This window comes from Bradyrhizobium sp. CIR48, from assembly GCF_014198315.1.
GTDB lineage: Bacteria > Pseudomonadota > Alphaproteobacteria > Rhizobiales > Xanthobacteraceae > Bradyrhizobium.
Window position 1 is genome coordinate 1,065,675 of sequence record NZ_JACIHG010000001.1, and the last position, 57,671, is coordinate 1,123,345.

At 65.2% G+C, this 57,671-nt stretch carries 52 protein-coding genes (2 of these 52 cut by a window edge); 24 read left to right on the forward strand and 28 right to left on the reverse strand.

The window, feature by feature from the left end; all coding sequences use genetic code 11:
• Both secG and tpiA read right to left on the reverse strand, forming a co-directional pair.
• Positions 1-24: the beginning of a preprotein translocase subunit SecG gene (gene secG, locus GGD66_RS05220; RefSeq protein WP_183257025.1), read on the reverse strand. Its footprint begins 363 nt before the window's first position; only the first 24 of its 387 coding nucleotides appear in the window; the start codon lies at positions 22-24; its stop codon lies beyond the left edge, outside the window.
• 141 nt (positions 25-165) lie between these two features.
• Positions 166-921, reverse strand: coding sequence for a triose-phosphate isomerase (gene tpiA / locus GGD66_RS05225; RefSeq protein ID WP_183257026.1), 756 nt, complete (start codon positions 919-921; stop codon positions 166-168).
• A 223-nt stretch (positions 922-1,144) separates the two neighbouring features.
• On the opposite strand from tpiA, the gene GGD66_RS05230 reads away from it, so the two are divergent.
• From GGD66_RS05230 to moaC, 4 genes are read left to right on the forward strand one after another with little or no spacing between them, the layout of a single operon-like run.
• Positions 1,145-3,043 (forward strand): SurA N-terminal domain-containing protein, encoded by a 1,899-nt coding sequence (locus tag GGD66_RS05230; RefSeq protein ID WP_183257027.1) that lies wholly within the window; start codon positions 1,145-1,147, stop codon positions 3,041-3,043.
• A gap of 14 nt (positions 3,044-3,057) precedes the next feature.
• Positions 3,058-4,077, forward strand: coding sequence for an anthranilate phosphoribosyltransferase (trpD, locus tag GGD66_RS05235; RefSeq protein WP_091965745.1), 1,020 nt, complete (start codon positions 3,058-3,060; stop codon positions 4,075-4,077).
• 1 nt (position 4,078) lies between these two features.
• Entirely contained in the window at positions 4,079-4,900 is an 822-nt protein-coding gene (trpC, locus tag GGD66_RS05240; protein WP_183257028.1) for an indole-3-glycerol phosphate synthase TrpC, read from the forward strand.
• 1 nt (position 4,901) lies between these two features.
• Complete coding sequence (moaC, locus tag GGD66_RS05245; RefSeq protein ID WP_018320268.1) at positions 4,902-5,402, forward strand: cyclic pyranopterin monophosphate synthase MoaC; 501 nt, start codon at positions 4,902-4,904, stop codon at positions 5,400-5,402.
• Positions 5,403-5,416: 14 nt separating this feature from the next.
• Here the strand turns inward: moaC and GGD66_RS05250 are convergent, their stop codons facing one another.
• A complete protein-coding gene (locus GGD66_RS05250) occupies positions 5,417-6,010 on the reverse strand; it encodes a CGNR zinc finger domain-containing protein (protein ID WP_092256985.1) in 594 nt (197 codons plus the stop codon).
• Positions 6,011-6,149: 139 nt separating this feature from the next.
• On the opposite strand from GGD66_RS05250, the gene GGD66_RS05255 reads away from it, so the two are divergent.
• Together GGD66_RS05255 and GGD66_RS05260 are read left to right on the forward strand one after the other, a co-directional pair.
• Positions 6,150-7,565, forward strand: a complete 1,416-nt coding sequence (locus tag GGD66_RS05255) for an amidase (protein ID WP_092257732.1) — start codon at positions 6,150-6,152, stop codon at positions 7,563-7,565.
• Positions 7,562-8,818 carry an MFS transporter gene (locus GGD66_RS05260; RefSeq protein WP_092256987.1) on the forward strand — a complete coding sequence of 419 codons (1,257 nt, stop codon included), beginning with the start codon at positions 7,562-7,564 and terminating at the stop codon, positions 8,816-8,818. Before GGD66_RS05255 ends, GGD66_RS05260 begins: the two co-directional genes overlap by 4 nt.
• On the opposite strand, the gene GGD66_RS05265 is transcribed toward GGD66_RS05260, so the two are convergent.
• Positions 8,799-8,963 carry a Flp family type IVb pilin gene (locus tag GGD66_RS05265; protein ID WP_092256988.1) on the reverse strand — a complete coding sequence of 55 codons (165 nt, stop codon included), beginning with the start codon at positions 8,961-8,963 and terminating at the stop codon, positions 8,799-8,801. The genes GGD66_RS05260 and GGD66_RS05265 overlap by 20 nt on opposite strands.
• Before the next feature lie 329 nt (positions 8,964-9,292).
• On the opposite strand from GGD66_RS05265, the gene GGD66_RS05270 reads away from it, so the two are divergent.
• Positions 9,293-12,025 (forward strand): EAL domain-containing protein, encoded by a 2,733-nt coding sequence (locus GGD66_RS05270; RefSeq protein ID WP_092256990.1) that lies wholly within the window; start codon positions 9,293-9,295, stop codon positions 12,023-12,025.
• A gap of 91 nt (positions 12,026-12,116) precedes the next feature.
• Here the strand turns inward: GGD66_RS05270 and GGD66_RS05275 are convergent, their stop codons facing one another.
• Positions 12,117-13,454 carry a S41 family peptidase gene (locus GGD66_RS05275; RefSeq protein ID WP_183257029.1) on the reverse strand — a complete coding sequence of 446 codons (1,338 nt, stop codon included), beginning with the start codon at positions 13,452-13,454 and terminating at the stop codon, positions 12,117-12,119.
• Between the two features lie 355 nt (positions 13,455-13,809).
• On the opposite strand from GGD66_RS05275, the gene GGD66_RS05280 reads away from it, so the two are divergent.
• The 7 genes from GGD66_RS05280 (at position 13,810) to GGD66_RS05310 (ending at position 20,399) form a co-directional block, all read left to right on the forward strand.
• A complete protein-coding gene (locus GGD66_RS05280) occupies positions 13,810-14,943 on the forward strand; it encodes an alpha-hydroxy acid oxidase (RefSeq protein ID WP_018320262.1) in 1,134 nt (377 codons plus the stop codon).
• 8 nt (positions 14,944-14,951) lie between these two features.
• Positions 14,952-15,581: an HAD family phosphatase gene (locus GGD66_RS05285; protein WP_183234383.1), complete on the forward strand. Its 630-nt coding sequence runs from the start codon at positions 14,952-14,954 to the stop codon at positions 15,579-15,581.
• Between the two features lie 169 nt (positions 15,582-15,750).
• A complete protein-coding gene (locus GGD66_RS05290; protein WP_049814976.1) occupies positions 15,751-15,957 on the forward strand; it encodes a hypothetical protein in 207 nt (68 codons plus the stop codon).
• A gap of 226 nt (positions 15,958-16,183) precedes the next feature.
• Positions 16,184-17,395: a gephyrin-like molybdotransferase Glp gene (gene glp, locus GGD66_RS05295; protein WP_183257030.1), complete on the forward strand. Its 1,212-nt coding sequence runs from the start codon at positions 16,184-16,186 to the stop codon at positions 17,393-17,395.
• Between the two features lie 175 nt (positions 17,396-17,570).
• Positions 17,571-18,272, forward strand: a complete 702-nt coding sequence (gene lexA, locus GGD66_RS05300; RefSeq protein ID WP_026202323.1) for a transcriptional repressor LexA — start codon at positions 17,571-17,573, stop codon at positions 18,270-18,272.
• A 532-nt stretch (positions 18,273-18,804) separates the two neighbouring features.
• Positions 18,805-19,239 carry a hypothetical protein gene (locus tag GGD66_RS05305; protein ID WP_018320255.1) on the forward strand — a complete coding sequence of 145 codons (435 nt, stop codon included), beginning with the start codon at positions 18,805-18,807 and terminating at the stop codon, positions 19,237-19,239.
• Between the two features lie 218 nt (positions 19,240-19,457).
• Positions 19,458-20,399: a GAF domain-containing protein gene (locus GGD66_RS05310; RefSeq protein WP_183257031.1), complete on the forward strand. Its 942-nt coding sequence runs from the start codon at positions 19,458-19,460 to the stop codon at positions 20,397-20,399.
• 9 nt (positions 20,400-20,408) lie between these two features.
• Here GGD66_RS05310 and GGD66_RS05315 read toward each other — a convergent pair whose 3' ends face one another.
• Together GGD66_RS05315 and GGD66_RS05320 are read right to left on the reverse strand one after the other, a co-directional pair.
• A complete protein-coding gene (locus GGD66_RS05315) occupies positions 20,409-22,685 on the reverse strand; it encodes a ComEC/Rec2 family competence protein (RefSeq protein WP_183257032.1) in 2,277 nt (758 codons plus the stop codon).
• Positions 22,686-22,780: 95 nt separating this feature from the next.
• Positions 22,781-23,014 (reverse strand): DUF2171 domain-containing protein, encoded by a 234-nt coding sequence (locus tag GGD66_RS05320; RefSeq protein ID WP_024341296.1) that lies wholly within the window; start codon positions 23,012-23,014, stop codon positions 22,781-22,783.
• 387 nt (positions 23,015-23,401) lie between these two features.
• On the opposite strand from GGD66_RS05320, the gene GGD66_RS05325 reads away from it, so the two are divergent.
• A complete protein-coding gene (locus GGD66_RS05325; RefSeq protein ID WP_018320231.1) occupies positions 23,402-24,724 on the forward strand; it encodes an MFS transporter in 1,323 nt (440 codons plus the stop codon).
• Between the two features lie 135 nt (positions 24,725-24,859).
• Here the strand turns inward: GGD66_RS05325 and GGD66_RS05330 are convergent, their stop codons facing one another.
• The 3 genes from GGD66_RS05330 to GGD66_RS05340 form a co-directional block, all read right to left on the reverse strand.
• Positions 24,860-25,222 carry an SPW repeat protein gene (locus tag GGD66_RS05330; RefSeq protein ID WP_018320230.1) on the reverse strand — a complete coding sequence of 121 codons (363 nt, stop codon included), beginning with the start codon at positions 25,220-25,222 and terminating at the stop codon, positions 24,860-24,862.
• 171 nt (positions 25,223-25,393) lie between these two features.
• Entirely contained in the window at positions 25,394-25,780 is a 387-nt protein-coding gene (locus GGD66_RS05335) for a nuclear transport factor 2 family protein (protein WP_183257033.1), read from the reverse strand.
• 4 nt (positions 25,781-25,784) lie between these two features.
• A complete protein-coding gene (locus GGD66_RS05340) occupies positions 25,785-27,461 on the reverse strand; it encodes a glutamine--tRNA ligase/YqeY domain fusion protein (RefSeq protein ID WP_183257034.1) in 1,677 nt (558 codons plus the stop codon).
• A 167-nt stretch (positions 27,462-27,628) separates the two neighbouring features.
• Between GGD66_RS05340 and gltX the strand changes: the two genes are divergently transcribed.
• The 8 genes from gltX to GGD66_RS05380 all read left to right on the forward strand — a co-directional run bounded on the left by gltX (position 27,629) and on the right by GGD66_RS05380 (position 36,946).
• Positions 27,629-29,056: a glutamate--tRNA ligase gene (gltX, locus tag GGD66_RS05345; protein ID WP_183257035.1), complete on the forward strand. Its 1,428-nt coding sequence runs from the start codon at positions 27,629-27,631 to the stop codon at positions 29,054-29,056.
• A gap of 147 nt (positions 29,057-29,203) precedes the next feature.
• Complete coding sequence (gene gltA, locus GGD66_RS05350; RefSeq protein WP_018320224.1) at positions 29,204-30,508, forward strand: citrate synthase; 1,305 nt, start codon at positions 29,204-29,206, stop codon at positions 30,506-30,508.
• A gap of 261 nt (positions 30,509-30,769) precedes the next feature.
• A complete protein-coding gene (locus GGD66_RS05355) occupies positions 30,770-31,948 on the forward strand; it encodes an ROK family transcriptional regulator (protein ID WP_183257159.1) in 1,179 nt (392 codons plus the stop codon).
• 57 nt (positions 31,949-32,005) lie between these two features.
• On the forward strand, positions 32,006-33,292 hold the full coding sequence (locus GGD66_RS05360) for an ABC transporter substrate-binding protein (protein ID WP_092257175.1): 1,287 nt from the start codon (positions 32,006-32,008) through the stop codon (positions 33,290-33,292).
• Positions 33,293-33,363: 71 nt separating this feature from the next.
• Entirely contained in the window at positions 33,364-34,212 is an 849-nt protein-coding gene (locus GGD66_RS05365; RefSeq protein WP_085964149.1) for a carbohydrate ABC transporter permease, read from the forward strand.
• Entirely contained in the window at positions 34,205-35,062 is an 858-nt protein-coding gene (locus GGD66_RS05370) for a carbohydrate ABC transporter permease (RefSeq protein ID WP_177237139.1), read from the forward strand. Before GGD66_RS05365 ends, GGD66_RS05370 begins: the two co-directional genes overlap by 8 nt.
• Before the next feature lie 10 nt (positions 35,063-35,072).
• On the forward strand, positions 35,073-36,182 hold the full coding sequence (locus GGD66_RS05375; RefSeq protein ID WP_183257036.1) for an ABC transporter ATP-binding protein: 1,110 nt from the start codon (positions 35,073-35,075) through the stop codon (positions 36,180-36,182).
• Entirely contained in the window at positions 36,179-36,946 is a 768-nt protein-coding gene (locus GGD66_RS05380; RefSeq protein ID WP_183257037.1) for an SDR family NAD(P)-dependent oxidoreductase, read from the forward strand. The genes GGD66_RS05375 and GGD66_RS05380 overlap by 4 nt, the downstream gene beginning before the upstream one ends.
• A gap of 137 nt (positions 36,947-37,083) precedes the next feature.
• Here GGD66_RS05380 and lpxB read toward each other — a convergent pair whose 3' ends face one another.
• The 3 genes from lpxB to lpxA are packed head-to-tail and all read right to left on the reverse strand — an operon-like array spanning position 37,084 to position 39,927.
• The gene (gene lpxB, locus GGD66_RS05385) at positions 37,084-38,262 is read right to left on the reverse strand and encodes a lipid-A-disaccharide synthase (RefSeq protein WP_092257185.1); all 1,179 of its coding nucleotides are present in this window, start codon (positions 38,260-38,262) and stop codon (positions 37,084-37,086) included.
• Positions 38,259-39,116: an LpxI family protein gene (locus tag GGD66_RS05390; protein WP_049814974.1), complete on the reverse strand. Its 858-nt coding sequence runs from the start codon at positions 39,114-39,116 to the stop codon at positions 38,259-38,261. The genes lpxB and GGD66_RS05390 overlap by 4 nt, the downstream gene beginning before the upstream one ends.
• Before the next feature lie 19 nt (positions 39,117-39,135).
• Positions 39,136-39,927, reverse strand: a complete 792-nt coding sequence (gene lpxA / locus GGD66_RS05395) for an acyl-ACP--UDP-N-acetylglucosamine O-acyltransferase (RefSeq protein WP_018320215.1) — start codon at positions 39,925-39,927, stop codon at positions 39,136-39,138.
• Positions 39,928-40,101: 174 nt separating this feature from the next.
• On the opposite strand from lpxA, the gene GGD66_RS05400 reads away from it, so the two are divergent.
• Positions 40,102-40,425 carry a KTSC domain-containing protein gene (locus GGD66_RS05400; RefSeq protein ID WP_092257190.1) on the forward strand — a complete coding sequence of 108 codons (324 nt, stop codon included), beginning with the start codon at positions 40,102-40,104 and terminating at the stop codon, positions 40,423-40,425.
• Between the two features lie 30 nt (positions 40,426-40,455).
• Here the strand turns inward: GGD66_RS05400 and fabZ are convergent, their stop codons facing one another.
• From fabZ to dnaE, 15 genes are all read right to left on the reverse strand, one after another.
• Entirely contained in the window at positions 40,456-40,917 is a 462-nt protein-coding gene (fabZ, locus tag GGD66_RS05405; protein WP_091965774.1) for a 3-hydroxyacyl-ACP dehydratase FabZ, read from the reverse strand.
• Positions 40,914-41,981 carry a UDP-3-O-(3-hydroxymyristoyl)glucosamine N-acyltransferase gene (lpxD, locus tag GGD66_RS05410; protein WP_092257194.1) on the reverse strand — a complete coding sequence of 356 codons (1,068 nt, stop codon included), beginning with the start codon at positions 41,979-41,981 and terminating at the stop codon, positions 40,914-40,916. Before lpxD ends, fabZ begins: the two co-directional genes overlap by 4 nt.
• A 125-nt stretch (positions 41,982-42,106) precedes the next feature.
• Positions 42,107-44,644, reverse strand: coding sequence for an outer membrane protein assembly factor BamA (bamA, locus tag GGD66_RS05415; protein ID WP_018320211.1), 2,538 nt, complete (start codon positions 44,642-44,644; stop codon positions 42,107-42,109).
• 177 nt (positions 44,645-44,821) lie between these two features.
• Positions 44,822-45,973, reverse strand: a complete 1,152-nt coding sequence (rseP, locus tag GGD66_RS05420; protein ID WP_038949774.1) for an RIP metalloprotease RseP — start codon at positions 45,971-45,973, stop codon at positions 44,822-44,824.
• Between the two features lie 44 nt (positions 45,974-46,017).
• On the reverse strand, positions 46,018-47,241 hold the full coding sequence (gene dxr / locus GGD66_RS05425; RefSeq protein WP_183257038.1) for a 1-deoxy-D-xylulose-5-phosphate reductoisomerase: 1,224 nt from the start codon (positions 47,239-47,241) through the stop codon (positions 46,018-46,020).
• A 4-nt stretch (positions 47,242-47,245) separates the two neighbouring features.
• A complete protein-coding gene (locus GGD66_RS05430) occupies positions 47,246-48,088 on the reverse strand; it encodes a phosphatidate cytidylyltransferase (RefSeq protein ID WP_183257039.1) in 843 nt (280 codons plus the stop codon).
• Entirely contained in the window at positions 48,085-48,843 is a 759-nt protein-coding gene (locus GGD66_RS05435) for an isoprenyl transferase (RefSeq protein ID WP_018320207.1), read from the reverse strand. Before GGD66_RS05435 ends, GGD66_RS05430 begins: the two co-directional genes overlap by 4 nt.
• Positions 48,844-48,943: 100 nt before the next feature.
• On the reverse strand, positions 48,944-49,507 hold the full coding sequence (gene frr / locus GGD66_RS05440) for a ribosome recycling factor (RefSeq protein WP_026202318.1): 564 nt from the start codon (positions 49,505-49,507) through the stop codon (positions 48,944-48,946).
• A gap of 70 nt (positions 49,508-49,577) precedes the next feature.
• Complete coding sequence (gene pyrH, locus GGD66_RS05445; protein ID WP_026202317.1) at positions 49,578-50,294, reverse strand: UMP kinase; 717 nt, start codon at positions 50,292-50,294, stop codon at positions 49,578-49,580.
• A gap of 60 nt (positions 50,295-50,354) precedes the next feature.
• Positions 50,355-51,278: a translation elongation factor Ts gene (tsf, locus tag GGD66_RS05450; RefSeq protein WP_018320204.1), complete on the reverse strand. Its 924-nt coding sequence runs from the start codon at positions 51,276-51,278 to the stop codon at positions 50,355-50,357.
• Between the two features lie 132 nt (positions 51,279-51,410).
• Positions 51,411-52,406, reverse strand: a complete 996-nt coding sequence (locus tag GGD66_RS05455; RefSeq protein WP_018320203.1) for a 30S ribosomal protein S2 — start codon at positions 52,404-52,406, stop codon at positions 51,411-51,413.
• 221 nt (positions 52,407-52,627) lie between these two features.
• Entirely contained in the window at positions 52,628-55,171 is a 2,544-nt protein-coding gene (locus GGD66_RS05460; protein WP_183257040.1) for a caspase domain-containing protein, read from the reverse strand.
• Positions 55,172-55,313: 142 nt separating this feature from the next.
• Entirely contained in the window at positions 55,314-55,841 is a 528-nt protein-coding gene (locus GGD66_RS05465) for a DUF2846 domain-containing protein (protein WP_183257041.1), read from the reverse strand.
• 144 nt (positions 55,842-55,985) lie between these two features.
• Positions 55,986-56,729: a carbonic anhydrase gene (locus tag GGD66_RS05470; protein ID WP_183257042.1), complete on the reverse strand. Its 744-nt coding sequence runs from the start codon at positions 56,727-56,729 to the stop codon at positions 55,986-55,988.
• Positions 56,730-56,857: 128 nt separating this feature from the next.
• Positions 56,858-57,671: the end of a DNA polymerase III subunit alpha gene (gene dnaE, locus GGD66_RS05475; RefSeq protein ID WP_092257207.1), read on the reverse strand. Its footprint extends 2,690 nt past the window's final position; only the last 814 of its 3,504 coding nucleotides appear in the window; its start codon lies beyond the right edge, outside the window; it ends in the stop codon at positions 56,858-56,860.

Here is a 57,671-nt window from a genome sequence, read left to right on the forward strand (position 1 = left end):
GATGACGATGACAACGGTCTGCATAGTATCCTTCCGTCACAAGCGGGCGGCGCCTGACGGCGGCCGATCGCGCTTCGCGGGTTTTCCTGAAGTTGCGCGGTGTTACACGATCAGAGGGGGCATTGCCACCCCCGATCGGGTCCGGATCAGCCGCATTGAGGTTAGCTAGGGGCAGCCCTTGGCGATCGCAAGGAAATCGGCCGCCTTCAGGCTGGCGCCGCCGACCAGGGCGCCGTTGACGTTCTTGACCGCCATCAGCTCGGCCGCATTCGAGGGCTTGACCGAGCCGCCGTAGAGGATGCGCATCTTCCCCCCGTCGGCCTTGAACCTGGAGGTCAGGACCTCCCGGATAAACCCATGAATCTGCTCGACATCCTTGGCCGTGGGGGTGAGCCCGGTGCCGATCGCCCAGACCGGCTCATAGGCCACGATGAGATTCGCGGCCGTCGAGCCATCAGGCAGGGAGCCGGCGAGCTGCCCGCGCAGGATGTCCAGGGTCTGGCCAGCGTCGCGCTGGCCTTGCGTCTCGCCGATGCAGACGATCGCCGTCGCACCGGCGCGCCAGACGGCCTCGGCCTTCTGCCGGATCAGGGCATCGCCCTCGCCGTGGTCGGCGCGGCGCTCGGAATGGCCAACGATGATGGCCGTTGCCCCCGCATCAGCCAGCATTTCGGCGGCGATATCGCCGGTATGGGCACCGGAGGCCTTGGGGTGGCAATCCTGGGCGCCTACCGCGACTTTCTTGCCGCGCGCCTTGTCGGCGAAGGCCGCAATCAGGGTCGCAGGCGGGCAGACCAGCAGATCGGCCTTGCCGGTTACCTCGGCCGCACCATTGAGCATGGCGTCGAACTCGGCAGCCTGGGCCTTCAGGCCGTTCATTTTCCAATTCCCGGCGATCAGGGGGCGGATGGCGTCGGTCATGTCAATTTCCAGCAAAATGAGGTTTGTGCATGCGCTAGCAGAGGACCTGCTGCAGTTCCAGAGACCAGAGGCTTTTAACCGCAGCCGCAAACGGTCGCCGGACCCGAGGTTGCGGGGGGAAAGCCACCACTTTATGATGATTGATCAATTTGGTGACGCGCTTTTGCTGAATCTGCATTAAGACGCGCTCCCGTTCCCCTCCTGCTCAAACAAGTTGGACCAAATGCTTCGAGGAATGCGCAAGGCCTCATCAAACTGGCTCGGCAAGACGATTATGGCCGTGGTGATGGGCGTGTTGATCGTCAGTTTCGGCATTTGGGGTATCGCCGACATCTTCAAGGGCTTCGGGCAGTCCACGGTGGCCAAGGTCGGCAGCACCGAGATTTCGCTGAACGAGTTCCGCCAGATCTACACGGACCGCTTGCAACAGATCAGCCGCCAGTTCGGCCGTCCGCTGACGCCCGACCAGGCGCGTGCCTTCGGCCTCGACCGCCAGGTGCTGCAGCAGACGATCGCGGAAGCCGCCCTCGACGAAGAGGCGCGCCGGCTCGGGCTCGGCCAGTCCGACGACCAGATCCGCCAGCTCATCATGAACGACCCCAACTTCAAGGGCGTCGGCGGCAGTTTCGATGCGAACCGGTTCCAGGCCGTGATCCGTAATTTCGGCTATACCGAGCAGCGCTACGTCGCCGAGCAGCGCAAGGTGTCGCTGCGTCGGCAGATCACCGGCACGATCGGCGCCGGCCTCGAGCCGCCGAAAGCCATGATCGACGTGCTGACGCGCTTCCAGAACGAGCAGCGCGCCATCGAGTTCGTCAGGCTCGACGCCGCCCAGGCCGGCCAGATCGACGCGCCCTCGCCCGAGGCGCTCGCCGCCTATTTCGAGGATCACAAGGTTCAGTTCCGCGCGCCCGAATACCGCAAGATCTCCTTCGTCGTGGTCTCGCCGGAAGAAATCGGCAAGTGGAGCGAGGTCTCCGACGAGGACGCCAAGAAGATGTTCGAGCAGCGCAAGGACCGGCTCGGCACGCCGGAGAAGCGCCAGATCCAGCAGATCGTGTTTCCCAACGTGACCGACGCGCAGGCCGCACGCGAGCGCCTCGTCGGCGGAATGTCGTTCGAGGATCTCGGCAAGGAGCGCGGGCTGAGCGCCTCCGACGTCGACCTCGGCCTCGTGACCAAGTCTTCGCTCGCTGCCGCGGTCGGCGATGCCGCCTTCGCGCTTCCCGCCGGCGAGATCAGCCAGCCGATCCAGGGCGGGCTTGGCGTCGCGATCGTCAGGGTCGACAAGATCGAGCCGGGCAAGGAGGCGGACTACGCCAGCCTTGCCGGCGACATCAAGCGCGAGATCGCCACCGAGCGCGCGCGCGTCAAGGTTGCCGATCTCCGCGACAAGATGGAAGACGAGCGCGGCGGCGGTGCCAGCGTGATCGACGCGGCGCAGAAACTCGGCCTCACCGCCGTGACCATCGACGCGGTCGACCGCTCCGGCCGCGCCCCGAACGGCCAGCCGGTCGCCAACATTCCGCAGGGCCTCGACGTGGTGTCGCAGGCCTTCAACACCGATGTCGGCGTCGACAACGACTCGATCTCGTTCAAGGGCGGCTATGTCTGGTACGACGTGCTCGCCATCACGCCTTCGCGCGACCGCAATCTCGACGAGGTCCGCGATCAGGTCGAGGCGCGCTGGCGCCAGGACCAGATCGCCACCAAGCTCAAGGCCAAGGCGACCGAGATGGTGCAGAAGCTCGAAGCAGGCGGCAAGCTCGCCGATGAAGCCGCAGCGATCGGCGCCAAGGTCGAGACAGCAACCGGCTTCAAGCGCGACGATACGCCCGCCGGCGTGCCCGCGGCCGTCGTATCGGCCGCCTTCCGCACCGCCAAGGACGGCGTCGGACAGACGCCGGTGACCGGCGGCACCGAGGTGATCGTGTTCCGCGTCACCGACATCGTCGAACCCGCGGTCGACGCCGCCTCCGACGCGATCAAGAAGCTGAAGGAAAGCCTCGACCGTGCCCAGACCGAGGAGCAGGTCGCCTCTTACGTCAACAAGCTTGAAACCGACATCGGGACCACCATTAATCAGGCCGCCTTCGCGCAGGTGACCGGCGCGAACCAGTGAGTTGAAAGCACGCGATGGACGACCTGAAATCGATCATTGGAAAAGTGGCGACCGGCGCCAGCCTGTCGCGTGAGGAAGCGGCTTCCGCCTTCGACGCCATGATGTCGGGCGAAGCCACGCCCTCGCAGATGGGCGGCCTGTTGATGGCGCTGCGGGTGCGCGGCGAAACGGTGGACGAGATCACCGGCGCCGTTACGGCGATGCGCTCCAAGATGCTGAGCGTGACGGCACCGCCGGAAGCCGTCGACATCGTCGGCACCGGCGGCGACGGCTCCGGCTCGGTCAACGTCTCGACCTGCGCCTCCTTCATCGTCTCCGGCGCCGGCGTGCCGGTGGCCAAGCACGGCAACCGCGCGCTGTCGTCGCGCTCGGGCGCCGCCGACGTGCTGGCCTCGCTCGGGGTGAAGATCGACCTCAGGCCCGAGCAGGTCGGCCATTGCGTGCGCGAATGCGGCATCGGCTTCATGTTCGCGCCCGCCCATCACCCGGCCATGAAGAATGTCGGCCCAACCCGGGTCGAACTCGCGACACGCACGATCTTCAATCTGCTCGGCCCCCTGTCCAACCCGGCCGGCGTGAAGCGACAGATGGTCGGCGTGTTCTCGCGGCAATGGGTGCAGCCGCTGGCGCAGGTGCTGAAGAACCTCGGCTCTGAATCCGCCTGGGTGGTGCACGGCTCCGACGGCCTCGATGAGATCACCCTCACCGGCCCGACCTTCGTCTCCGCGCTCCACAACGGCGAGATCCGCAATTTCGAGGTGACGCCGGAGGACGCCGGCCTGCCGCGCTGCGAGGCCGGCGCGCTGAAAGGCGGTGACGCCGACGCCAATGCAATCGCCCTGCAGAGCGTGCTCGACGGCAAGCCGAGCGCCTACCGCGACGTCGCGCTGATGAACGCCGCCGCCGCGCTGGTGGTGGCCGGACGCGCCAAGGACCTCAAGGAGGGCGTCGCGATCGGCATGAAGTCGATCGACAGCGGCGCAGCCAAGGCGAAGCTGAAGCACCTGATCGCGATCTCGAACGGCCAAGCCTGACATGTCGGACATCCTGACCAAGATCGAAGCCTATAAGCGCGAAGAGATCGCAGCCGCCAAGCGCGCCGAGCCACTCTCGGCGGTCGAGGCGAAGGCCAAGGCGCAAGCCGCACCGCGCGGCTTCGTGCGCGCGATCAAGGCCAAGCACGCCAATGGCGACTACGCGCTGATCGCGGAGGTGAAGAAGGCTTCGCCGTCGAAGGGGCTGATCCGCGCCGATTTCGACCCGCCCCAGCTCGCCAAGGCCTATGAGGCCGGCGGCGCGGCCTGCCTGTCCGTGCTGACCGACACGCCCTCGTTCCAGGGCCATCTCGACTTCATGGTGGCGGCGCGTGCAGCGACGGCACTGCCGGTGCTGCGCAAGGATTTCATGTTCGACACCTACCAGGTGGCGGAAGCGCGCGCGCACGGCGCCGATTGCATCCTGATCATCATGGCCGCGCTCGATGATACCACCGCCAAAGACCTCGAAGACGCCGCGCTCGCCTACGGCATGGACGTGCTGATCGAGATCCACGACCGCGCCGAGCTCGACCGCGCGCTCAAGCTCCGCTCGCCGATGATCGGGGTCAACAACCGCAATCTTCGCACGTTCGAGACCACGCTCGCGACCAGCGAAACGCTGGCGCCGCTGATCCCCGGGGATCGACTGATGGTCGGCGAGAGCGGCATCTTCACGCCCGCCGATCTTGCCCGGCTCGAGCGCGTCGGCATGTCGACCTTCCTGGTCGGCGAGAGCCTGATGCGGCAGGCCGACGTCACCGCCGCGACGCGTACGCTGCTCGCGCGCCAGAGTGCGGCGCGCGCGACGGGCGCGCGCTGACATGGCGCGCAAGCCGGCGAAAAAAGCCGTCCCGGCCCTCACCCATATCGGCGCCTCCGGCGAGGCGCGGATGGTCGACGTGTCGGACAAGCCCGCGACCGAGCGGCTTGCAGTCGCGGAAGGCCGGGTCGTCATGACCAAGGCGACGCTCGATCTGATCGTATCCGGCAATGCCAAGAAGGGCGACGTGCTCGGCACCGCCCGCATCGCCGGCATCATGGCTGCCAAGCGCACCTCGGAGCTGATCCCGCTCTGCCATCCGCTGGCGCTGTCGAAGGTGACGCTCGACATCGAGCCAGACGCGAAATTGCCGGGCTGCCTCGTCCGCGCCAGCGTCAAGGTGACGGGTCCGACCGGCGTCGAGATGGAGGCCCTCACGGCCGTCTCGGTCGCCTGCCTCACCATCTACGACATGATCAAGGCGGTCGAGCGCGGCGTGCGCATCGAAGGCATCCACCTGGTCGAGAAGCTCGGCGGCAAGTCCGGCCATTACCGCGCCTGATTGCGCAATCCGCTCTATTTCGCCTCGCGCTGCCGCTCGCGATAAGCGCGCGTCTTCATCCGGTTGCCGCATAGCGTCGACATGCACCACCGCCGCGTCGATGGTTTCGACCGGTCGAAGAACACCCGGCGGCATTCCTCCGACGCGCACATCTTCAGCCGGTCCAGCGTTCCCACGAGGGTTGCGTCATGAAGCTCGATCGCGATGGCCGACAGGCCGGCGAGCGCATCCTCGCGCGCCGCTGACAGCGTTGCGCCACGGCCTGCGAGCGCCTCGACCCGCAGCGGAAACGGCGCCAGCGCGTCATTGAGCGCGCCAAGAACGCTCTTGTTCCGGAGCCGCTCGCTCGGCTCACACTGCAGATAGGCACGCAACGCCCCGCGCAGCCTCAGCGCAGTCTCGAACATTGCCGGCGTGACATGGCCGCCCTTGGCGCCAAGGCCGCGTTCCCGCATCCAGTCCGCCAGGTCCTTCGGGCCACTGAGCTCATCGCTCTCCGGGTGCTCCACGCCGAAATGCGTGAAGTGGCGAACATCGAGCGTGTTGGCGAAATCGTAGAGGTTTGCCAACGCGTCGGGAACCTGGAATTTGCGCGACACTTTCGACATCGGAACACCAAAGATTTGAACACCAGTAAAACAGATTTACTGGTTGACAGCAAGCGACACCTGTATCTTACTTATACTGGTGTCGAACGATCCCTCGGGATCGAACGCCTCTGCTATCACCGGAATGGAGAACCGAGCCGTGGCCGACGCCCTGCACTATCTCGAACTCACCGCGCTCGCGGCACACCTCAAGGCGCGCGAAATCTCGGCGCTGGAGGTGACGCGCGCGCAACTCGACCGGATCGACTCCATCGACCGCGATCTCGGCAGCTACGTTCACGTGATGGCGGAAACGGCCATGGCCGAGGCGGAAGCCGCGGACGCCGACATCGCGCAGGGCCGGTATCGGGGGCCCCTGCATGGCGTGCCGATTGCGCTCAAGGACCTGTTCTGGACCGAGGGCGTTCCGACGGCGGCAGGCACGACGCTTCATCGCGACTTTCGTCCCAGTGAAGACGCAACCGTCGTGCGCCGGCTCAAGAACGCGGGCGCCGTGATCCTCGGCAAGGTGCAACTCACCGAGGGCGCCTATGCCGATCACCATCCGCTGGTGAAACCGCCGAAGAATCCGTGGAATGCGAGCTACTGGCCGGGTATCTCGTCCAGCGGCTCGGCGGTCGGGACGGCTGCCGGACTTTGCTTCGGCTCGCTCGGCTCCGACACCGGCGGTTCGATCCGCTGGCCCTGCGCCGCCAACGGCCTGACCGGATTGAAGCCGAGTTGGGGCCGCGTCAGCCGCCACGGCGCCTTCGAGCTTGCCGCGACGCTCGACCATGTCGGACCGATCGGCCGCAGCGCGGCCGACGTCGGTGCGCTGCTCGGCGTCATCGCCGGACACGATCCGAACGACCCGACGTCGCTGGTCGATCCGGTGCCCGACTATCTGGCCGCCGCCGCACAGGACGTGCGGGGCCTGCGGATCGGCGTCGATCCCGCCTGGAACAGCGACGACGTGGACGTTGCGACCCAGCGCGTGCTGGCGGACGCCATCGATGCCTTCCGCGCGCTTGGCGCCGACACCGTCAATGTCCGATTTCCCGACGTCACGCAGGCGATCGCCGACTGGACGCCGAACTGTGCGGTGGAAGCTGCGGTCGCTCATGAGGCGACCTATCCCGCTCGCAAGGATGAGTATGGTCCGATCCTCGCCTCCGTGCTCGAAACCGGCCGCGCTCTATCTGCTCTCGACTATCAGAAGATCCTGCTGCGGCGGCTGGCGCTACGCGGCCGGGTGACTGCGCTGTTCGAGACCATCGACCTGCTGCTGATCCCGGTGCACCCGTTCCCGCCAGTGACGCTTGCCATGATCCAGACGCTCGGCGAACAGCCGGATCTGATCGCGAAGCTGCAGCGCTACACCTGCCCGTTCGACATGACCGGTCATCCCACCATCACGCTGCCAGGCGGTGCGTCGACGGACGGGCTGCCGATCGCGTTCCAACTCGTCGCCGCCCATCTGGACGAGGCCACGCTCGTGCGCGCCGGCGCGGCCTTCCAGCGGGCCACGTCCTGGCACCGTCGCCATCCTTCCCTCACCTCGCGGAGGCCGCATTGACCATTCAATCCACGCTCGCTCAGCGAGGTATTTTCCATGGCTGGTTCGTCGTCGCGGCGGCGTTTGCCGTCATGTTCGTCGGCTTCGGCTCCGCCTACACGTTCAGCGCATTCCTCGAGCCGCTCCAGCGCGATTTCGGCGCCTCGCGCGGTTCGATCTCGCTGGTGTTTTCGATCGCGGGCTTTCTGTACTTCGCGCTCGGCCTCGTCAGCGGTCCCCTCGCCGACCGGTTTGGCTCGCGTCCGCTGGCCGTCGCCGGCATGATCCTGGTCGCGGTCGGACTCGCGGCTGCGAGCACTGCCCGGTCCGTCGTCGAGGTCTATCTCGCCTACGGGCTCGGCGTCGGCCTCGGCGTCGGCTGCGCCTATGTTCCGGCCATCGGCGCCGTGCAACGCTGGTTCGTCAGGCGCCGCGGCTTTGCCTCCGGGCTCGCGGTGAGTGGCATCGGGCTCGGTACGCTGGCGATGCCGCCGCTCGCCTCATTGCTGATCGCTTCGGTGGGCTGGCGCGGAGCCTATCTGGTGCTGGGCGCGATTGCGCTGGTGCTGGGCGGCGGGATGTCGCTGCTCATCGAGAACGATCCGAAGCACCGCGGCCTCGGACCCGATGGCGATCCGCCTCGCGATGCCGCGGGCGCCAACAACGCCGGCGGCGCATCCGTGCGCGAGGCCATCCGGTCGACGCGGTTTGTCGCCCTCTACCTGTCGTGTCTGGTCTGCTCGTTCGGGGCCTTCGTCCCGTTCGTCCATCTCGTGCCCTACGCGCGCGATCACGGGGTCGCGGCATCCTCTGCAGTGCTGCTGCTCGGCGTGATCGGGGCCGGCAGCACCGCAGGCCGCTTCTTTCTCGGCGCACTCGCCGACCGGATGGGCCGCGACCGCTCGCTGATCATGGTCCTGACCGGAATGGCGCTCGCGATGGCGATCTGGGCCATTGCCGCTGAGGTCTGGACCCTCGCCGCTTTTGCCTTCGTCTACGGCGCGTTCTACGGCGGCTGGGTCGCGGTGCTTCCCTCTGTGGTCATGGACTATTTTGGCGGACGCAATGTCAGCGGAATCATCGGCATTCTCTACACCAGCGTGGCGTTCGGCACGCTGATTGGCCCGAGTGCAGCCGGCTTCGCCTACGACGTCAACCACAGCTATACGATGCCGATCCTGGTCGGTGCCGCCGCGAACATCGTCGCGGCACTGATCGTGGTGGCGATACTGGCACGCAGCGGAGCCCACGCGATCAGCGCAGTGAAGAGCTGATCGCAGTGAATTTGCTGTTGAGCTTGGAGCCCATGCCGTTCACGACGGTGATGATGGCCAGCGCGATTCCGGCCGCGATCAGGCCGTACTCGATCGCGGTTGCCCCACGCTCGTCGGCGAGGAAGTTCTTCAGGGTGTTTTTCATCGTTGCGTCCTCTCTGTGTCGTCAGCAGGCATGTCGTCGTCAGCAGGCATGTCGCAAATCACGTGCCAACGCCGATTTGAGGCTCCCCAACACGTTAGATGGTTAGGGCGTGGTTGATTGTGGCGTGGCCGGCAGGAATTGACCGGCGCCCTCCAATGCCTTCGGCAATTCCTGCCCGCTGTAATCGCGGACCTCGGTTGCATTTGCGCGCGGTCGTTCACACAGCGTTAACCGCGCTTCCTAACTTCGCCTCCACACCGTTCCCGTAAACCAACGGATGTTTTTGGGGCCAAGAATTGATCCTGACGTGTGCACGGCAACGATCCAGCATGATGACGAGATTCGGCAGCCGCCTCTTTGACCAGGCCTTCGTGCGCAGCGGACCGATCCGCTGGCTGGTCGTGGGCGGCACGCTGCTGATCGCGGCCATCGCCGTCGGCTCTGTCCTGATGGCGCAGAATTTCCGCGAGCGGGCGCTGCGCAACTCCAGCCGCGAGCTGGAAAACACCGTGCTGCTGCTCACCCATCATTTCGATCAGCAATTGCAGGACTTCGCGGTCATCCAGAAGGATTTCGTCGACCACGTCCGCACGACCGGAATCACGACCGTCGAGGACTATCGCAAGCGCCTTTCGGGCCAGGACATCCACCGGATGCTGCGCTCGAAGATCGAGGCGCTGCCCTACATCGGGGGCGTCAACATCATCGATGCCGAAGGCAATCTGATCAATTCGTCGTCGGCATGGCCGGCTCCGAAGGTGAGCGTTGCCGATCGCGCCTATTTTCGCACCTTCAAGGATGATCCCAATTCGCCGGATGTCCTGATCGAGCCGCTGCACAGTCGCATCTCCGGCGCCTGGACCGTCCTGATCGTGCGCAAGATCGTCGGGCCGAACGGCGAGTTCCTTGGCACCGTTGGACGCGGCATCGAGCCCGCCAATTTCGAGAAATTCTTCGCATCCGTCGCGCTCGGTGAGGGTGCGACGATCTCGATGCTGCATCGCGACGGGACGCTGCTCGCCCGCTATCCCCACTCCAGCGAATTGATGGGGCGGAATTTCAAGTCTGGTCCGGTGCAGCATCAGAGGGTTTTCGACCTCGATCACTTCGCCGGCCGTTTCACGAGCCCGGTGGACGGAGAAGACCGGCTGATCTCCTCGCGCGCGTTGCCCCATTTCCCGATCCTGATGATGGCCACCACGACGCGCGCCTCCGCCCTGACGGACTGGCGCGAGCAGATCGGCATGCTGATCTCGATCGCCGCCTCTTCCGCACTCGCCATCGCAGGCTTGCTGATCGCGATCGTGCGCAAGCTGCTGGAGCAGCACCGCCTCTCGCGGGAACGGCTGACGCTGGAAAAGCAGCGGCTCGATCGCGCCGTCAACAACATGACGCAGGGACTCTTGCTGTTCGACGCCGAGCAGCGGCTGGTGGTCTGCAACCAGCGCTATCTCGAAATGTACGGATTGTCGGCCGAGATCGTGAAGCCCGGCTCGAGCTTCCACGACATCATCGCCCATCGCAAGGCGACCGGCTCGTTCACGGGCGACGTCAACGACTATGTCGTGCGCGTGCTGAAGGGCGTCCATACGCGCAATTCCATGGTGGTCGACACCTCCGACGGCCGCTCGATCCACATCCTCAACGAGCCGCTCACGGACGGTGGCTGGGTGGCAACCCATGAGGACATCACCGAGCGCCGCCGGATCGAGGAGCGCATCACCCACCTCGCCCATTACGACGCGCTGACCGACCTGCCGAACCGCACCATGTTCCACGAGCATCTGCGCGAAGAGCTGGCCGCGGTCGGCAACGACGAACAGATCGCGGTGCATTACATCGACATCGACGAGTTCAAGGGCGTCAACGACGCGCTCGGCCATCTCGTCGGCGACGAGCTGCTGAAATCGATTGCCGCAAGCCTGCGCCGCTGTGCCGGCCCGGCGGATTTCGTGGCGCGGCTCGGCGGCGACGAGTTCGCCATCGTCCAGAGCGCGGTGGCATCGCTCGACCAGGTCAACGAGCTCGTCGCACGGGTCTTCGCCGCCATCCGCGCGCCGTTCGACTGCATGGGCCACCATCTCACCACCGACGCCAGCATTGGCATTGCGCTCGCGCCGGAACACGGCACGGCGCTCGACCAGGTCCTCAAGAACGCGGACATGGCGATGTACGCCGCCAAGTCCGCCGGACGCCGCACCTATCGCTTCTTCGAGCCGGAGATGGATGCCAAGGTCCGCGAGCGCCGGCAGCTCGAGAGCGACCTGCGCCACGCCATCGCCCAAGGGGGGCGCGACGGCGGCCTCGAGGTCTATTACCAGCCCTGCCTCAGCCTGAAGGACGATCGCATCACCGGCTGCGAGGCGTTGGTGCGCTGGCGCCATCCCGCGCGCGGCATGGTCTCGCCGGCAGAGTTCATCCCGATCGCCGAAGATACCGGCCTGATCAACGAGATCGGCGAATGGGTGCTGGCGACCGCCTGCCGGGACGCTGCGAACTGGCCCGACGATATCCGCCTCGCCGTCAACGTCTCGCCGGTGCAGTTCAAGAGCGGCACGCTGGCACTGAAGATCATGGCGGCGCTCGCTGCTTCCAACCTGCCGGCGAGCCGGCTCGAGCTCGAGATCACCGAGGCGGTGCTGATCCGCGACGACGACACGGCGCTGGCGATCCTGCATCAGCTGCGCGCCATCGGCGTGCGCATCGCGCTCGACGATTTCGGCACCGGCTACTCGTCGCTGAGCTATTTGCACCGTTTCCCGTTCGACAAGATCAAGATCGACCGCTGCTTCGTCGACGACATCGCCGGCCCCGACGGCTCGGCCAGCATCGTCCAGGCCGTCGTCAATCTCGCGGCCGCGCGCCGCATGACCACCACGGCCGAGGGCGTCGAGACCGAGGAGCAGCAGCGTCTGCTCCGCGCGCTCGGCTGTTCCGAGATGCAAGGCTATCTGTTCAGCGCCGCGAAGCCCGCCGACAAGGTGCTGGAGCTGTTCGCGCTGCATCGCAGCCGGCTCGCCCAGCGCGGCGGCGCGAAAGCCCGCCGCCGCGAGGCGAGTTAGGTCCGCTGCAGACACCGCTAAGGTCCCAAACGAAATCGCCCGGGAGCGGTCGTCCACTCCCGGGCGATATCGATGTCTCGACGTCGTAAGCCTAGTTCGGCACCGCCGCCTTCGACGCGGGCTTTGCGGCTACTGCATTCGCGCTCACGCCGTGCAGGAAGTCGTACGCGGCATGCAGGGCCTTGTCGTCCTCCTCCTTCGGCGGAACGTAGGACTGCGATCCGGTCTGCTCGCCGCCCTCGCCGGCTGAGAGATGCCCGCGCATCTGGGACTCCGCCATGGTGTCCATGCGGCCCTTCAGCTCCGGCGGCACGTCCTGCAGGATCTCTATGTCGGGAGCGATGCCCTGGGCCTGGATCGAGCGGCCCGACGGGGTGTAGTAGCGCGCCGTGGTCAGCGCCAGCGCGCCATTGCCGGCACCGAGCGGAATGACCGTCTGCACCGACCCCTTGCCGAACGAGCGCGTGCCGATGATGGTCGCGCGCTTGTGGTCGTGCAGCGCGCCGGCCACGATTTCGGAAGCCGAGGCCGAGCCGCCATTGACCAGAACCACCAGCGGCTTGCTCTTGGTGAGGTCGCCGCCATGCGCAGTGAAGCGCTGGGTCTCTTCCGGACTGCGGCCGCGGGTCGAGACGACCTCGCCGCGCTGGAGGAAGGCGCTCGACACCGACACGGCCTGGTCGAGCAGTCCACCCGGATTGTTGCGCAGGTCCATCACGTAGCCGGTGAGCTTCTCCTGCGGCACCTGCTTGGAGATCGCGGCGATCGCCTTCTTCAGGCCGTCGGTGGTCTGCTCGTTGAACGAGGTGACGCGGATATAACCGATGTCGCCGTTCTCCACGTGGAAGCGCACCGGGCGCACATGGATGATCTCGCGCGTGATCGCGACGTCGAGCGGCGCGTCCGCGCCCTTGCGCACGATGGTGAGCTTGGTCTTGGTATCGACCGGGCCCTTCATCTTGTTGACGGCCTGCTCGAGCGTCATGCCCTGCACGGCCTCGCCGTCGATCTTGCTGATGAGGTCGCCGGACATCAGGCCTGCCTTCGAGGCGGGCGTATCGTCGATCGGCGAAACGACCTTGACGAGGCCGTCTTCCATCGTGACCTCGATGCCGAGGCCGCCGAACTCGCCGGAGGTGGTCTCCTGCATCTCGGTCCAGGCCTTAGCGTTCATGTAGCGCGAATGCGGGTCGAGCGAGGTCACCATGCCCGTGATCGCGCCTTCGATCATCTTGGCGTTGTCGGGCTTCTCGACATAGCTCGCCTTGACGCGCTCGAACACCGTGCCGAACAGGTTGAGCTGGGAATAGGCATTGTCCGCGCTCGCTGCCGCCCGTGCCGCCCATACACCACCGTGCGGGCTGGCGACCAGAAGGGTGAGACACGCTCCGGTGAGCGCGCCCAGAGGGAACAGCAGGGTTTTCCGCATGGATGGGCTTGCCTTTTTGCTTGGCGGTTCGCTTGAGCTTGCTTGGGCTCGTCTCTCGAGACTTGGGAAGCAGACTTGGGAGGCGCCATGCAATTTGGCGATCCAGTCCACTTCTCACAATACCATTCTGGTTTCTTCAAGGCCGGGACGCACCGCCGACCGGTACACCGCAGAAATCGCTTCGTTCGGACCTAAACTTTTGGCAACGTTGCAGGACTGGCCCGCCCCCAAAGGTACCTAAAGGGGCAATCGGTGCGCCCGTCCACGCCGCGCAGCCATGCCATTTTAGGATGGTTTTGGAGCGCTGGACGGGTTAGGCGATGACACAAGGCTTCAAATTCTCGGGAGGATAACAATGAACGAAGCACCCCGGATCCGGCCGGAACGGAACGTCGAACTCGGCGCCAGCAACGAGCCGTTCCAGAACCTGCACGAATTCATTCGGAAAGCGCGGGCCAACCTCAACCAGAACGCCTGGGACTACATCGTGGGCGCCGCCGAGACCGAAACCACGATGCGCCGCAACCGCATGGCGCTGGACGAGATCGCCTTCCGCCCGCGCGTGCTGCGCGACGTCCGCAAGGTCGACGGCTCGGTTCAGCAGTTCGGCCGCAGGATGCGCCTGCCGGTGGTGCTCGCCCCCGTCGGCGCGCTCGAGATCTTCGATCCGGATGGCGCGGCGAGCGTCGCGCGCGCTGCCGGCACCTTCGGGGCAGCACACATGCTGAGCTCGGTGTCCGAGCCCGGCCTGGAGCAGACCGCCGAAGCCGCACCCGATGCGCTGCGGCTCTATCAGCTCTATGTCCGCGGCGACGACGCCTTTGTCGCCGATGTCGTCAGCCGGGCCGAGAAGAGCGCCTATGCCGCCTTCTGCCTGACCGTCGATACCGCCCATTACAGCCGTCGTGAGCGTGACATCGCCAAGCGCTATGTTCGCGAAAGCCGCCTGCGTGCCACCGGCGGCGATTTCCAGAAGGGCCTGGAGTGGCGGACCGTGAAGATGATCAAGGACAAGTTCAGGATTCCGCTGATCCTGAAGGGCATCGCCACCGCCGAGGACGCCCTGATCGCGATCGATCACGGCGTCGAATGGATCTACGTCTCCAACCATGGCGGCCGCCAGCTCGACCACGGCCGCGGCGCCATGCATGTGCTGCCCGAGATCGTCGAGGCCGTGAAGGGCCGCGCCAAGATCATGGTCGATGGCGGTGTCTGTCGCGGCACCGACATCGTCAAGGCGATCGCGGCGGGCGCGGACATGGTCGGGATCGGCCGGCTGCAATGCTGGGCGCTGGCGGCGGCTGGCGAGGCCGGCGTCGCGCGGATGCTGGAGCTGCTGGAGGACGAAGTGCTGCGCTGCCTCGGCCTTTTGGGCGCCACGTCATTTGCCGAGGTCGACAAATCCTGCCTGCATCCGGCGACCGCCACCAACGCGCCGAGCGTCTTCAGCGCATTCCCGCTATTCGACCACGATCCCTATCGATACTGAGTGAAAGGATGCAAGTGAACTCGCTTTCTCCCGGCAGCGCGGATGCGCTTCTGTTCGATCTCGGGCGCGTGGTGCTCGACATCGACTTCTCCAAGGCGATCGCCTGCTGGGCGGGACATGCCGGCTGCCAGCCCGAGGCCATCGTCGCGCGCTATGTGCGTGACGAGGCTTACCGGCTGCACGAGGTCGGCAGGATCAGCGACGAAGACTATTTCGCCTCGCTGCGTGCTTCGCTCGGCATCGGCATTTCGGACGCCCAGTTCCTGGAAGGCTGGAACGCGATCTTCGCCGGCGAGATGCCTGACATCGCCGAGCTGCTGCCGCGCGCGGCGAAGCAGATGCCGCTCTACGCCTTCTCCAACACCAACCGGCCGCATGTCGACTATTTCTCGAAGGAATACGGCGAACTGCTCGGCCATTTCCGCGCGCTATATCTGTCGTCCAGCATCGGCCTGCGCAAACCGGATGCGGAAGCCTTCGACCATGTCGTCGCCGCCATCGGCGTGCCCGCAGGACGTATCGTTTTCTTCGACGATCTCGCCGAGAATGTTGAAGGCGCGCGGTCGCGCGGACTGACAGCGGTGCATGTGACGTCGCCGCGCGACGTCGGGAACGCCTTGACGGCGTTGGGCATCTGACGATCTCCGCGCAGCGGGAGACGCCAACGTCGCACAAGTCTTCCGGAACCAATTTTGCCCAAAATGAGGAACCAGAGCGCTTTGTGCATTTTTGTACGGAGTTCCGGGAACGGAATGGCCCCTTACGGACTCTTGAGTCCGTTGGGACTTCTACACCGGACTTATGCACGTGCTGGGCAAAACCTATCTCACCAAGCAAGCCTCTCTTCTGCTTGAATTCGCAAGAACCACCTCGGATTCTGACCTTTCCGCCAAGCTGATCAGCAAGGCCGCCGACCTGAAATCCCAGGCCGATCCGCTGCCCGACAAGGATCAAGGCCCGAAGGCTCCCGACGTCGCGCTGGACGCCGGGCCGGACCGGCCGAGCGGGAGTTGAGCGATGCTGGCTGTGGCGCTCGTCATTCTCGTCCTCGCCATGGCCACCCTCCTGCCGATCGGTCTCGCTCTCTGGATCATGCCACGCCAAGCCTGAGCCTGCCTTCCATCCAGGGCTAAAGCGGCAGGATAAATCCTGCCCGCTCCGCCATTTTGCCTCTGCCCCCGCGCTCGGCTAGAAGACTGTCGGAACATTTCATCCAAACGTGCCGAGCAGGAGTTTCGCCGTGGCCTTGATGCCGGTTTCCGACGCCCTTGCTGCGGTGCTGGCGGGTGCAGAGCCACTGCCTCCAGAGATGGTTTCACTCGACGAAGCCTACCATCGCGTGCTCGCGCAGGACGTCGCTGCGCGGCGCACCCAGCCGCCCCAGGCGATGTCGGCGATGGACGGCTATGCCGTGCGCGCGGCCGATGCGGCAACAATGGATTCCACGCTGACAATGATCGGTGAGGTCGCGGCGGGCCGTCCGTTCACGGGAAAGGTCGGCGCCGGCGAAGCCGTGCGGATCTTCACCGGCGGCGTCGTTCCGGACGGCGCGGATGCGGTCGTGATCCAGGAGGACACGATCGCCGAAGGCAAGCACATAACGATCAAGGAAGCCGCGATCGTGGGTCGGCACATCCGCCCCGCCGGCGTCGATTTCCGCGAGGGCGACGTTCTCCTGCGCAAGGGAACCCGTCTGACGGAGCGCGATCTCGCCCTCGCCGCCGGAATGAACCACCCGCAGCTCGCCGTTTGCCGCCGTCCGAAGGTCGCGATTCTCGCCACCGGCGACGAACTGGTGATGCCGGGCTCAACGCCCGGGCACGGCCAGATCGTCTATTCCAACGGCTATGCCCTGCACGCGCTCGCCCGCAGCGAAGGCGCCGAGACCATCGACCTCGGTGTCGCCGCCGATACGCTGGAGGCCACCACCGCCGGCATCCGCCGCGCGCGCGAAAGCGGCGCCGACATCCTGGTCACGACCGGAGGCGCATCGGTCGGCGACCACGATCTGGTCCAGCAGGCGCTCAAGGACGAAGGCATCGCGATGGCGTTCTGGAAGATCGCGATGCGGCCCGGCAAGCCGATGATGCACGGACGGTTAGGGGCAATGGGCGTCATCGGCCTGCCCGGCAATCCCGTGTCGTCCTACGTCTGCGCCTTCCTGTTCATGGTGCCGCTGATTCGCGCGCTGTCGGGCCGTTCGGTGATTCATCATCATCGCGAGCGCGTCGTGCTGGGCCGCGATCTCGGCGCCAACGACCAGCGCGAGGATTATCTGCGCGCGCGCCTGGAAAAGCGCGACGACGGCACGCTCGTTGCCCTTCCCGTCAGCCATCAGGACTCCTCTCTGCTTGCGAATCTTGCTGCAGCACAGGTACTTCTCGTGCGCGCACCGTTTGCGCCGAAGGCCGAGGCCGGCAGCCCCTGCGAGGTGTTGCGGCTCCCCGTCTGAACTGCGCGGCCACACGCATTCCGTGAGTTTCGTTCTGTTCACGGTAAATTAAGCAGTTGCGGAACACATATCGAACATATAGTGTCCGTTCATGATTTGTTTCGAGATGTAGCGGCTTATCGCTGAACTCATCGTCTCGGAATCGAACGACATCAACCGGGGGACTTTGTTCGAGATGTTAACGCGCAAACAATACGAGCTTCTGCGGTTCATCAGCGAGCGCTTGAAGGAAAGCGGCGTGCCGCCGTCCTTCGACGAGATGAAGGATGCGCTCGACCTACGCTCGAAGTCAGGCATCCACCGCCTGATCACCGCGCTCGAGGAGCGCGGCTTCATCCGCCGCCTGCCCAACCGCGCCCGGGCCATCGAAGTGATCAAGCTGCCGGAGCTCCAGGCTGCCGCCGGCAACCGACGCGGCTTCACGCCAAGCGTCATCGAGGGCAATCTCGGCAAGCTACGCGCGAGCTCCAGCCCGTCCGCGGACGAGGGCGAGCGACCCGTTGCGGTGCCCGTGATGGGCCGCATCGCGGCCGGTACTCCGATCGAGGCTTTGCAGACCCGCAGCCACACGATCAGCGTGCCGCCCGACATGCTCGGCTCCGGCGAGCATTACGCGCTCGAAGTGCGCGGTGATTCCATGGTCGAGGCCGGCATCCTCGACGGCGACATGGCGCTGATCCAGCGCAACGAGAGCGCCGATACCGGCGACATCGTGGTGGCACTGATCGACGACGAGGAAGCCACGCTCAAGCGCTTCCGCCGCCGCGGCGCCTCGATCGCGCTGGAGCCCGCCAATGCCGCTTATGAGGTGCGCATCCTGCCGCCGAACCGCGTGAAGATTCAGGGCAAGCTGATCGGGCTTTACCGCAAGTACTGATACCGGAAGTACTCGATACCGAAGTCTTTAGCGCCTCGCGCGCGCCTTCGATCGGCCTCGCCGATCAGAGATTGGAGCGGATAACGGTCCGCTCCGGCTGGATAGTCTTTCTGGTATCGCACAGATTGTCCGGCCCCTCCTCCTTGCGCGACATCCTCGGCAGGCCGCGCGACGCAACATCGCTTCGCGGCCTTTCGAGTTCGAGGGGGACGGCCCAAATGCGCAGCTCGTTTGAGTGCAACCGCAGCAACGCTGATCGCAACATCAGCATCGCAAGCCGTTGCTGCGCAAGCGCATCACTCCGCCGGTCGTTGACAGGCGCGGTTGTCGAGACGCGGCTGCCAAATGCACGGAAGCCGACTTTGTTCCTAACAAATTCGGAAAAGATGGAAAAGATAATGTGATCGGGGCTCGCGGATCCCAGCCGCAGATTTGCCTACAACCGAGCAGACCGTCACGTGCTTCCACTCTGGTAGGGGCCTGCGCCTCCGAAAGAGGTGCGGGTCGCTATCTCTGCATTGAGGAGCACCCGATGTGTGACTACAGCCTGCATGCCGTCGCGACGCGCCCCGCAGAAGTCGGCGAGACGATCGTTACGACAACATTCCGCGGCACCTCGACGCGCGGCTTCGCCTCCGAAGCCGATCTCTCCGTCGCGGTCTGCCTGCTGCCGGGGACGGAGCTCGCCTTCGCCGACGACGTCCGTTACGACAACCGCTGGATCTGGACGCGCACCGTCAACTCCCGCGTCGGCAAGTTCGGCAAGATCGATCCGCACATTCCCGATCGCCATCATGACGCGATCGAATTCCCGGACGGCAAATCCGTGCTGGTGACGCAACTGGTCGAAGGCCAGCGCGCAACCGTGCTGCAACTGCCGGTGACCCAGCCGATCGGCGAGCGCGAGCACAAGCCGCAGATCATCGCCGACAGTCGCCCGACGGTCACACGACTGCCGATCGGCTGACGCCCTCCGCCCGATAGGCCGAGGGCAAGGATTGAAATGCCGTCGCCGGCCGAGGCCGGCGAGCCCGGTGGGTTTTTGTTTCATGAAATTCGATCGGCGAGCGCCGCCGCCTCGCCTCGTCGCCGCACGAAGTTTGAGCCGTGCTGCCTGAATTTTGAACGTCCGCTCCGCAGCCAAATGACCGATGCTGTCGTGGTTTGAGGCGGCGGACACGCTCGATGAAAACCTTCATTCGCGTCGTTGAACTCTGGGTGCCTGACCGGACGCGCATGCGGCTGGAATTCGGCGGCGGCCTCTACGATGAAGGGCTGTCCGCGTTCAAGGCCGTCAGCGAAGAGCTGCACTTCGGATATGACGAGGGGCTTCCAGGCAAGGCCTGGGCCTGCGGCCATCCCGTCATCCTCACGAAATTCGCCAACTCCTATTTCAAGCGAACCGATCAGGCCGTCGCGGCCGGCCTCACCTGCGGCGTGGCGGTGCCGCTGTTTGCAGGCGAATTCCTGCAAGCCGTGATGGTGCTGTTCTGCGGCGACGACGAGGCGCATGTCGGCGCGATCGAGCTCTGGCACAACGATCCTGATCTCTCCCACGAGATGGGCCTCGTCGACGGCTATTACGGCGCGGCGGACATGTTCGAATTCAACTCCCGCCACACCAGGTTTCCTCGCGGCTTCGGCCTGCTCGGACGCACCTGGAAGGCGGGCCTGCCGCTGATCATCAAGGACCTGCACGACGCCAAGAGCTTCCTGCGCTGGGAGGACGCCGCCAAGGTCGGGATCAATCTGGGGGTCGGCGTACCCTACCGAACCGGCACCGACCAGACCTGGGTTTTGACATTCCTCTCGGCGCAGGCAACGCCGATTGCGCGACGCTTCGAGATCTGGGTCCCGAACGAGGCCCGTTCGGCACTGGTCTTTCGCGCCGGCGATTGCAGCGCGCAGACCGACCTTGCCGCACGCTATGCGGACAAATCCATCGCCCGAGGCGAAGGCAGCATCGGCGGCGCCTGGGCCACCGGCATGCCCGCGCTCAACGACGATCTCACCCATGACGGCTCGATCGCCGGGTTCGAGGCCTGCGCAGCCGGGCTGAACCGGATGGTGGCCCTGCCAGTCATCGGCAACGCAAGGCTCGAGGCCGTGCTGGCCTGGTATCTGTAACCGATCGCGTCAATCGTCGGCCTGCAAGTCGGTCTCCGATGGCGTTGCATCGCGGGTGCGGGGAGCCGCCTTCGGCACGAGGCTGCCGTCGAAATCACCTTCGCCGACACCAGCCGGTGACCACGGGCGGTTCGTGCCCCTCGCCCTCACCGCCTGAACCGAAAAGCCGTCGCCGCGCTGCGTCAATGCCAGCGCGCCCTGGCGAGCGAGCCGCTGCCGATCCACTACCATCGCGGCACAATCCGGCGGCGCGGGCCGCGACGTCACCACCAGCGCGGCGCGGCTGCAATCGTCCGCCAACGCGTCGATGCGCGAGGCCAGCGCGACCAGCCGTCCGTCGGCGAGCGGTGTCACGCAGCCGGACTCGTCGCACGACGTGCCGCTCGCCAGCGCGTTACTGCCGGCATCGCGCGGATCGGCGTCGGCAGACAACCACTCCTTCAGCAGGAAATTGTCCTTGCCTGTCCTGATCAGATGCAAACGCCCGTCCGCGCCCCGCACCGCGACGCTCGCGCCGTCCCCGGCGATCAGGATATCGGGCTGCCGCACCGACAGCCCCCAGCCGATGGAAACCAGCAGCACGACGGCACCGCCCCAGCGCAGGGGCGTGCGCAACAGGCCCATCACGATGACCCCCAGGCTCGCTGCGATCAGCGGCGCGATGCCGAAGGCCGGGATGCGGCCGACCGCGCCCGGCAGTGCCGCCACCCAGCGCGAGACCGCGACCATCCAGTCGATCCCGATCCCCATCAGCCACCAAAACACGCCGTCGAGCCCGAACGGCGCTGCGAGCAGGCCCAACAGCCCCGCCGGCATCACCAGCGCAGAGACCACCGGCATCGCGCCGAGGTTGGCGAGCACGCCGTAGGGCGTGACGCGGTGGAAGTGGAAGGCGGCGTAGGGCGTGGTCGCAAGCCCTGCGATCAGCGAGGCCAGGAACAGCATCGCGATCTCGCGGCCGCCCCACAGCGCGATCCGCGCTGTCGCCGAATGATCGGGGGACGCAAACAGGTTCGGCATGCCGATCTGCACCAGCGCAACAAGTCCGAGCGTCGCGGCGAACGACATCTGAAAACTCGGATGCACCAGCGCCTCCGGCGCGACTGCGAGCACGATCAGTGCCGCCACTGCGAGCGTGCGGAAGGTGATGGCGCGGCGATCGACCATCACTGCGATCAGCACCACCGCCGTCATGAAGAACGATCTCTGCGTCGCGACCTCCGCGCCCGACAGCAGCAGATAAAACGCAGCCGCGACCAGCGCTGCGGCCGCCGACCATTTCTTGATGGCAAAGCCGGCCGCAAGTCCCGGGATCAAGGCCAGCAATGCGCGCACCGCGAAGAAGACCACGCCGGCGACGACCGCCATGTGATAGCCGGAGATCGAGAGCACGTGCCCGAGCCCCGAGATGAACATCGCGTCGTTGACCGGCGTGGAAATCGCATCGCGCCGCCCAGTAAGCAGCGCTGTCGCGATCGCGCGGTTATCGCCCTCGAGCGTGGCCCGGATGCGCGCATCGATCGTATCGCGCAGGCCTTGCATGAAGGCGGCATAGCGCAGCCGCAGGCCACCGCCATCGGGCGGGATTGAGGCCGTGATCGCGCCCATCACGAAGCCGGAAGCGCCGATGCCCTGAAAGAACATGTCGCGCGAAAAGTCGTAGCTGCCGGGACGCACCGGCGAGAGCGGCGGCATCAGCCGCGCCTTGAGCTGCACGAAGCTGCCGACCTCGGGCGCAGTGCCGTTGCGCACCGACAGGCGGACTCGCTCCAGCTTGACCTCGCTGCGCTGCGCCTCCATCGCGGTGACGCGCAGCACGAAACGATCGGTGCGCTCGCGGATATCGCGGGCCTCGACGAAACCCGACAGCGACACCGAATAGAGCGGCTTGGCCAGCACGGGATGGGCGATGCGCGCCGTCTTCCAGGTCGCCACGGCAAAGCCGGAAGCGACCGCCGCAATCATGATCGCTGGCGCAAAGAGCCGGCTCCGCCGCAACAGGATCGCGCCAAACGTGAGCGCGATCGCCGTCGCGGCAACGACCCACAGCACTGGCTCATGATCGGCGGCAAAATAAAGGGCGATGCCGCCGCCGAAGGCGACCGGCACCCACGGCAACAGTCGCCCCGCGCCGGCCTCGGCGCGGGCCCATTCCCGCAGCGTCTCGACGATTGCCGGCCAGGCTCCAAAGCCCGCGGGGGCAAAGCCGCCAGCCGGTGCCGCACGGCCGACCGGCCACGTCCCGGCAACTCCCTGGGAGCGTATTGGCCGGCCCGGCTCCGCCATATCCCTGCACCTAACGCGACGCGACTGGCACTGAGGCTACCGGAACGTGCGACCGCGCGAATAGCGGTACAGATCGGGAACGCGAGAAGGCGCCCCTACTTTTCCTCTTCCATGGTCACGGCGACCGACGCCTTGGCAGAGAGCCGCACCTTGTTACCCTCGACATCGGCAACGAGACCCTTGTCGATGAAATGATGATGGCCTTTGTGGCTACCCTCACCGCTGTCCTTCTTAGTCAACTTGATGCGATTGCCTTCGACGCGATCGACCGTGCCGACGTGGACGCCGTCGGCGCCGATGACTTCCATATGCTCTGCGATGTTCTGCATGGTGGGTTCCTTTTCCGGCCCCCTCACAACGCCTGAGACGCCTTTCCGTTCGCTGATTACCAGACGTCGCGGACAATTCGAGTCCTTGCGATCTCTGTCGCAGAAACGCCCCGTGTCAGATCGATTGAGCCGAAAGTCTCATAAGTTGGCAGCCCGCGGTGGGATTACACTACGGTTCCCCGCCTCCCTGACAGACGGGCAGGCAGTGGTGGCTCGCGGCTCTAAGGCCGCCGGAGCTCTTCTCAGGTGGCGTCAAACGCGCCTGAGGTCAGACGTTGCCGACGCAACTCTTTGAATTGGCGCCTGCAACGCCGCGCATCACGCTCTCCGCGAGAAGATCGACGCTGAATCAAGCGAAGAGACGTTTTGAAACCATAGGAGGCGCACATGCAGGTACCGAGCGATTTTCGCCGCGTGATCATCGCTGCGTCGGTAGGAAACATCATCGAATGGTATGATTTCTATATCTTTGGCAGCCTGGCCGCAGTTCTATCGGTCAAGTTCTTTGAGCAGTCCCACCCCATCGCCGCCCTGCTCAGCACGATCGCGCTGTTCACGGCAGGATTCCTGATCCGTCCGGTGGGAGCATTCCTGTTCGGATGGATGGGTGACCGGGTCGGCCGCAAATATACGTTTCTCGTCACGCTCAGCGGAATGGGACTGGGCACGGGAGCGATCGGATTGATCCCAACCTACCAGTCGATCGGGCTGACGGCTGCGATCCTTCTCTTCGGCTTGCGCATGATCCAGGGGCTGTGCCTGGGCGGCGAATATGGTGGCGCCATCACCTATGTTGCCGAGCATGTGCCTGACGACAAGCGCGGCTACTACACCGGCTGGCTACAGACCTCTCCGACTCTCGGGATCGTGGTATCGCTGGCAGTCATCATCCTGACCCGAACCTATGCCGGCAATCAGGCCTTCGATGAATGGGCGTGGCGCATTCCGTTCCTGGTGTCCTTCCTGCTGGTGGCCATCGCGATCTATATTCGCCTCCAGCTCCAGGAGACGCCGATCTTCCAGGAGATCAAGGCCCGCGGACAGATGACGAGGAATCCGTGGAAGGAGGCCTTCCTCAGTTCGAACATCAAATACATCGGGATCGCCATCGTGGTCCTGATCGGACAGGGCGTGGTCTGGTACAGCGGTCAATTCTGGGCGCTATACTTTCTGCAGCAGGTCTCCAAGGTGGACCCGCTGACCTCGGCCTACATCGTGGGAGCAGCATTGCTCATTGCAACGCCGAGCCTGATCTTCTTTGGCTGGCTGTCGGATCAGATCGGCCGCAAGCCGGTGATCCTCGGAGGCATGCTGCTCGCCGCGATCACGTACTATCCGCTGTATCTGTGGCTGGGATCGGTCACGCAGCCCGGAAACATCAACTATCCGACCGCTATCTTCATCATCTTCATCCTCGTTTGCTACGTCGGGATGGTGTACGGGCCGGTCGGCGCATTTCTGGCAGAATTCTTCCCCGCCAGGATCAGGTACACGTCGGTCTCCGTGCCGTACCACATCGGCAACGGCTGGGGTGGCGGATTGGTGCCGTTCATCACCTCGGCGGCATTCGCCGCGACCGGCAGCATCGGCTACGCACTGATCTACCCGATCGTGGTCCCCGCGGTGTGCTTCGTGCTCGCTGTCTTCCTGATGCCGGAGACGCGCAAGATCAGCATCTGGCAACCGATCGAGCCCAGAGCCGCATTGTGATGGCTTGTGATGGGATGACCTGGTGCAGGACCGCGAGGCCCTGCACCGCACATTTCCTTCGGAATGCCGGAGCCAAATCCCCCCTCTCCGACCGTCAGTGGATAGAGGTCGGCGAAGTTCGGCTAAACGCTCTTGTCAGCCGGCTGGATGATGCCAGCGATCGTGCCACCAGGCGGTGAAGTCACGATCGGTCATCAGTTCCCAGCCGCCGAGCAAGATCACCAATATGCCCGACAATACGCTGCTCACCGTGGCTGATGCTGATTCATAGCCAATGGTCCAAGGCGCCAGCACAAGAGCCAGACCCAGCAGCATTTCTCCCCACTCTTCCAGATATGACGGGATGACAAACGCTTCTACGGCAAAGAGCACGACGCCGAGCCCGAGCGCGATGGTGATCCAGACAGCCGCTCCGGACAAGCCCAGGATGAAGGACGACAGGACCAGCCATACGCCGACCAACAGGCTGGCAGCATCTTGCCAATGTTGGATGCGCATAATGCTCACCTCCCCTCTTCCAATTAGATGGGGCGCACCGATGAAAATGCATCCATCCAACCTGCGTTATGTTGCCGCTGCGCTGATCCGGGGCGCCAATCCTGACACGTATGTCGCTGGAAAGGGCCCCAGCAACCGCCTTGCGTCAGGACGCAGGACGTTCCGCTGCCGCTAGATCAGCGATGTCCGCGACGAGGCGTGGTGATTGACGATCTTCCAACCGCCGTCCTCGCGGACGATCACCCAGCTCATCTTGACGATGAGATCGTCCCGCTCGCCCGCGAGATCGAACGAGATGGTCGCGGCCATGTTGATCAGATCAGGGCCGGCCTGCGCTGCGTTCACATCTGAAAACACAGCGCTTGGCTTGCGCCAGCGCGGCAGGCCGTTGAAATAATCGGCAACGCCGTCCCTGCCCCGATAGAGTCTTGGGTTGGAGCCGAAGAAGAACGCGCTCTTCGAATAGAGCGACGAGAGCGCGGCCGCATCGAGCGTCGCGAAGCCGGCGCACCATTTCGCGATGATGGCGGAAACGATGGCGTCGGCTTCATTGCTCATGTCGTCAGCCCTTCGCGACTTCCTTCGCGAACGTGTCGCGCAGGCCGATGGTGCGTGAGAAAACCGGCTTGCCGGGCGTCGAGTCCTTGTCGCGCACGAAATAGCCCTGGCGCTCGAACTGCATCGGCTCGGTCGAATTGCTCTGTGCGACCGATGCCTCGATCCGCGCGTCCGCGAGGATCTCCAGCGACTGCGGATTGAGATCCGCTGCGAAATTCGAGGCGTCCGGGCTCGGATTGGCGAACAGCTGGTTGTAGATGCGGATCTCCGCGGGCACCGAATTCGCCGCCGGCAGCCAGTGCATCGTCGCCTTGACCTTGCGGCCGTCGGGCGCGTTGCCGCCCTTGGTCGCAGGATCGTAGGTGCAGCGCAGCTCCACCACCTCGCCCTTATCGTTCTTGATCACGCCCGTGCACTTGACGAAATAGGCGTAGCGCAGCCGCACCTCGTTGCCCGGCGACAGGCGGAAGAACTTCTTCGGCGGATTCTCCATGAAGTCGTCCTGCTCGATATAGAGCTCGCGGCCGAACGTGATTTTCCGCGTGCCCGCCGAGGGATCGTCCGGATGGTTGATCGCCTCGAGCTCCTCGGTCTGCCCTTCCGGATAGTTCTCGATCACCACCTTGAGCGGGCGCAGCACGCCCATGCGTCGCTGCGACGTGCGGTTCAGCTCCTCGCGGATGCAGAACTCGAGCATGCCGACGTCGACCACGCTGTTGGCCTTGGCAACGCCGATGCGCTTGACGAATTCACGCAGAGCGGCCGGCGGCACGCCGCGGCGGCGCATCCCCGCCATCGTCGGCATGCGCGGATCGTCCCAGCCTGCGACATGGCCGTCGCGGACGAGCTGGGTCAGCACGCGCTTGGACAGCAGCGTATAGGTGAGGTTCAGCCGCGCGAATTCATACTGGTGCGGCTGCGACGGCACCGGCAGTTTTTCGATGAACCAGTCGTAGAGCGGCCGGTGGTCCTCGAACTCCAGCGTGCAGATCGAATGCGTGATGCCTTCAATGGCGTCCGACTGGCCGTGGGCGTAATCGTAGCTCGGATAGATGTGCCACTTGGTGCCGGTGCGCGGATGATGCGCATGCAGGATGCGGTACAACACGGGGTCGCGCAGATTGATGTTGCCCGCGGCCATGTCGATCTTGGCCCGCAGCACCCGCGTGCCGTTCGGGAATTCACCGGCCTTCATGCGGCGGAACAGGTTGAGGTTTTCGTCCACACTGCGGTCGCGGAACGGCGAATTCTTGCCGGGCTCGGTCAGCGTGCCGCGCGAGAAGCGGATCTCCTCCTGGGTCTGGTCGTCGACATAGGCGAGCCCGTCGCGGATCAGCTGCTCCGCCCATTCGTACAGGCGCTCGAAATAGTCCGAGGCAAAGAACAGGTTCTTGCCCCAGTCGAAGCCGAGCCAGCGCACGTCGGCCTGGATGGAATCGATATATTCCTGCTCTTCCTTGACCGGGTTGGTGTCGTCGAAACGCAGATGGCAGCGGCCAGGAAACTCCTGGGCGATGCCGAAATTGAGCGCGATCGACTTGGCATGGCCGATATGCAAATAGCCGTTCGGCTCCGGCGGGAACCGGGTCACGATCTCCCTGTATTTGCCCTGATCGAGGTCGGCCTGGATGATGTCACGAATGAAATCGCGCCCAACCTCAGCTGCCACCGGTTCTGTCATTACGAAAATCCTGTCGGGAAATCAGCGGTTCTTCTGCCAAATTCGGGAGGCTGAGCCAAGAGCTTAAGCAAGGCCCCAAGCAGGGCCTGGCAGGTCCGCCAGCGGGCTTTGTTTATGTCCCGTTCCTGCTATACACCACCGCCTCCAAAGCATAGGCCCTGCCAAGAATGACCGATTCCGTCGTCACGCGCTTCGCTCCCTCGCCGACCGGCTTCCTCCACATCGGGGGAGCCCGCACAGCGCTGTTCAACTGGCTGTACGCGAAGAAGCACGGCGGCAAGATGCTGCTCCGGATCGAGGACACCGACCGGGAGCGCTCCACGGAGGCTGCGATCGGTGCCATCCTCGACGGCCTGAAATGGCTGGAGCTCGGCTGGGACGGCGAGGTCATCTACCAGTTCAGCCGCGCCGCGCGCCACCGCGAGGTCGCCGAGCAGCTGCTCGCCGACGGCAAGGCCTATCGCTGCTACGCCACCGCCGAGGAACTCGCCGCCATGCGCGAGAAGGCGCGCGCGGAAGGGCGCACCCGCCTCTATGACGGGATGTGGCGCGACCGCGATCCCGCGACGGCCCCGTCCGACGTCAAGCCGACGATCCGCCTGCGCGCGCCGCAGACCGGCGAGACCGTGATCGAGGACCAGGTCCAGGGCCGCGTGGTCTGGCAGAACGAGAACCTCGACGACCTCGTGCTTTTGCGCGGCGATGGCAATCCGACCTACATGCTCGCTGTGGTGGTCGACGACCACGACATGGGCGTCACCCATGTGATCCGCGGCGACGATCATCTGATCAACGCCGCGCGCCAGAAGCAGATCTACGATGCGATGGGATGGGCTCTGCCGAGCATGTCCCACATTCCGCTGATCCACGGCCCGGACGGCTCGAAGCTGTCCAAGCGCCACGGCGCGCTCGGCGTCGATGCCTACCGCGCCATGGGATATTTGCCGGCCGCGCTACGCAATTACCTCGTCCGGCTCGGCTGGAGCCATGGCGACCAGGAGATCTTCTCGACCGAGGAGATGATCGGGGCGTTCGACCTCGCCAGCGTCGGCCGTGCCGCCGCCCGCTTCGATTTCGCCAAGCTGGAAAACCTCAACGGCCACTACATCCGCCACGCCGACGATCAATCACTCGTGAAGATGTTCGAGGACGTGCTCGACCATCTCGTGCCCGCGCGCGACGAGCTCAAGGCCAAGTTAAACGACACCACGCGCGCCCAGCTTCTCAAGGCCATGCCGGCCCTGAAGGAGCGCGCCAAGACGCTGATCGAGCTGATCGACAGCGCTTATTTCATCTTCGCCGACCGGCCGCTGGAGCTCGATCCCAAGGCGCAAGCGCTGCTGACGCCAGAGAACCGCAATCTGATCGGCCAGCTTCATTCCGCGCTGGAGAAAGTCGAGACGTGGAGCGGCGCCACCACCGAAGCTGCGCTGCGCGCTTTTGCCGAGGAAAATAGTCTCAAGCTCGGCGCGGTCGCCCAACCCTTGCGGGCCGCGCTGACCGGACGGACGACGTCGCCTGGTATATTTGAGGTTTTGGACGTCCTGGGACGCCAGGAAAGCCTCGGCCGGCTTAAAGATCAGTCTACGACGTAAGTCGAGCATGCGTGCGGTGATCTTGCAGCGCACACAGCAATAATATACCCATCTCCCCCGTACCTTCTGGAACATCCGGCCTGCCCCATCATCTCGCAAAGGGGGCCTCCGGCTCCGGCCCGCTTCACATTTCATCGGGGACCTACGATGGACGCAAAACCGAGCAATAAGACCGCTACGCTGACGGTCGGAAACAAGAACTACGATCTCCCGATCCACAGCGGCAGCGTCGGGCCTGATGTCATCGATATCGGCAAGCTCTACGGTCAGTCCGGCCTGTTCACCTACGATCCCGGCTTCACCTCCACCGCGAGCTGCCAGTCCAAGATCACCTATATCGACGGCGACGCGGGCGTGCTGGAATACCGCGGCTACCCGATCGAGCAGCTCGCCGAGAACGGCGACTTCCTCGAGACCTGCTATCTCCTGCTGTTCGGGGATCTGCCGACCGCCGCGCAGAAAAAGGATTTCGACGACCGCGTGACCCATCACACGATGGTGCACGAGCAGATGGCCCGTTTCTTCCAGGGCTTCCGCCGCGACGCCCATCCGATGGCGATCATGGTGGCTGCGGTCGGCGCGCTCGCCGCGTTCTATCACGACTCCACCGACATCAACGATCCGAAGCAGCGCATGATCGCTTCCATGCGCATGATCGCCAAGATCCCGACCCTGGCGGCGATGGCCTACAAGTACACGGTCGGCCAGCCCTTCGTGTACCCGAAGAACTCGCTCAAGTTCGCCGAGAACTTCCTGCACATGTGCTTCGCCGTGCCGTGCGAGGACTACAAGATCAACCCAGTGCTGGCTGACGCGCTGGACAAGATCTTCATCCTGCACGCCGACCACGAGCAGAACGCCTCGACCTCGACGGTGCGCATCGCCGGCTCGTCCGGCGCCAACCCGTTCGCCTGCATCGCCGCCGGCATCGCCTGCCTGTGGGGGCCGGCGCATGGCGGCGCCAACGAAGCAGCCCTCGCGATGCTCGCCGAGATCGGCTCCGTGGACAAGATTCCCGAATTCATCGCCAAGGTGAAGGACAAGAACTCCGAAGTCCGCCTGATGGGCTTCGGTCATCGCGTCTACAAGAACTACGATCCGCGCGCCAAGATCATGCAGAAGATGTGTCACGCCGTGCTCAAGGAGACCGGCCATGGCGACGATCCGATGCTGAAGGTGGCGCTCGAGCTCGAGAAGATCGCGCTCAGCGACCAGTACTTCATCGACCGAAAGCTCTACCCGAACGTCGACTTCTATTCGGGCATCACGCTGAAGGCGATGGGCTTCCCGGTCTCGATGTTCACCGTGCTGTTCGCGGTCGCCCGTACCGTCGGCTGGATCAGCCAGTGGAGCGAGATGATCGAGGACCCGCAGCAGAAGATCGGCCGCCCGCGCCAGCTCTACACCGGCGTCACCCGCCGCGACTACGTCGCGATCAAGGATCGCAAGTAAGCTCCAAGCCGATACGGCTTTCGAAGCGGCGCCATCGCAGGATGGCGCCGTTTTTGTTTGTGGCGGTGCCGTAGGGTGGGCAAAGCGCAACAGATACGAAGTCGTGGGCACGCTTCGCTTTGCCCACCCTACGAGACCAATCGAGCCGTGACATTCTTGCTGCCGCGCACAACAACAAGTCGACGCTTACGGCTGCAAACGCCTTGACAGTCAGAGCGCTCCGCGCGCAAATTCTTACACTAAGTAAGAATGACGACAGGGATGGAAATGCCGGAGCAGCCGAGAAGTCGGCGGCAGACGCGCGCTGCCATTTTGACCTATCTGCTTCAGTCGGGCGGCTCGTTTCGCCCGCCGCTGGCCAAGGCCGTGCGCCTGTCCGAAGCGAGCCTGTCGCGCATCCTGCTTGACCTGAAGGCCGAAGGCCTGATCGAGGAAGTACGGCGCCCTGCCCCTTACGTCGGCGGCCCGACCGGCCTCGTGTCGCTGGATGGAGCGGTCGCCCTCGCAGCCTTCGAGCTGACCGCTCAGCACCTCAGCGTCGGCGTCGGCGGCCTGTCGGGCGAGCTGCACTACACCGAGCGCGTACCGCTGCCGAAGACGCCGACCGTCGAGACCGTCGGCCGGGCCTTTCGCGAAGCGATGACATTGTTGCGCGACTGGACGCGGCGCCGCCGCGTCGTCCTTTCGCAGGTCGGCGTCTCCATTCCGGGCCTCGGCCGGCTCAGCGCCGCGGGTAATCCCATCATTCCCTGTGACGTCGGGCGCATCAGCGACATGTTCGGCGAGATGTTCGCCGACGTGTCCGTCGAATTCACCAATTCGGTCGTGGCGCACGCCACATTCCATCGCTGTCGCACGGAAAACTATCCGTTCAATGACACGCACCTGTTCGTGTTTGTCAGCCATGGCGTTGCGGGCGCCTGGATGGATGATCCCGTCGAGACCGACACGCTCCAGCCGATCGAGCTCGGTCACATGGTGTTTGGCGAAGGCGGGCCGCTCTGTCGCTGCGGCCACGTCGGCTGCGTCGAGGCCTATACCTCGCTTCCGGCGCTGGCCGAGCTTCTCGGCGTGCCCGAGCCGGAGTTGCTCCAGCTCGGCAGTGATTGGGTCAGCGCGATCCCGATCTCCTCGCGCGTGCGCCAGGAGCTGCGGCATCGCCTGTATCGCCTTGGGCTCGCGATCGGCAACACGCTGAACGTCAAGCCCTGTCACGGCGTCGCCATCTCCGGCTGGCCTTCGCTCCTTGCGGAAGGCGATCGGAAAGCGCTGGTCGACGGCGTCGATGCCTGCCTGCTCGGCGGCCGCAAGCATGCGCAGGTGTCGCTGGCTTTCGTGCCGCCGTCGAACGGCAATGATCCCAGGGCCGCGCTGGCCTTCGCCGCGTTCTGCCTCGCCTGCCGCGGCGGCATGCCGGCCGCGTCGACGGAGGCCGCCTGAGATGGCCTGAAGCTGCGCGGCTCGCGCGCAAGAGAGTTCACACCGGGAGGAACTGCCATGCCGATCACGACAACAAGGCGCCGTCTGCTCGCTGGATCCGCTGCCGCGCTCGCGCTGCCCGCCTTTGCCCGCGCGCAAGGCGCGGTCAAGCCGCGCCTGACCGCGATCTCACAATGGTCCGCGGGCAGCGACGGGGCGGCCATCACCGCGCTCGGCAAGAAGTTCGAGGAGAAAGGCGGCGTCTGGCAGCACTCGCCCGTCCCCGGTTTCACCACCGAGATGATGAACAAGCTGCGGGCTCAGATCATGGCCGGCGATCCGCCGGCCTGCTCGCAGCTCAAGGGTCCCGAGATCGCAGCCTGGTCGAAGATTGCCCCGACTGTCGATCTCGACGCCGTGGTCGCGGCCGCCGGCTATGAGAAAGTTGTCGCGCCGGACCTTGCGAAATTGCACAAGCCGGGCGGCAAATGGATCGCACTGCCGTTGCAGATCTACAGCACCAACATGCTGTTTCTCTCCAAACGCGCGATGGACAAGGCCAAGGCCGACAAGGTCCCCGTCACCTGGGCTGACTTCAACGACCTCGCCGACAAGATGAAAGCGGGCGGCGTCCCCTATCCCGTCGCCAACGGCGGCACCCGCCCCGACGACGGGCAAAAATTCGAGGCCGCCCTGGCCGGCATTAGTCCCCTCGCATACCGCGCCGCCATCATGAATCTCGAGAAGAAAGCCCTGGAGGGCCCCGAGATCAAGGCTGCGTTCGCGCAGGTGCGCAAGATCGCCGACTGGATGGACCCCAATGTCGGCGCCCAGCACTTCTCGACCAACCTCAAGCGCTTTATCGACGGCGACATGGGCATGATGATCATGGGCGGCTGGGCGCAGGGCGTATTGCGCAATGCCGGTTTCAAGTTCGAGGACTTCATGATCGCGCCCGGCCCGAGCGACAATAGCAAGCCGGTGTTCCTGTTGAACGCCGATGCCTTCATCTTCTGGCAGCGCAAGGAGCCCGACCTGCAGGCCGGCCAGACCCTGATGGCCCAGCTCGTCATGGATCCGGCGATCCAGACCATGTATTCGCAGATCACGGGATCGATCCCCGTGCGCACCGACGTCGATTTGTCCGGCGAAGGCTGGTCGGACGGTCAACGGCGGACCGCGGCAGCCCTGAAGGACGCCATCGCCAGCAACCAGGCGGTCCTGAGCCTTGCGCACAACATGGCGCAGGAGAACGGGATGACCGCGGCGATGATCGACGTGATCACGGAGTACGTGAAGAACAAGACGATCAAGCCCGAGCAGGCGGCCACCCGCCTCGCCGAGGCCGTCGAGGGCGCGCGTTGACCAATGCCGCCGCGATAAGACCGGGCCGGCCGGCGCTTCCCGAATGGGTGCGCCGGCTGCCCGAATATCTGATGATCTGGGTGCCGCTGCTGCTGTCCGCCGCGCACCTCGTCTCGTTCTCGCTGTGGACGATCTGGATCTCGTTCACGCCATCGACGCTGATCCCCGTCTCGGGCTGGGTGGGGCTGCGCAACTACTCGGCGGTCGCGGCGTCGCGGAATTGGCAGATCGCCTTCGACAATCTGCTGCTGTTTGGCAGCGCTTTCGTGCTGCTGAGCTTGGTGACCGGCCTCGCTCTTGCGATCCTGCTGGATCAGCGCATTCGCGGCGAGAACCTGCTGCGATCCATCTTCCTCTATCCCCTTGCGGTGTCGTTCGTGGTCACCGGCACGGTCTGGAGCTGGCTGCTCAATCCTGGCCTTGGAATCCAGAAGCTCGTCCACGACCTCGGCTGGACCTCCTTCAAGTTCGACTGGCTGATCGACCGCGACATGGCGATCTGGACCATCGTGATCGCCGCGATCTGGCAATCCTCGGGCTTCGCCATGGCGCTGTTCCTTGCCGGCCTTCGCTCCGTCGACACCGACATCATCAAGGCCGCGCAGATCGACGGCGCGGGACCGATCCGAATTTACCGGCGCATCATTCTGCCGTCGCTTTGGCCGATCACCATCACCGTCGTCGTGATCCAGTTGCAGTTCGCGATTTCGACGTTCGACCTCGTCCGCGCGCTCACCAATGGCGGGCCGGGAATCGCGACCCAGCTGCCGGCACTCGTCGTCTACGACCTGATGTTCCAGCGCAGCCTGCTCGGCCGGGGCGCGGCGGCGGCGGTTCTCATGCTGCTCATTCTTCTCGCGGTGCTGCTGCCGTATGCGGCGTGGCGATATGTTCAGCGACGGCGGGCCGCCCATGCGTGAGCGGACCTTCGCACCAAGCCGGATCTTGATCTACCTCATCGTCCTGCTGATCGCTGCGGCATGGCTCGCGCCATTGGCTGTTGTCGTGCTGAACTCGCTCCGCAGCAACGAGGAAATCGCGCAGGGCTCGATGATCGGCTGGCCGCAGCACTGGGCCTGGAGCAACTACCTGGCTGCCTGGAGCGGCTTCTGCGTCGCCGAGACCTGCGCCGGCATCCGGCCGTACATGCTGAACTCCGCCCTCGTCACGATTCCTGCGACGATCTTCTCGACCATGCTCGGTGCCGTCGCCGGCTACGCCGTGTCGCTCTGGCGTTTTCGCGGCGACACCTGGATCTACGGCATCGTGACCCTCGGCCTGTTCCTTCCCCAGCAGATGCGCCTGCTGCCCTGGACCATCGTGCTGCGCGACATCGGTCTCATCAACACCCTGGCGGGCCTCGTGCTGATTCACACGATCCAGGGGCTCTCCTTCACCACGCTGTTCTGCCGCAACTATTATGTCGCCATCCCCCATGAATTGATCAGGGCCGCGCGCATCGACGGCGCCGGGTTCTTCCGCATCTTCTGGCGCATCATCCTGCCGCTCTCGCCGCCGATCCTGATCGTAACCGTGATCTGGCAGTTCACGCATATCTGGAACGAGTTCCTCTATGGCGTGACGTTCACGAGCGGCCAGCAGCAGCCCGTCACGGCCGCTCTCATCGCGCTGTCCGCTGCAGTCGCAGACATCCCGCAGCACGGCGTGCAGAGCGCCGCGGTGATCATCGCGGCGCTCCCGACGCTGTTGATCTATCTCCTTGGTGGCAAATACTTTGTCCGCGGCCTGACTGCCGGGGCCGTGAAATGATGGAGTTGTCATGGCAGCACTGAGCATTCGAACCCTGTCGAAGCGCTACGCCAATCTGGAGGTGCTGAAGGGCGTGGATCTCGACATCGAAAGCGGCGAGTTCACGGTGCTGGTCGGGCCATCCGGCTGCGGTAAGTCCACGCTACTCAACATCGTCGCCGGGCTCGATCATCCGAGCGCAGGGACCGTCGAGATCGGCGGACGCGTGGTCAATGACGTCCCACCCAAGGATCGGGACATCGCCATGGTGTTCCAGTCTTATGCGCTCTACCCGTCGATGACCGTGCGTCAGAACATCACCTTCGGCATGGAATGCCGTCAAGTACCCAAAGCGGAGCAAGACGCTGCGGTCGCGAATGTCGCGAAACTTCTCCAGATCGAGGCACTGCTCGGCCGCAAGCCATCGCAGCTCTCCGGCGGCCAGCGCCAGCGGGTGGCGATGGGCCGTGCGCTGGTGCGCGATCCCCTGCTCTTCCTGTTCGACGAGCCGCTGTCCAATCTCGACGCAAAACTGCGCGTCGAGATGCGGATGGAGATCAAGCGGCTGCACCAGCGCATCGGCGCGACCATCATCTATGTCACCCATGACCAGATCGAGGCGATGACGATGGCGACCCGGATCGCCGTGATGCATCGCGGCGTGGTGCAGCAGTTTGCCGATCCCGATACCGTGTACCGCTATCCCGCCAATCTGTTCGTCGCACGCTTCATGGGCTCGCCGCCGATGAACACCATGCCGGCGCGGCTCGAGGCTGACGCCGGTGGTCCTGTGGTCGTGATTGGCGCGGGGCGGCCGGACGAAGTTCGCCTTCGTCTGCAGGGATACGATGCCGCGGCACCTTATCTCGGCCGCGCGGTGGTGTTCGGGATCCGGCCGGAATGCATCGCGGAGGGCAACCGCGTGTTCTCCGGCGGCGCCCCCATCGTCGTCCACGCGCCGGTGGAGATGGTCGAGCCCACCGGCGCCGAAACCATCGTGCTGCTGCGGCTCGGCGGCGAGTCCGCGCTGGCGCGCATCACGCCGGACATGCGCCCCCCGCCGGGGACGGCGGCCCCCTTTGCGCTCGATACGCGCCGCATCTGCCTGTTCGACCCCGAGACGGAGCGACTGATCGCATGACAAAGACGAGCTATGCCGGACTTGCGGACCGCGTCGTACTGATCACCGGCGGCGCCAGCGGCATCGGGGCCGCCTTCGTGCGCGCCTTCGTGGCGCACGGAGCGCGCGTTGCGTTCCTCGATGTGGATGAAGAAGCCGGCGGGGCGCTGGTCGCGGAGGTGAGCGCTGCGTCCGAAACCGCGCCCTTGTTCTTGCCATGCGACCTCCTGGACATCGAGGCCTTGCGCGCCGCCATGGCACAGGTGCAGCGATCGCTCGGGGATGCCGCAGTGCTCGTCAACAACGCCGCCAATGATCAACGCCAGGTGCTGGCCGAGGTGACGCCGGCAGAGTTCGACTGGATGATCGGCGTCAATCTCAAGCACGTCTTCTTTGCCGCGCAAGCGGTGGTGCCGCAGATGCAGGCGCGCGGCGGCGGCTCGATCATCAACATGTCGTCGATCGCCTGGATGCGCGGGGCGCCGGGGCTGCCGGTCTACGCCGGGGCAAAGGCGGCGATCGTCGGTTTCACCAACTCGCTCGCCCGGCTGGTCGGCCCCGACCGCATCCGCGTCAATGCGATTGCACCGGGCATGGTGATCACCGAGCGCCAGCGCCGGCTGTGGTATCCGGACGAGCAGGTCATCGTCGAGATGCGCTCGCGGCAGGCCGTACCAGACGCAGTGACGCCCGAGGACGTCGCCAATATGGCGCTGTTCCTCGCCTCCGACGAAAGCCAGCGCATCACCAGCCAGTGTTTTCGGGTGGATGCAGGACTTGCGTAGAACTTGATCCGGCCACAATGGCGCAACGTTCACGGTCTCGTAGGGTGGGCAAAGCGAAGCGTGCCCACGAATTCTTCTCATCGCGACGAATCGTGGGCACGGCGCGACGCGCCTTTGCCCACCCTGCGAGACCTCCGTTACCGCCTGCCCTTGCGCATCGTTGCCAGCACGATGTCGGCCGCAAGCACGCTCGGTGACTTGTTGCCGGTCGACATGATCTGATCGAGCTGGGCAAAGGCCTCGACCTGCTGCTTGCGCAGCGGCGAATCCGTCAGCACCTCGGCGAGCGCCGGCGCCAGTTTCTCCGGCGTGCACTCCTCCTGCAGATACTCCGGAATCACATCCCTGCCGATCACGAGATTGGCGAGGATCACCGAGGAGACGCGGATCGCGCGGCGCAGGATGAAGGCCTCGATTGCACCGACGCGGTAGGCTGTCACCATCGGAATACCCGACAGTGCGAGCTCCAGCGTCACCGTACCGGACTTGGCCAGCGCCGCACGCGCGATCCGGAACACGGCGCGCTTCTCGTTCTCGCCGGTCACAACCCTTGGCTTGACCGGCCAGCTCGCGATGCCCTCGCGGATGGTGGCTTCCAGATGCGGCATCGTCGGCAGTATCAATTCGAAGGCACGGCCTTCCGCCTGCAAGCGGCCGAGGACCCGGCCAAACACGTCGAGATGGTGCCTGACCTCGCTGCGGCGGCTGCCGGGCAGCACCAGCAGCACCGGCGGCTCACTGTCGCGGCGTGCCTGCTCCTCTGCGTTCGGCCGCAGCGAGGCCAATTGCTCGATGAGGGGATGGCCGACATAGCTGCATGGCGGTCCGCCGAGCTTGCGGTATTCCTCGGGTTCGAACGGCAGCAGACCGAGCACATGGTCGACATATCCGAGCATGGTCCGCGCCCGCCCCGGCCGCCACGCCCAGAGCTGCGGCGAGACGTAATCGACAACCGGGATCTCAGGATTCTTCGCGCGCACGCTGCGGGCGACGCGATGGGTGAAGTCGGGACTGTCGATGATGACGAGCGCGTCTGGCGCCGCCTCGGCCACGGCGTCGGCCGTCTCGCGGATCAGCCGCAGAATTTTCGGCAATTGCTGCACCACCGCGGCGAAGCCGACGATCGACAGCTCCTCGATCGGAAACAGCGATTCCAGCCCCTCGCGCGCCATGGTACGGCCGCCGATGCCGACAAACTGCACGCCGTCGCCGAGGCGCTGGCGCAGCACCTTCATCAAGGCACTGCCGAGCCGGTCGCCGGACTCCTCCGTGGCGATCAGGAAGATCTTGCGCTTGGGATCGCGCGACTGCATCACGCCGGCAGTCCGATGACGAAGAGATATTTGGCGTCCGCGAGGCCGATCATCGCCTGCGGCTCGGCGGCGATGGTGTTGCCGGCGATGACGGCGAGGCCCGCAAGGCCGGCCGCCGCGACGCCCTCGATGGTGCGCGGGCCGATCGTCGGCAGGTCGAAGCGCAGATCCTGGCCGCTCTTCGGCGCCTTCACCAGAACGCCGCGGCCGGCGGCCGCGCGAATGCGTCCCTCCTCGCGCAGCCGCGCGACGCGCGCGAGCAGCGCGTCGGTGCCCTCGATGTCCTCGACCGCCACCACATGGCCGTCGATCACCACCGCAGCCTGGCCGATGTCGAACGGGCCGAGCGCGGTCAGCACCGCGCGGCCGCGCGCGATGTCGGTCTTGCTGGTATCGCTGGGCCAGGCGCGACTGATGCAGCCTTCGGGCATCAGGAGATCGGGTGCGAGGTCCTTGATGCCGACCATGCGAAAGCCGTCCTGCTCGAGGATGCGGCCGACGCCGGACAAGAGATGATCGTCGCCGCCGCGAAATGCGCGGATGACATTGCCGAGCAGCCGCATCGTCTTGACGTCGAACCGGATCTCGGAGAGCGAGGGCCGCACCAATGTGCCGATGAAGATCAGGTCGCGGCAGCCCTCCTCGCGGAACAGCCGCATTGCGCGACCGAGCTGGCCGACCGAGATCCAGCGATGGCGGAATTTCTCAACCCGCGCGGGATCGCAGGCCCCGCGCAGCGGAAACAGCACCGGCGTGATGCCGCGGGCGGCAAGCGAGTCGGCAACCGCAAACGGCATCGCGCCTCCGCCGGCGACGATGCCGACCGGCGATGAGATGTCCGACGCCGCCGATGTCATGTCCGCGGCCATCCCGAAATCACTTCGCAATGGCGGGAAGACAGAGCGGGCGCTTGCCCTTGCCGATGAAGTCGAGGATTTCGGCGATCGCCGGATCTTCGCCCGCGAGCGGGCGCGCCGATTCCAGCCGCTCGGCGAAGGTACCGGGGCCGTGGAAGAGCTTTTGATAGAACCCGCGCACCGTCGCCAGTCGCTGCTTGGTGAACTTGCGCCGCTTCATGCCGATCAGGTTGAGGCCTTCCAGCGCCGCATATTGGCCATTGACCAGCCCAAACGGGATGATGTCGTCGCGCACGCCGCACACGCCGCCGACCATGACCTGCGGTCCGATGCGGGTAAACTGGTGCACTGCGGAGAGGCCGCCGATGAAGACGAAATCGCCGATCTCGGCGTGACCGCCGAGCGTCGCCGAGGTCGCGAAGATCACGTCGTTGCCCACATGGCAGTCATGGCCGACGTGGCTGCAATTCATGAAGTAGCCGCGATCGCCGACCGTGGTGATACCACCGCCGGCGACCGTGCCGGCGTTCATCGTCACGGACTCCCGTATGGTGCAGCCCGATCCGATTCGGAGCTTCGTCAGCTCGCCCCGGTAGCTCAGCGACTGCGGTGGCGTGCCCAGGGAGGCAAAAGGATAGATGGTGCAATCGTCGCCGATGGTCGTCTGCGCGGTGATATGCACATGCCCAATCAGCTTGCAGTTCGCGCCGATCACGACATTTGAGCCGATGATGCAATACGGCCCGATCTCGGTGCCCTCGCCGATCACGGCGCCGTCCTCGACCCGTGCGGTGGGATCAATCTTGCTCATCAAGCAATCTTACTCGTCAAGAAGGTCTGGTTATGCGTTGAAGTCGCTCAGTTTTCCGGTGGTTAGCGCGACTATGCCCGATCTGTCCAGTGACGTATCATCTCTGCCTGTTTCAAGTACCGGATGAGGTGCCTTCCCGGCTCCTCAACAACTTCATGCGGAGCTTCAGCTTTCATGGTCAGGGCCCTGGCACTTCTGCTCGCACAGCTCGCGGCCGCACCGATCGTGTCCGAGACGGTCGAGACCGGCGAACGCCACCCTATCGACCTCGCGACATTCGAATGCCGCGACATCAACCGCAGCACGGTGCTTCAGCGTGTCTGCTACGACCGTACGCAGCGCGACCTCGTCGTCGCGACTGGCGGCAGCTATACGCGCTATTGCGGCGTCGCGGCCGAGACAGCCGACCGTCTCCTGGGCGCACCGTCAATGGGCCAGTTCTTCAACCAAAACATTAAGCGCGAGGCACCCGGCGGCCGCTACGATTGCGGCGCGTGAGGAATCCGTCCAGCGCGGCCCGCGTGCCGCTCAGTCCGTCAGCATGGCGCCGACGTCGGCTTCCGCAACCACCTGCCCGTTGACCTTGGCGTCGCCGTGAAACCACCACATGGCCTTGCGGCGGCCCACCGAGCGCATGTGATACTCGATGGTATCGCCGGGCAGCACGGGCTTGCGGAATTTGCACTTGTCGATGGTGAGGAAATAGACCGCCCGCGGCTTCTCGGTCCCTTCGACGGACTTGATGCCGATCACGCCCGCGGTCTGCGCCATCGCCTCGATCATCATGACGCCGGGATAGACCGGGCGCTCCGGGAAATGCCCCTGGAAGGCCGGCTCGTTGAAGGTGACGTTCTTGATGCCGATGCCGCTATAGTCGGCGCGGATGTTGATCACGCGGTCGATCAGCAGCATCGGAAAGCGGTGCGGCAGCGTCTGGAGGATGGCATTGATGTCCACCAGCTCGAACTTAACAGGTGATTCCTCCGTCATTCCCGTCCCTCATCCTTCGGATCAGCCCTGCTGTCGCGTACCAAGCGCTCCACCGCGATGATCTCCTTGAACCATTGTTTGGTTGGCTTGGCGAAAAAGCCACCCCAGCGTCCGCCCGGCGGGATGTCGTCCTTGACGCCGCTCATCGCGGTCACCTGGGCCCCGTCCCCGATCTTGAGGTGGTTGTTGATGCCAACCTTCGCTCCGAGTGCCACGTTGTCGCCAATGGACAGGCTGCCGGCGAGCCCGATCTGGGCAGCCAACAGGCAGTGCCGTCCGATCGTGACATTGTGACCGATCTGGACCTGATTGTCGATTTTCGTCCCCTCGCCGATCACGGTGTCGCGCAAGCTGCCGCGGTCGATCGTGGTCCCGGCGCCGACCTCGACGTCGTTCTGAATCAGCACCCGCCCGGTCTGGGGCACCTTCAGATGGCCCTCGGGGCCGAAGAAGATGAAGCCGTAGCCGTCCTGGCCGATCGAGCAACCGGGATGGATCAGCACATTGTTGCCGATCAGGGCGCACTGGATCGCGGTGCGCGCGCCGACATTGCAGTCCCGGCCGATCTTGACGCCGGGCCCGATCACCGCCCCGACGCCGACCACCGTGCCGCTGCCGATCTCCACATCCGGGCCGATCACGGCCAGGGGATCGACGATCACGCCGTCCTCGAGCCGGGCCGAGGGATCGATGATCGCCGACGGCGCGATGCCGTCATTGCCGACCCAGGATTGCGGCCTCAGCGCTTCGCCGTGCCATTCCCGCGCGATCCTGACAAAGGCCCGGAACGGCTGCGCCGCCCGCAGCACGGCCACGTGCGCGGGCACCTGGGGCTCGAAGCGCGGGCTCACCAGGCAAGCGCCGGCCTTGGTCGCCTTGAGCTCATCGGCGTATTTGAGGTTGTCGAAGAACGCCAGATGCATCGGGCCCGCTTCGTCAAGCGAAGCGAGGCCCGTGATGATGTGGCCGCCCCTGGCGGGATCGACCAGCTGCGCCTTGGTCAGCGTGGCAATGTCAGCCAGCGTTGAGGCAGGCGGCTTTGTGAAGAAGGTCGGCTGCGCCATTCCACCCCGTCGCGGTCCGGCTTCGGCATGAAGCGGTCGAGCCGCATCATGCTCCATCTCTTGGATCGGCACGATCCCTTTCGGAAACCGGTTCCAGTGATCCGGATCGTGCCGTGCTGATCGAATTAGAACGTGGTGCCGCCGCCGAACCGGAACTCCTGCGTGCGATCGTACTTGCCCTTGCTGAGCGGCACGGCGTAGTCGAAGCGCAGCGGACCGAACGGCGACTGCCAGATCAGGCCGACACCAACCGACGAGCGGACCACCTTGCTGTCGTCATACACGAGGCCGGTACAGGTGCCGGCGCTCGATGGATTGATCGACGACGGGATACAACCCGGTGCATTGACTTCGTTGGTGCCTGAGACGCCGTTAAACGCCCAGCTGGTTGGTCCTTGGTAGTCGTAGAGGCCGCCGGCATCGGCATAAACCGCACCCTTCAGACCCACTTCCTTCGGCAGGAACCAGAACGGCATCTGCAATTCGAGCGAAGCGCCCCAGTACTTGGTGCCGCCGAGGGCGTCCTGCGTACCGAAGGGGTTCAAATCGCGCGGGCCGATGCCGTTCGGGGCAAAGCCGCGGACGAGGTTCGAACCCATCTGGAAGTGATCGAGCATGCGCAAATCGCTGCCCATCTTGTTCAGCATGCCGCTCTGCAGGCGGACGAGGCCGACGATGTCCGACACCAGCGGAGTGTAGTACTTCGCATCGATGACCGACTTCATGTAGGAGACGTCGCCGCCGACGCCGGCGAAATCCTGACGGAAGTCGATGAGCAGACCGTCGGTGGGGTTCTTGTTGTTGTCCAGCGTGTTGTAGGTCAGCGTGTAGCCGAGCGCCGAGGTCAAAGTCTTGCCGTTGGCAAGCTCCTTGCGCACCGGCAGCGAGGCTTCACCGTCACTGTAGCAGCCGAGGCCGTTGGTGGAGACAAGACTGATACCGTTAGCGGCGGCGTAAGCCGGGCTTGGATTGAATGCCGCGGAGCCGGCAACGTTGTTACAGTTCGCCAAGTAGTTCGGCAGGGTGATTTCCTGCTGGTAGATCGAGTAGCGCAGCTGGAGCGCCAGATCTTCACGCAAGGAGAAGCCGAGGCGCGGCGAGAAGCCGAGCGTCTTGGTGCCGTAGGAGATGTAGCTGTTGGACAGCTGCTGGCGCTGATAGAGGTCGAGGCCGAGCGCGACGCGGTAGTCGAGCAGATACGGCTCGACGAACGACAGCGAGTAGCCGCGTGCGTATTGGCCATAGGTCACCGACGCCTTGGCGAACAGACCGCGGCCAAGCAGGTTGCGCTCGGAGATCGAGACTTCGGCCAGCGCGCCGTCGGTGGTGGAGTAACCGCCCGAGATCGAGAAGTCGCCGGTCGATTTCTCTTCCATGTCGACGATCAGGACGACGCGATCGCTCGACGAGCCGGGCTCCGTCGTGATCTTCACGCTCTTGAAATAGTCGAGGTTCTTCAGGCGCCGCTCGGCACGGTCGACCAGGGCGCGGTTGTAGGCGTCGCCCTCGGAGATATCGAACTCGCGGCGGATCACGTAATCGCGGGTACGCGTGTTGCCGCGCAGGTTGATGCGCTCGATATAGGTGCGCGGACCTTCGTCGATGTTGAACACGACGGAAACGGTGTGCGCCTCGAAATTGCGGTCGCCGCCGGGCCGGACCACGGCGAAGGCATAGCCGCGGCGCGAGGCCTCGATCTGCATCTCCTCGACCGACTTCTCGACCGATTCGACGTTGTAGAGCGAGCCGACATTGACGCGCGAATAGGCACGCATCGACGAGGGATCGAAGTTCGGAATGCTGGAGCGGAAGTCGATCGCGCCGACGCGGTACTGCGATCCTTCCTCGATCTTGAAGGTGACGTTGAAGCCCTTCTTCTCCGGATCGTATTCGGTGAGCGCGGCCACCACCTGGACGTCTGCGAAACCGTTCTTGAGATAGAAGCGGCGGATCAGGTCGCGGTCGGCTTCGACGCGGTCGGGATCATAGATGTCACCGCTGGCCAGGAAGCTCAGCAGGTTCGATTCGCGGGTCTTGATGACGTCCCTGAGACGATAGGACGAGAATGCGACATTGCCGATGAACTCGATCGACTTGACGCCAGTCTTGGCGCCCTCCTCGATCGTGAAGATGAGGTCGACGCGGTTGTTCGGCTGCTCGATGACCTCGGGCGTGACGCGCACGTCGTAGCGGCCGGACCGGCGGTAGATTTCAGCGATTCGCAGCGTGTCGGACTGCACCATGGCGCGGGAGAAGGTGCCGCGCGCCTTGGACTGGACCTCAGTGGTGAGCTGCTCGTCCTTGATCTTCTTGTTGCCCTCGAAGGCGATGCGGCCGATCACCGGGTTTTCCACCACGGAGACGACGATCTGACCGCCGCCGCCGCGGTTGATTCTCACGTCCTGGAACAGGCCGGTCTCGATCAGGGCCTTGAGGCCGTCGTCGATGGCGCCTTGATCCAGGCGGCCGCCCGGACCCGGCTTGAAATAGGAGCGGATCGTCTCCACCTCGACCCGGCGATTTCCTTCGACGGAAATCGACTGCACGGTCTGAGCGAGCGCAGACGAAGACACAAAAACAGCCCCGACCGGGGCAATCACCGGCGCGCCGAACATGATCAGGGTTGCGAGCAAGCCCCCCCGGAGTCGCAGTCCAAACTTCATCGCGCAACGCGCCCTTATCATTCCGAGCCAGACCCAACCCCAACGCCGGTCTGGAAGATTCCCCAAGTTCAGGCCGCTTGTAGCCAATTTCACCGACGCCGCAAACGGCCGAAAGCGCCGTAATTTCAATTTCATTCCAAGACGTTGCTCATCAGCAACGCCACAAAAAAGCCTCCATCAAGAGGCCGCCATCCGCAGGATGTCGTTATAGGTCGCAAACACCATCAACATCAGCACCAAACCGAGCCCGATTCGGAACCCCATCTCCTGAGTCCGCTCGGACAGGGGCCGGCCGCGGACGACCTCCGCCGCATAGAACATCAGGTGACCGCCATCGAGCAGCGGGATCGGGAACAGGTTCAGCAGGCCGATCGACACCGACAGCACCGCGCACAGATTGATCACGAACTGGAACCCGGCGCTGGCCGCCTGCCCCGACATCTTCGCGATGCCCAGGACGCCGCTGACCTCGTTGGGATTGCCGTTTCCGACGAACAGAGAGCCCAGGAACTTGAAGGTGCTGGTGATGATGAACCAGACCTGCTCGACCCCGATCTTGAGCGCCTCACCGATGCCCACCGGGGCGGTCGAGGCCTCGCCGGCCTGCGATTTGTGCTCGACGCCGAGCACGCCGAGACGGTGGCTGTTGCCGAACGGATCCTTGCGCTCGAGCAGCGCCGGCGTTGCGGTCAGCGAGACGATGGCGCCGTCCCGCTTCACCTGGAAGGCAAGCGCCGAACCTGCATTCATCGCAACGATTCGCTGCATGTCGGCAAAGCTCTCGATCGGCTTGCCGTCGATCTGGACGACGACGTCCCCGATCTTGAAGCCGGCCGCGGCCGCGGCGCCATCCGCGACGACGCCATCGACCCGCGCGATCGTGCTCGGCTTGCCGTAATACAGCGCCATGCCCGCGAAGATCAGCGCGCCCAGGATGAAATTGGCGATGGGTCCGGCCGCGACGATGGCCGCGCGCGGGCCGACCTTCTTGTGGTGGAAGCTGCCGGCGCGCTCCTCGGTCGTCATGGCCGCGAGCGTCTGAGCCGAAGGGGTCGAGGCCTCGCTCTCGTCGCCGAAGAACTTGACGTAGCCGCCGAGCGGGATGGCCGAGATCTTCCAGCGGGTGCCGTGGCGGTCATTGAAACCGACCAGCTCAGGTCCGAAGCCGAGCGAGAAGGTCAACACGCGAACGCCCGCCCAGCGCGCGACCAGGAAATGGCCGAGTTCATGGAAGAACACGACGATCGTCAGGACAAACAGGAAGGGAACCGCGTAGCCGAGGAGCCCATGGCTCAACGTATTGAAACTATGGACAAAAAAGTCGATCATCGAATTCCCTCATCCAGCGCCGCAAGGCCCTGGCCCCGAACCATCTAGGATGCCTTTAAGGCAATTTGAGGCAATAGGGCGGCAGCTCTATTTCGAGCAACATGGTCAACAGAGATTGCATCATCGGCGGACGTCAGGGGCGCTTGGTTCCCGCTGCGGATCCAGTCGTCCAGTGTTGCCTCCACCAGCCGGGCGATCGCGCCGAACCGGATCTTGCCGGCGATGAACGCGGCGACCGCGACCTCATTGGCCGCGTTGTAGACGGTGGTCGCCCCCTTCCCGGTCCGGAGCGAGTCGAAAGCCAGCCGTAGTCCGGGGAAGCGCTCGAAATCGGGCGCCTCGAAGGTCAGCTGGCCGATCTTGGCGAGGTCCAGCTTGGCCGCCGGCCCCTTGATGCGGTCGGGCCAGCCCAGGCAGTGCGCGATGGGGGTGCGCATGTCGGGCGCGCCGAGTTGGGCCATCACCGAACGGTCGGAGAACTCGACCATGCCGTGAATGATCGACTGCGGATGCACGAGGACGTCGATCTCGTCAGGCGACAGCGCGAACAGGTACGACGCTTCGATCACCTCGAGCCCCTTGTTCATCATCGAGGCGGAATCGATGGTGATCTTCTGGCCCATGCTCCAGTTCGGGTGCTTCAGGGCCTGCTCGAGCGTCGCCTGCTCGATGTCGGCCGGCTTCCAGGTGCGGAACGGGCCGCCCGACGCGGTGATGATGACACGGACGAGTTCGTCCCGATTGCCCGAGGCAAGCGCCTGAAACAGCGCATTGTGCTCGGAATCGGCCGGCAGGATGCAGGCGCCGGCCTTGGCCGCACGCTGCATGAAGAAATCGCCGGCGCAGACCAGACATTCCTTGTTGGCCAGCGCAACATGCGCACCGCGATCGACCGCCGCCAGCGCGGGCTTCAATCCGGCAGCGCCGCTCACGGCCGCCATCACCCAATCGGCCGGACGCGCGCCGGCTTCGATCACCGCGCTTTCGCCGGCGCCGCATTCGGTGCTGGTCCCGGCGAGCGCGGCCTTGAGCTCGGTGAGCTTGGAGGTGTCGGCGATCGCGACGTAGCGCGCGGAGAATTCCTTGGCGAGCTTGGCCAGCGCTTCGACATTGCCGTTCGCCGTCAGCGCCTCGACGCGATAGCGCTCGGGCGAGGCGCGCAGCAGATCCATCGTGCTGTCGCCGATCGAGCCGGTGGCGCCGAGAACCGTGACGCTGCGGACGCTGGACGCCGCAGCCTTGTTATTACGCAATGGAACCGCGCTCATATCCTCACCAAACCATAAGACCGCTTCCGGCGCTATGCACACCATGGCGGAGAAAGCCGATAATCCATGCCGCCAGGATGGCGGCGACAAAACCGTCCAGGCGGTCCATAAGCCCGCCATGGCCGGGAATTAAGTGACTGGAATCCTTGACACCGAAGCGCCGCTTCACCGCGGATTCGAACAGATCGCCCAGTGCCGACACCACCGAAAGGATGGCGCTGACGAGCAGCAATGGTCCCATCTTTCCGAACCCGCAAGTCGCAAAGCCCACCGCAACCAGAAGGCTTGCGGCGAAGCCGCCCAGCGCCCCGGACCAGGTCTTTTTCGGGCTCACCCGCGGCCAGAGCTTCGGCCCGCCAATGCTGCGACCGGCAAAATAGCCGCCGATATCGGTCGCCCAAACCACCAGCAGCACGAACATCAGCGCAGAGAAGCCGTTGAGGAGATCCTTCCGCACCAGGATCGAGGCCAGCAGCGCTGCCGCTGCATAAGCGAATCCGGTCGCCGCCCAGAGGAACTTGCCGCGCGCGATCAGCGTCACGATCGCGCCGCCGACGAGGCCGACGATGATTGAGGTCTTCAGCCCGCCAAAAGCGACGGCGGCCCCCATCATCGCGATGACGATCGTCCCCGCCCCGGTCAGCGCGGCCGAGCCCGCGCCCACCACCGTCAGCCATTCCGCGAACAGCCCGATCGACACCAGGGTGACGAGCAGCGCCCACAGCCAGCCGCCGGCATAAGCGACCGCGATGGTCAGCGGCGCCAGCACCAGCGCTGCGAGGACCCGCATCACCAGATTGTTCGGGGCAGGCTTGGCGCCCACCGGTGCGGCGTCTTGTTCGCTCACGAGGCGGTTTTCGCGACCAGGCCGCCGAAACGGCGCTCGCGCCTGGCGAATTCGGCGATCGCGCTTTCCAGCGCCGCCTTGTCGAAATCGGGCCAGTGGATCGGCACGAACACGAGCTCGCTATAGGCGGCCTGCCACATCAGGAAGTTGGACAGGCGCTGCTCGCCGCTGGTGCGGATGATGAGATCGGGATCGGGAATGTCGGGCGCATCGAGATGCGCGCCCAGCGTTTCGGCGTCGATCGTGGCAGGATCGCGCTTACCTTCCGCGACCTCGCGCGCCAGCTTCTGCGCCGCCTTCGCGATCTCCTGCCGCGAGCCGTAATTGAAGGCGACGACGAGTGTGAGGCGCGTGTTGTCGCGCGTCAGCTCCTCGGCCTCGTTGAGCAGCGCGCAGATGTCGCTCTCCAGCCCATCGCGTTCGCCGATGATGCGGACCTTGACGCCGTCGCGATGCAGGCTGGCGAGATCGTTGCGGATGAAGCGGCGGAGCAGACCGAAGAGATCGCCGATCTCGCTCGCTGGACGCGACCAGTTCTCCGACGAGAAGGAGAAGATGGTGAGGTAGCGGATGCCGAGCTCGTGCGAGGCACGCACGACGCGACGCAAGGCCTCGACGCCGCGGCGATGCCCTTCCGCACGCGGCAGACCGCGCGCGGCCGCCCAACGCCCGTTGCCATCCATGATGATGGCGACATGCGCGGGCGCCTCGGACCGATCGGGTCCTTCCGTTGCGGGCGCGGCGGCGTTCGACATTGAAGGTGGCCTTAAAGCATGATCCGGAAAAGTGCGAAGCGGTTTTCCGAAAAGATCATGCGCTTACAATAACCTGAAGCGCGATGACATTCATCGCGCTTCAGACGGTGAGGATTTCTTTTTCCTTGGCGGCCAGCAACTGGTCGATTTCGGTGATCGTACCGTCAGTCGCCTTCTGCACCTCGTCGGCGTGGCGCTTCTGGTCGTCCTCGGACATTTCGTGATTCTTCTCGAGCTTCTTGAGCACGTCGAGGCCATCGCGGCGGACGTGGCGCGCGGCGACCTTGGCGGCTTCCGCATATTTATGCGCGACCTTCACCAGTTCCTTGCGTCGTTCCTCGTTCAGCTCGGGGATGCGCAGGCGCAGCACCTGGCCTTCGGTCGCGGGCGACAGGCCGAGGTTGGAATCGACGATCGCCTTCTCCACCGCCTTGACCATCGACTTGTCCCAGACCTGCACCGAGATCAGGCGGGGCTCCGGCACGCTGACGGTGGCGAGCTGATTGAGCGGCATGTGGCTGCCATAGGCATCGACCTGCACCGGATCGAGCATCGAGGCGGAGGCGCGCCCCGTCCGCAGGCCGCCGAGCTCGTGCTTGAGGGACTGGACGGCGCCCTGCATGCGGCGCTTCACTTCGTTGAGGTCGAAAGTACCGGTGGGCATCACGTTTCTCCTTCAAGATCCCGGCGACCGCTCCCGCGACCTTCCCTAAAGGCGCGCGACGGATGAGCGGTCAGCCGGCGACAATGGTTCCGTGGCCGACGCCACGTAGAATCGCGCCGATCGAACCCGGCTCCGCGATCGAGAATACGATGATAGGCAGAGACGTCTCGCGGGCAAGCGCGAAGGCGGTCGCATCCATCACCTTGTAGCCGCCCTCGATCGCCTGCGAATGGGTCAGCCGGTCAAACCGCGTGGCGGACGGATCCTTCTTCGGATCGGCCGAGTAGACACCGTCGACATTGGTCGCCTTCAGCACCGCCTGGGCGCCGATTTCGGCGGCGCGCAGCACCGCGGTCGTATCGGTGGTGAAGAACGGATTGCCGGTTCCGCCGCCGAGCAGCACGATCCGGCCCTCCGCGAGATATTTGTGCGCCGCAGTGCGGGTGAACAGCTCGGAAATCTCGGGCATGACGAAGGCCGACAGCGTGCGCGCCGGCGTGCCCTTGCGCTCGATCGCCGCTTCCAGCGCGAGGCAGTTCATCATGGTGGCGAGCATGCCCATGGTATCGCCGGTCGGGCGCGACACACCGCGGGAGGAGACCTCGACGCCGCGCACGATGTTGCCGCCGCCGATCACGACTGCAACCTCGGTGCCGAGCTTGCGGGCCGCGATCAGATCGTCCGCAACCCGGTCGACGGTCGGCTGATCGATGCCAAAGCCTTGCTGTCCCGCGAGATATTCGCCGGACAGCTTGATCACGACGCGACGATAGACCGGATCAGACATGAGCACTTTCCTTGTCCGAGCGCCGCTTCCGGCGGCACGCCGGAAGGAACGTTCCGGCGCTTACTTCTTGCCGCTGGCCGCAGCGACCTCGGCCGCGAAGTCGCTTTCCTGCTTCTCGATTCCCTCACCGAGAGCATAGCGCACAAAGCCGGCGATCTTCACAGCGCCGCCGACCTTGCCTTCGGCTTCCTTCAACGCCTGCGCCACCGACTTGCCGGTGTCGTGGATGAAGGCCTGCTCGAGCAGGCAGACTTCCTTGTAGTAGGTCTTGAGGCCGGACTCGACGATCTTCTCGATCACGTTCTCGGGCTTGCCCTGCTGGCGATATTTGTCGGCGAGCACGTCCTTCTCGCGCTTGACGACCGCCGGATCGAGGCCGGACGGATCGAGCGCCAGCGGATTCGCGGCGGCAATGTGCATCGCGATCTGGCGGCCGAGCGTTGCGAGCTCATCGGCCTTGCCGGGCGATTCCAGCGCCACGATCACGCCCATCTTGCCGGCGCCCTCGACGACCGCGCCGTGGACGTAGTTCGACACCACGCCCTGGCTCACTTCGAGCGAAGCTGCGCGGCGCAGCGTCATGTTCTCGCCGATGGTGGCGATCGCGTCATTGATGGCGGCTTCGACGGTGACGTCGCCGACCTTGGCGGCCTTGATCTTCTCGACATCGGAGCCGGCGTCGAATGCGACCTGGGCGACCATCTTGACGAGGCCCTGGAACTGGCCATTGCGCGCGACGAAGTCGGTCTCGGAGTTGACCTCGACCACGACACCCTTGGTGCCCTTGGTCAGGGCGCCGATCAGGCCCTCGGCCGCGACGCGGCCCGACTTCTTGGCGGCCTTGGACAGGCCCTTCTTGCGCAGCCAATCCTGCGCCGCTTCCATGTTACCGTCGTTTTCGGTCAGCGCGGCCTTGCAGTCCATCATGCCCGCGCCAGTCGACTCGCGCAGGTCCTTGACCATCGCAGCTGTGATCGTTGCCATCGTTGAAAATCCTTTGTGCCTGCTGGTTCGCCGCGGCGTGGCATCGAAGCGCCCCGCCGCGGTCCATCTCAGGGATTCGCGTCAACTGAAATGGTGGCCGGATCTTGTCCGGCCAACCCATCGCTCTCTTGACTATTCCGCTTCCGCGGTCAGCGCCTTGGCCTTGGCCACCCAGGCGTCCGCACGGCTCGGCAGACCGACTTCTTCGCCGATCGTGTGCGCGGTGTCGTGATCGAGCTCGGCGAGCTGCCAGAAGTGGAAGATGCCGAGGTCGTTGAACTTCTTCTCGATCGCACCCGACACGCCCGGGAGCTTCTTGAGGTCGTCGGCGGTGCCGCGCGGACCTGCGAGGCCCTGGAAGCCGCTCGACGAAGCCGCCGGCAGCTCTTCAGCGAGCGGACGGGCCGAGGCGCCGACGTCGATACCCGAATCGCCCTGGGCGCGGGAGATGCCGTCGATCGCGGCACGCGCGATCAGGTCGCAATAGAGCGCGATCGCACGACCGGCGTCGTCATTGCCCGGCACCACATAGGTGATGCCCTTCGGGTCCGAATTGGTGTCGACGATCGCAGCGACCGGGATGTTGAGCCGCTGGGCTTCCTGGATCGCGATGTCTTCCTTGTTGGTGTCGATCACGAAGATCAGGTCGGGCAGACCGCCCATGTCCTTGATGCCGCCGAGCGAGCGGTCGAGCTTGTCGCGCTCGCGCTGAAGCGTCAGGCGCTCCTTCTTGGTGTAGGAGCTGGCATCGCCGCCCGAGAGCACGTCGTCGAGGTGACGCAGACGCTTGATCGAGGCCGAGATCGTCTTCCAGTTGGTCAGCGTGCCGCCGAGCCAGCGCGAATTGACGAAATACTGCGCGCAGCGCTTGGCAGCGTCCGCGACGCCGTCCTGTGCCTGGCGCTTGGTGCCGACGAACAGGATGCGGCCGCCCTTTGCGACGGTGTCGCTGACCGCCTGCAAGGCGTTGTGCAGCATCGGCACGGTCTGCGCGAGGTCGACGATGTGAATGTTGTTGCGAGCGCCGAAAATGAACGGAGCCATTTTCGGATTCCAGCGGTGAGACTGGTGACCAAAGTGCACGCCAGCTTCAAGCAGCTGACGCATGGTGAAATCGGGTAGCGCCATCGTTCTAATTCTCCGGTTGGTTCCTCCGGAAACGTGTGAGCAAAACGGAGCGTCCTCGCCCCGGTTGCCACCGGACGGCCTTGTGAGCCATGTTTCCGTGTGAGATGGCGCGCTATATAGCGCCATTTCGGCCAGAAGCAAGGAAATAAGGGCCGTTCAGAGGCGGTTTTCGCCCGCGAGAGGCCCTTTCCCTGGAGACCGGGCCGCTGCCTAGCGCCCGACTAGCATCTGGGCTGGTTCGGCGGGCACTTCTTGGCCGCCGGCGGCGGAGGTGCGGAACGCGGCGGAGGCGGCGCGGCCGGGCGCGGTGGGGGTGGTGGCGCAACGGCCATACGCGGCGGCGGCGGGGGTGCCGGTCGGGCCACCGGCGGCGGTGGAGCGGGCCGCGCCATGGGCGGAGGCGCCGGCCGCGCGACGGCAACCGGAGGAGCCGGGCGTGGCGGCGGAGGTGCGGCCATCCTCGGTGGCGGCGCCGACACTCGCGGCGGGGGTGGTGGCGTGGGCCGCGCTACGGCCTGCGGCGGCGGTGCAGCCGGCCTGGCCGCCTGCGGCGGGGCCGCAGATGGCAGATGCTGCGGCCTGATCGGCTCACGTGCCGCTGAAGGCGGCGGCGCGATCGGCCTCCCGGCCGCGGCCGGAGGCGTCGCCGGCGCGCCTGCAGCGGCGGGCGGCGAGCCAGCAGGCTCACGCGTCGCAGACTTGGCGCGATCCGCAGGCCCGGTGCCGGGTGGCGTCTGTGCCACCGGCGGCCTGGCGGGCTGGCCGGGCACAGCAGTCGGGTTGGTCACGGCGGGCGCAGCGGTTGCCGGCGCGGCAGCCGTTGGCGCATTGGAATGAGCAGGCAGTGTTGTGCCGGGACCGGCCGCTGTGCCGGGAGCAGCTGTGGTCGGCGCCTCCGGACGAGCCGGCGGTGTCGCACCGGGTGCGGTCGCCGTCGGCGGCACGGGCCCTCCGCCCGGCAGAGCCCCTGCCCCCGCTGGCGGTGGCGGCGGGCCGCCATGGGCACCAGGAACTGGCAGCGTGTTGGCCTGGGGCAGCCTGGTCTGCGGAGCAAGTGTCGGCGCCGTCTGCGGCGCAGCCGTTGGCGCTGCGGTCGGCGCGACTGCCGTGGTCGGCGTCACCGGAGGCGCGCCGGGCCTCGCCGTCGGCTGGATCGTCGCGCTTGGCGGCATCGGCGCCTTGCCCTGCTGGATCAGCGCGGCGCGCTGCACGACCGCCTGCGGAACGGCAGGCCCGGCTGGGTTGGCACGGCCGGCAATCGCTGGCGCCAGATTGCCCGGTCCGGCCCCTGCCCCGGTAGCCGGTGCTGGTACCGGCAGGCGGTTGATCACGGTGTTGATCACCGTCGTATTATGGATGTTCTGGTAGATGATGTTGTTCGGCGGCGGCGCGACATAGACCGGCGGCCTGACGAACACCGGGATCGGCACGAACACCGGCTGCGGCAGCACGAACAGGCCGACCACGGGCAGCGGCGGCGGCAACACGACGAAATCCGGCGGCGGCGGCGGCAGATAATAGACCGGAGGCGGCGGTGGCGGCGCGAAGCCGAAATCGGGATCGCTGAAATACAGCACCGGACGGTCGACATAGACCACCTCCTCCGGCGGCGGTGGCGGCACGTCGTAGTCGATCATCGCAAAGCTCGGCGGCGGCTCGGCCGGCGCCGTGAGGATCGCGAGGCGCCGGCGCGCGTCCGCCGCATGCGGCCCGCGCGGATAGCGGCGCAGATACGACCAATAGGCTTCCGGCGTGTCGTTCCGGTAAGTGCGTCGCCAGGTGATCGCTTCGCGGCGCGCCGCGACGATCGCCATCACGCGCTTCGCCAAGGGATCACCGGGATAGGCGGCGAGAAACTCCTCATAGGCCGGCAGCGTGTCGCGCTCGAGCGCGGCGGCATAGGCATCCCGCACGCCGAGGTCGCGGATCGGTTTGCTCCGGATCGCGGCGACCTGGTCGGGCGCGGCCTCCGGCGGCGGCGCGTCAGGCCCGCGCTCGAAGAACGAGAATGGCGCCGAGATCTTCTGCTCGTTCCAAGGTACCTGCGCGCCCTTGGAGGCCTCGTTGACGCGCAGGCGAACGCGGTCGAACACCTCAGGCAGCGGCAGGCCGCCGGTCCGGATCATCTCGGCCAGCGACTGGGCGTAGATGCCGTAGGGCCCCGGCTCCTCCGGCGCGACCGTGCCGGGCGCGGCGTTGAACGCGATCAGCATGTTCGGCTCCGGCTCGACCAGCGCCAGACCGCTCGCGATCGGCTGGCCGCCCTCGATGAAGGGCTGCGCGCGGGCCGCGTCGAGCACGACGATGTTGGCCTTGAGCGGGATCGAGGCGAGCTGGCGCACATAGTCGCTGATCCGCAAGGCCTCGGTCGGAACGTCGGTGTCGCGGGTGATGTTGGAATCGACCGGGATGAAATAGTTCTCGCCGGCAAGCTGCACGCCGTAGCCGCCGAGATAGATCATCGCGACCGTGCCCGGCCCCGAGGCCTGGGCCTTCTGGATGAAGTCGCGAAAACTCTTGCGCAGCGTGTCGCCGTCGAGATCTCGGGCACCGACGACGTCGAAGCCGGCCGCCTGCAGCGTCTGCGCGATCAGGCCGGCGTCGTTCGCAGTCGTTGCCAGCGGCGACTTGGCATAGGCGCCGTTGCCAACCACGAGCGCGATGCGCTTCTCCTGCTGCTGCGCGTTTGCTGCTCCCGGCGTGCCAGCGGCAAGGGCCACGATCGGCAGGAGAAGGCAAATGAAGACTCGGAACGTCCCACGCATGGCTTGCTTGCCCGCTACTGTAGTTGAGGTGCCACCACGCATGAGGCGCGCAGCCGGCTGAACGGCGGTTGAACGAAAAGCTCGGATTGAGGCAGTGGCGTGGCCACGCCGCTGCTGGCGTCCGCTTCAGGTCAGCCTCACCTTACTCCACAGCTTGCAGCTCGGCGAGCTTCGTTCGCGCGGTCGCCTCGTCCAGCGCAATGAGTTCGGCCGGCCCGGGATTCGCCTCTCCTGCCGTCGCGATGGAAACAGCCGCAAGCCCGACCAGGCCGCCGAGGACCGCGCCGCCCGTCGCGGCGTCGTGCCTGGGGCTGCTCTTGATGAGATAGAAATGCGTCCGGCCGGCTTCCATCACGATCTCGCGCCTGGTGTCGCCCGGAAACATCAGCTCCGTCACCAGCAATTCATGGCGACCCGCGGGACGATCGGCATAGGCATATTTCCCGGCGACGATTTTGCCGAGTGCAGCACCGTCGAGCTTCACCTCGCAGGCGCAGATCGCCATGCTGAGGCCATTCCTCTTGTCCTGGAGCAGGACGACGCGCGAGTGTCCGGCGCGCGGAGGCCCGACCTTTCTTGACACAGAGGCAAAGTCGGTCCCGACCTGATCGCTGACACAGCCCACCAGCATCACACCAACGGCCAACAACAACGCGCCCCGTCGCAGCATCGCACACCCCAGTCCATTCCCCGGGATTCATGCTAGCTGGAATCAGCGACAGGTTGCAACAACGCCCGGCAACCATCGCGTGGATGGCGCGGGCCGGGCGTCGGAGCTGCTGCACACGACGCCCGATGCTCCAAACGCCGGGCTTTAACCCTGGGCAATCAACTCGACGGTCCCTGTACGCAACCGATAGATACCGCCGACCACCTTGAGCTTGCCCTGTTCGACCGCTGCGTTGAGAAGCGGGGCGGCCGATTTCAGCTTGGCAACGTTGTCGATGACGTTCTGGCGAATAGCGTTGTCGAGCGCGTTTCCGCTCTGCTGGGCCGCCGTCTTCACCGAAGGTGCGATCGCCGCGACCAGCGTCGGGATGTGTCCCGGCAGCGGCTTGTCGTCCTTCAGCGACTTGATGGTCGCATCGACCGCGCCGCAATTGTCGTGGCCGAGCACCAGGATCAGGGGCGTGCCCAGCACGGCGACGGTGTATTCCATGCTCGCAACCGTCTCGTCGCCGGCAAAGTTTCCGGCAACGCGGCACACGAACAGATCGCCGCGTCCGCTGTCGAACGCATATTCGGGCGCGATGCGCGAATCGGCGCAGCTCAAGACGGCGGCGTAGGGATTCTGACCGCCGACCAGCGCTTCGCGCTCATGCGTGAAGTCGTGCCGGCGCGACACACCCGACACATAGCGCGAATTGCCCTCCATCAGCCGCTTGAGCGCCGCATCGGGCGAAAGCACGTTCTGGGGTTTGGGCGGCGCCTTCGCCTCCTTGGCTAATGCGGTCCCGCCAAACGCCGCGGCGCCGAGTGCCGAGGCGGCAAGAAGCATCATCGAGCGCCGGGAGGGGGCAACCGATTGATGCAGATTTTCAGAGCATTTGTCGCACATGGCTGTTGTTCTTCCTGGCTTCGCCGATCGAGATTCTCGGAACAACAACTAATAGCTGCGTGCGAGCGACTTCGAAACCGGGCGGGAGCCAAATAGTTAAGCTTTGGTTTGCGGGGGCGCCGGCAATGTCAGAGCTGCTGCACGTCCACCACGCCCGCGACCGCCTTGATCGCGCCGGCAATCTGCGGCGAAACCTTGAAACGGCCGGGCAGCTTCATCTCCACCTCGGTCTCGAGGTCGAGCATCATCACCAGCGAGACCTCGCCGTCGCCATTGGAGCGCGGCGCGATACCGGGACTGCCGACCTTCGGCGCGGCGCCGTTCGAGGCGGCCATGTCGGGACCGGCCAAGCGCTTGGCGATCGATTCCAGCGGCTTGGTGTCGCGCAGGAAGATGCGCAGGCCCTTCTGCGTCTTGGCGGCGGCGTCATCCAGCGGCTCGGCATGCAGCACGCGGGCGCGGACGTCCTCGCCCTGCAGCTCGGCGCCGAGCTGCAGCAGCACGGCAGCGCCCGGCTCCAGCACGTCGCGATATTGCGCGAGACCTTCGGAGAACAGCACCGCCTCGAAGTGGCCCGTGGGATCGGAGAGCCCCATGATGCCCATCTTGTTGCCGGTCTTGGTGCGCCGCTCCATGCGCGAGACCACGGTGGCCGCGACCTTGCCGGCGGTGGCACCGGTCTTCACCGCGCGCGAGAATTCGGCCCAAGACTGCACCCGCAGCCGCTTCAGCACGGTGGCGTAATCATCGAGCGGATGGCCCGACAGGAAGAAGCCGACGGCGTCGTATTCGCGGCGGAGCTTTTCGGCCGGCAGCCAGGGCTCGATCTGCGGCAGCATGATGGTCGGCGCATCCGCCGACATGCCGAACATGTCGTTCTGGCCGATGGTCTCGGCCTGATGAGCGCGCTGGCAGGCGGCCAGGATCGAGTCCGCGCCGGCG

Bases quoted from the DNA above. Each gene is read 5' to 3' on its own strand.
- tpiA (WP_183257026.1), bottom strand. From the start codon at position 921: ATGACCGACGCCATCCGCCCCCTGATCGCCGGGAATTGGAAAATGAAC.
- GGD66_RS05230 (WP_183257027.1), top strand. From the start codon at position 1,145: ATGCTTCGAGGAATGCGCAAGGCCTCATCAAACTGGCTCGGCAAGACG.
- trpD (WP_091965745.1), top strand. From the start codon at position 3,058: ATGGACGACCTGAAATCGATCATTGGAAAAGTGGCGACCGGCGCCAGC.
- trpC (WP_183257028.1), top strand. From the start codon at position 4,079: ATGTCGGACATCCTGACCAAGATCGAAGCCTATAAGCGCGAAGAGATC.
- moaC (WP_018320268.1), top strand. From the start codon at position 4,902: ATGGCGCGCAAGCCGGCGAAAAAAGCCGTCCCGGCCCTCACCCATATC.
- GGD66_RS05250 (WP_092256985.1), bottom strand. From the start codon at position 6,010: ATGTCGAAAGTGTCGCGCAAATTCCAGGTTCCCGACGCGTTGGCAAAC.
- GGD66_RS05265 (WP_092256988.1), bottom strand. From the start codon at position 8,963: ATGAAAAACACCCTGAAGAACTTCCTCGCCGACGAGCGTGGGGCAACC.
- GGD66_RS05270 (WP_092256990.1), top strand. From the start codon at position 9,293: ATGATGACGAGATTCGGCAGCCGCCTCTTTGACCAGGCCTTCGTGCGC.
- GGD66_RS05275 (WP_183257029.1), bottom strand. From the start codon at position 13,454: ATGCGGAAAACCCTGCTGTTCCCTCTGGGCGCGCTCACCGGAGCGTGT.
- GGD66_RS05280 (WP_018320262.1), top strand. From the start codon at position 13,810: ATGAACGAAGCACCCCGGATCCGGCCGGAACGGAACGTCGAACTCGGC.
- GGD66_RS05285 (WP_183234383.1), top strand. From the start codon at position 14,952: ATGCAAGTGAACTCGCTTTCTCCCGGCAGCGCGGATGCGCTTCTGTTC.
- lexA (WP_026202323.1), top strand. From the start codon at position 17,571: ATGTTAACGCGCAAACAATACGAGCTTCTGCGGTTCATCAGCGAGCGC.
- GGD66_RS05305 (WP_018320255.1), top strand. From the start codon at position 18,805: ATGTGTGACTACAGCCTGCATGCCGTCGCGACGCGCCCCGCAGAAGTC.
- GGD66_RS05310 (WP_183257031.1), top strand. From the start codon at position 19,458: ATGAAAACCTTCATTCGCGTCGTTGAACTCTGGGTGCCTGACCGGACG.
- GGD66_RS05315 (WP_183257032.1), bottom strand. From the start codon at position 22,685: ATGGCGGAGCCGGGCCGGCCAATACGCTCCCAGGGAGTTGCCGGGACG.
- GGD66_RS05320 (WP_024341296.1), bottom strand. From the start codon at position 23,014: ATGCAGAACATCGCAGAGCATATGGAAGTCATCGGCGCCGACGGCGTC.
- GGD66_RS05325 (WP_018320231.1), top strand. From the start codon at position 23,402: ATGCAGGTACCGAGCGATTTTCGCCGCGTGATCATCGCTGCGTCGGTA.
- GGD66_RS05330 (WP_018320230.1), bottom strand. From the start codon at position 25,222: ATGCGCATCCAACATTGGCAAGATGCTGCCAGCCTGTTGGTCGGCGTA.
- GGD66_RS05335 (WP_183257033.1), bottom strand. From the start codon at position 25,780: ATGAGCAATGAAGCCGACGCCATCGTTTCCGCCATCATCGCGAAATGG.
- GGD66_RS05340 (WP_183257034.1), bottom strand. From the start codon at position 27,461: ATGACAGAACCGGTGGCAGCTGAGGTTGGGCGCGATTTCATTCGTGAC.
- gltX (WP_183257035.1), top strand. From the start codon at position 27,629: ATGACCGATTCCGTCGTCACGCGCTTCGCTCCCTCGCCGACCGGCTTC.
- gltA (WP_018320224.1), top strand. From the start codon at position 29,204: ATGGACGCAAAACCGAGCAATAAGACCGCTACGCTGACGGTCGGAAAC.
- GGD66_RS05355 (WP_183257159.1), top strand. From the start codon at position 30,770: ATGGAAATGCCGGAGCAGCCGAGAAGTCGGCGGCAGACGCGCGCTGCC.
- GGD66_RS05360 (WP_092257175.1), top strand. From the start codon at position 32,006: ATGCCGATCACGACAACAAGGCGCCGTCTGCTCGCTGGATCCGCTGCC.
- GGD66_RS05365 (WP_085964149.1), top strand. From the start codon at position 33,364: ATGATCTGGGTGCCGCTGCTGCTGTCCGCCGCGCACCTCGTCTCGTTC.
- GGD66_RS05370 (WP_177237139.1), top strand. From the start codon at position 34,205: ATGCGTGAGCGGACCTTCGCACCAAGCCGGATCTTGATCTACCTCATC.
- GGD66_RS05375 (WP_183257036.1), top strand. From the start codon at position 35,073: ATGGCAGCACTGAGCATTCGAACCCTGTCGAAGCGCTACGCCAATCTG.
- GGD66_RS05380 (WP_183257037.1), top strand. From the start codon at position 36,179: ATGACAAAGACGAGCTATGCCGGACTTGCGGACCGCGTCGTACTGATC.
- GGD66_RS05390 (WP_049814974.1), bottom strand. From the start codon at position 39,116: ATGACATCGGCGGCGTCGGACATCTCATCGCCGGTCGGCATCGTCGCC.
- lpxA (WP_018320215.1), bottom strand. From the start codon at position 39,927: ATGAGCAAGATTGATCCCACCGCACGGGTCGAGGACGGCGCCGTGATC.
- GGD66_RS05400 (WP_092257190.1), top strand. From the start codon at position 40,102: ATGGTCAGGGCCCTGGCACTTCTGCTCGCACAGCTCGCGGCCGCACCG.
- fabZ (WP_091965774.1), bottom strand. From the start codon at position 40,917: ATGACGGAGGAATCACCTGTTAAGTTCGAGCTGGTGGACATCAATGCC.
- lpxD (WP_092257194.1), bottom strand. From the start codon at position 41,981: ATGGCGCAGCCGACCTTCTTCACAAAGCCGCCTGCCTCAACGCTGGCT.
- bamA (WP_018320211.1), bottom strand. From the start codon at position 44,644: ATGAAGTTTGGACTGCGACTCCGGGGGGGCTTGCTCGCAACCCTGATC.
- rseP (WP_038949774.1), bottom strand. From the start codon at position 45,973: ATGATCGACTTTTTTGTCCATAGTTTCAATACGTTGAGCCATGGGCTC.
- dxr (WP_183257038.1), bottom strand. From the start codon at position 47,241: ATGAGCGCGGTTCCATTGCGTAATAACAAGGCTGCGGCGTCCAGCGTC.
- GGD66_RS05435 (WP_018320207.1), bottom strand. From the start codon at position 48,843: ATGTCGAACGCCGCCGCGCCCGCAACGGAAGGACCCGATCGGTCCGAG.
- frr (WP_026202318.1), bottom strand. From the start codon at position 49,507: ATGCCCACCGGTACTTTCGACCTCAACGAAGTGAAGCGCCGCATGCAG.
- pyrH (WP_026202317.1), bottom strand. From the start codon at position 50,294: ATGTCTGATCCGGTCTATCGTCGCGTCGTGATCAAGCTGTCCGGCGAA.
- tsf (WP_018320204.1), bottom strand. From the start codon at position 51,278: ATGGCAACGATCACAGCTGCGATGGTCAAGGACCTGCGCGAGTCGACT.
- GGD66_RS05455 (WP_018320203.1), bottom strand. From the start codon at position 52,406: ATGGCGCTACCCGATTTCACCATGCGTCAGCTGCTTGAAGCTGGCGTG.
- GGD66_RS05460 (WP_183257040.1), bottom strand. From the start codon at position 55,171: ATGCGTGGGACGTTCCGAGTCTTCATTTGCCTTCTCCTGCCGATCGTG.
- GGD66_RS05465 (WP_183257041.1), bottom strand. From the start codon at position 55,841: ATGCTGCGACGGGGCGCGTTGTTGTTGGCCGTTGGTGTGATGCTGGTG.
- GGD66_RS05470 (WP_183257042.1), bottom strand. From the start codon at position 56,729: ATGTGCGACAAATGCTCTGAAAATCTGCATCAATCGGTTGCCCCCTCC.